The organism is Lacinutrix sp. YIN62, from assembly GCF_057219185.1.
In genome coordinates, this window is the sequence record NZ_JBXVVH010000001.1 from 57,672 (window position 1) to 115,342 (window position 57,671).

The 57,671-nt window shown below is 32.5% G+C and carries 46 protein-coding genes (1 of these 46 only partly in view); 17 read left to right on the top strand and 29 right to left on the bottom strand.

Translation table 11 applies throughout. The features are described 5' to 3' along the window. Window positions 1–60: 60 nt before the first annotated feature. The gene (locus AC2D8I_RS00210) at window positions 61–822 is read right to left on the bottom strand and encodes a universal stress protein (RefSeq protein ID WP_484703909.1); all 762 of its coding nucleotides are present in this window, start codon (window positions 820–822) and stop codon (window positions 61–63) included. A gap of 286 nt (window positions 823–1,108) precedes the next feature. Between AC2D8I_RS00210 and AC2D8I_RS00215 the strand changes: the two genes are divergently transcribed. Together AC2D8I_RS00215 and AC2D8I_RS00220 are read left to right on the top strand one after the other, a co-directional pair. Beyond that, window positions 1,109–3,166, top strand: coding sequence for a M1 family metallopeptidase (locus tag AC2D8I_RS00215; RefSeq protein WP_484703911.1), 2,058 nt, complete (start codon window positions 1,109–1,111; stop codon window positions 3,164–3,166). 17 nt (window positions 3,167–3,183) lie between these two features. Continuing rightward, on the top strand, window positions 3,184–4,107 hold the full coding sequence (locus AC2D8I_RS00220) for a patatin-like phospholipase family protein (protein WP_484703913.1): 924 nt from the start codon (window positions 3,184–3,186) through the stop codon (window positions 4,105–4,107). Window positions 4,108–4,114: 7 nt separating this feature from the next. Here AC2D8I_RS00220 and AC2D8I_RS00225 read toward each other — a convergent pair whose 3' ends face one another. Then, window positions 4,115–4,636: a DUF7935 family protein gene (locus AC2D8I_RS00225; protein WP_484703915.1), complete on the bottom strand. Its 522-nt coding sequence runs from the start codon at window positions 4,634–4,636 to the stop codon at window positions 4,115–4,117. 109 nt (window positions 4,637–4,745) lie between these two features. Further along, window positions 4,746–6,287 carry an FMN-binding glutamate synthase family protein gene (locus AC2D8I_RS00230; RefSeq protein WP_484703917.1) on the bottom strand — a complete coding sequence of 514 codons (1,542 nt, stop codon included), beginning with the start codon at window positions 6,285–6,287 and terminating at the stop codon, window positions 4,746–4,748. A gap of 447 nt (window positions 6,288–6,734) precedes the next feature. Here AC2D8I_RS00230 and AC2D8I_RS00235 point away from each other — a divergent pair, with 447 nt between their 5' ends. Next, a complete protein-coding gene (locus AC2D8I_RS00235; protein WP_484703919.1) occupies window positions 6,735–9,077 on the top strand; it encodes an ATP-dependent helicase in 2,343 nt (780 codons plus the stop codon). 102 nt (window positions 9,078–9,179) lie between these two features. Here the strand turns inward: AC2D8I_RS00235 and AC2D8I_RS00240 are convergent, their stop codons facing one another. Then, window positions 9,180–10,043: an alpha/beta hydrolase fold domain-containing protein gene (locus AC2D8I_RS00240; RefSeq protein ID WP_484703921.1), complete on the bottom strand. Its 864-nt coding sequence runs from the start codon at window positions 10,041–10,043 to the stop codon at window positions 9,180–9,182. 147 nt (window positions 10,044–10,190) lie between these two features. Between AC2D8I_RS00240 and AC2D8I_RS00245 the strand changes: the two genes are divergently transcribed. Next, on the top strand, window positions 10,191–10,811 hold the full coding sequence (locus AC2D8I_RS00245; protein WP_484703923.1) for an L-threonylcarbamoyladenylate synthase: 621 nt from the start codon (window positions 10,191–10,193) through the stop codon (window positions 10,809–10,811). 105 nt (window positions 10,812–10,916) lie between these two features. Here AC2D8I_RS00245 and AC2D8I_RS00250 read toward each other — a convergent pair whose 3' ends face one another. From AC2D8I_RS00250 to AC2D8I_RS00260, 3 genes are all read right to left on the bottom strand, one after another. Beyond that, entirely contained in the window at window positions 10,917–11,777 is an 861-nt protein-coding gene (locus AC2D8I_RS00250; RefSeq protein WP_484703925.1) for an OmpA/MotB family protein, read from the bottom strand. Between the two features lie 124 nt (window positions 11,778–11,901). Then, window positions 11,902–12,888: a glycosyltransferase family 2 protein gene (locus AC2D8I_RS00255; RefSeq protein ID WP_484703927.1), complete on the bottom strand. Its 987-nt coding sequence runs from the start codon at window positions 12,886–12,888 to the stop codon at window positions 11,902–11,904. Window position 12,889: 1 nt separating this feature from the next. Further along, window positions 12,890–13,336, bottom strand: a complete 447-nt coding sequence (locus tag AC2D8I_RS00260; protein WP_484703929.1) for a type I restriction enzyme HsdR N-terminal domain-containing protein — start codon at window positions 13,334–13,336, stop codon at window positions 12,890–12,892. 131 nt (window positions 13,337–13,467) lie between these two features. Here AC2D8I_RS00260 and holA point away from each other — a divergent pair, with 131 nt between their 5' ends. Further along, entirely contained in the window at window positions 13,468–14,469 is a 1,002-nt protein-coding gene (gene holA / locus AC2D8I_RS00265) for a DNA polymerase III subunit delta (RefSeq protein ID WP_484703931.1), read from the top strand. Window positions 14,470–14,547: 78 nt separating this feature from the next. Here holA and AC2D8I_RS00270 read toward each other — a convergent pair whose 3' ends face one another. From AC2D8I_RS00270 to msrB (AC2D8I_RS00310), 9 genes are all read right to left on the bottom strand, one after another. Further along, a complete protein-coding gene (locus AC2D8I_RS00270; protein WP_484703933.1) occupies window positions 14,548–15,021 on the bottom strand; it encodes a hypothetical protein in 474 nt (157 codons plus the stop codon). Window positions 15,022–15,103: 82 nt separating this feature from the next. Beyond that, on the bottom strand, window positions 15,104–16,720 hold the full coding sequence (locus AC2D8I_RS00275; protein ID WP_484703935.1) for a class I SAM-dependent methyltransferase: 1,617 nt from the start codon (window positions 16,718–16,720) through the stop codon (window positions 15,104–15,106). A gap of 115 nt (window positions 16,721–16,835) precedes the next feature. Further along, window positions 16,836–19,247: an alpha-ketoacid dehydrogenase subunit alpha/beta gene (locus tag AC2D8I_RS00280; protein WP_484703937.1), complete on the bottom strand. Its 2,412-nt coding sequence runs from the start codon at window positions 19,245–19,247 to the stop codon at window positions 16,836–16,838. Between the two features lie 325 nt (window positions 19,248–19,572). Beyond that, entirely contained in the window at window positions 19,573–22,380 is a 2,808-nt protein-coding gene (locus AC2D8I_RS00285; protein ID WP_484703939.1) for a gluzincin family metallopeptidase, read from the bottom strand. 104 nt (window positions 22,381–22,484) lie between these two features. Then, complete coding sequence (locus AC2D8I_RS00290; protein WP_484703941.1) at window positions 22,485–23,174, bottom strand: LOG family protein; 690 nt, start codon at window positions 23,172–23,174, stop codon at window positions 22,485–22,487. A 352-nt stretch (window positions 23,175–23,526) separates the two neighbouring features. Further along, the gene (gene uvrA, locus AC2D8I_RS00295; RefSeq protein ID WP_484704211.1) at window positions 23,527–26,361 is read right to left on the bottom strand and encodes an excinuclease ABC subunit UvrA; all 2,835 of its coding nucleotides are present in this window, start codon (window positions 26,359–26,361) and stop codon (window positions 23,527–23,529) included. A 297-nt stretch (window positions 26,362–26,658) separates the two neighbouring features. Continuing rightward, complete coding sequence (gene lpdA, locus AC2D8I_RS00300; protein WP_484703943.1) at window positions 26,659–28,035, bottom strand: dihydrolipoyl dehydrogenase; 1,377 nt, start codon at window positions 28,033–28,035, stop codon at window positions 26,659–26,661. A gap of 322 nt (window positions 28,036–28,357) precedes the next feature. After that, a complete protein-coding gene (gene msrB / locus AC2D8I_RS00305; protein ID WP_484703945.1) occupies window positions 28,358–28,762 on the bottom strand; it encodes a peptide-methionine (R)-S-oxide reductase MsrB in 405 nt (134 codons plus the stop codon). Continuing rightward, window positions 28,762–29,241, bottom strand: a complete 480-nt coding sequence (gene msrB, locus AC2D8I_RS00310; RefSeq protein WP_484703947.1) for a peptide-methionine (R)-S-oxide reductase MsrB — start codon at window positions 29,239–29,241, stop codon at window positions 28,762–28,764. Before msrB (AC2D8I_RS00310) ends, msrB (AC2D8I_RS00305) begins: the two co-directional genes overlap by 1 nt. A gap of 460 nt (window positions 29,242–29,701) precedes the next feature. Between msrB (AC2D8I_RS00310) and AC2D8I_RS00315 the strand changes: the two genes are divergently transcribed. The 3 genes from AC2D8I_RS00315 to AC2D8I_RS00325 all read left to right on the top strand — a co-directional run bounded on the left by AC2D8I_RS00315 (window position 29,702) and on the right by AC2D8I_RS00325 (window position 32,853). Beyond that, window positions 29,702–30,532: a M48 family metallopeptidase gene (locus AC2D8I_RS00315; RefSeq protein ID WP_484703949.1), complete on the top strand. Its 831-nt coding sequence runs from the start codon at window positions 29,702–29,704 to the stop codon at window positions 30,530–30,532. Between the two features lie 69 nt (window positions 30,533–30,601). Next, window positions 30,602–31,993, top strand: a complete 1,392-nt coding sequence (locus AC2D8I_RS00320) for an MFS transporter (RefSeq protein ID WP_484703951.1) — start codon at window positions 30,602–30,604, stop codon at window positions 31,991–31,993. A gap of 47 nt (window positions 31,994–32,040) precedes the next feature. Further along, on the top strand, window positions 32,041–32,853 hold the full coding sequence (locus AC2D8I_RS00325; protein ID WP_484703953.1) for a hypothetical protein: 813 nt from the start codon (window positions 32,041–32,043) through the stop codon (window positions 32,851–32,853). Window positions 32,854–32,941: 88 nt separating this feature from the next. Here AC2D8I_RS00325 and AC2D8I_RS00330 read toward each other — a convergent pair whose 3' ends face one another. From AC2D8I_RS00330 to AC2D8I_RS00365, 8 genes are all read right to left on the bottom strand, one after another. Beyond that, the gene (locus AC2D8I_RS00330) at window positions 32,942–34,480 is read right to left on the bottom strand and encodes a polyamine aminopropyltransferase (RefSeq protein WP_484703955.1); all 1,539 of its coding nucleotides are present in this window, start codon (window positions 34,478–34,480) and stop codon (window positions 32,942–32,944) included. 5 nt (window positions 34,481–34,485) lie between these two features. Then, window positions 34,486–35,250: a hypothetical protein gene (locus tag AC2D8I_RS00335; RefSeq protein WP_484703957.1), complete on the bottom strand. Its 765-nt coding sequence runs from the start codon at window positions 35,248–35,250 to the stop codon at window positions 34,486–34,488. Between the two features lie 4 nt (window positions 35,251–35,254). Then, window positions 35,255–35,737, bottom strand: coding sequence for a DUF4178 domain-containing protein (locus tag AC2D8I_RS00340; protein ID WP_484703959.1), 483 nt, complete (start codon window positions 35,735–35,737; stop codon window positions 35,255–35,257). Window positions 35,738–35,843: 106 nt separating this feature from the next. Next, entirely contained in the window at window positions 35,844–36,221 is a 378-nt protein-coding gene (speD, locus tag AC2D8I_RS00345; RefSeq protein WP_484703961.1) for an adenosylmethionine decarboxylase, read from the bottom strand. 126 nt (window positions 36,222–36,347) lie between these two features. Further along, complete coding sequence (locus AC2D8I_RS00350; protein WP_484703963.1) at window positions 36,348–37,079, bottom strand: head GIN domain-containing protein; 732 nt, start codon at window positions 37,077–37,079, stop codon at window positions 36,348–36,350. A gap of 30 nt (window positions 37,080–37,109) precedes the next feature. Further along, window positions 37,110–38,210, bottom strand: coding sequence for a hypothetical protein (locus AC2D8I_RS00355; RefSeq protein WP_484703964.1), 1,101 nt, complete (start codon window positions 38,208–38,210; stop codon window positions 37,110–37,112). Continuing rightward, window positions 38,188–38,754 (bottom strand): hypothetical protein, encoded by a 567-nt coding sequence (locus AC2D8I_RS00360; protein WP_484703965.1) that lies wholly within the window; start codon window positions 38,752–38,754, stop codon window positions 38,188–38,190. The genes AC2D8I_RS00355 and AC2D8I_RS00360 overlap by 23 nt, the downstream gene beginning before the upstream one ends. Before the next feature lie 40 nt (window positions 38,755–38,794). Beyond that, complete coding sequence (locus AC2D8I_RS00365; protein WP_484703966.1) at window positions 38,795–39,352, bottom strand: RNA polymerase sigma factor; 558 nt, start codon at window positions 39,350–39,352, stop codon at window positions 38,795–38,797. A 424-nt stretch (window positions 39,353–39,776) separates the two neighbouring features. Between AC2D8I_RS00365 and lon the strand changes: the two genes are divergently transcribed. The 5 genes from lon (at window position 39,777) to AC2D8I_RS00390 (ending at window position 46,751) form a co-directional block, all read left to right on the top strand. Next, window positions 39,777–42,227 (top strand): endopeptidase La, encoded by a 2,451-nt coding sequence (gene lon, locus AC2D8I_RS00370; protein ID WP_484703967.1) that lies wholly within the window; start codon window positions 39,777–39,779, stop codon window positions 42,225–42,227. A 273-nt stretch (window positions 42,228–42,500) separates the two neighbouring features. Beyond that, on the top strand, window positions 42,501–43,520 hold the full coding sequence (gene porQ / locus AC2D8I_RS00375) for a type IX secretion system protein PorQ (protein WP_484703968.1): 1,020 nt from the start codon (window positions 42,501–42,503) through the stop codon (window positions 43,518–43,520). Beyond that, a complete protein-coding gene (cmk, locus tag AC2D8I_RS00380; protein WP_484703969.1) occupies window positions 43,520–44,209 on the top strand; it encodes a (d)CMP kinase in 690 nt (229 codons plus the stop codon). Before porQ ends, cmk begins: the two co-directional genes overlap by 1 nt. A 364-nt stretch (window positions 44,210–44,573) precedes the next feature. After that, on the top strand, window positions 44,574–46,124 hold the full coding sequence (locus AC2D8I_RS00385; RefSeq protein WP_484703970.1) for a hypothetical protein: 1,551 nt from the start codon (window positions 44,574–44,576) through the stop codon (window positions 46,122–46,124). 249 nt (window positions 46,125–46,373) lie between these two features. After that, window positions 46,374–46,751 carry a DUF423 domain-containing protein gene (locus AC2D8I_RS00390; RefSeq protein WP_484703971.1) on the top strand — a complete coding sequence of 126 codons (378 nt, stop codon included), beginning with the start codon at window positions 46,374–46,376 and terminating at the stop codon, window positions 46,749–46,751. 99 nt (window positions 46,752–46,850) lie between these two features. On the opposite strand, the gene AC2D8I_RS00395 is transcribed toward AC2D8I_RS00390, so the two are convergent. Beyond that, window positions 46,851–48,611, bottom strand: coding sequence for an FG-GAP-like repeat-containing protein (locus AC2D8I_RS00395; protein WP_484703972.1), 1,761 nt, complete (start codon window positions 48,609–48,611; stop codon window positions 46,851–46,853). Window positions 48,612–48,801: 190 nt separating this feature from the next. Here AC2D8I_RS00395 and AC2D8I_RS00400 point away from each other — a divergent pair, with 190 nt between their 5' ends. From AC2D8I_RS00400 to AC2D8I_RS00410, 3 genes are read left to right on the top strand one after another with little or no spacing between them, the layout of a single operon-like run. Then, a complete protein-coding gene (locus AC2D8I_RS00400; protein WP_484703973.1) occupies window positions 48,802–49,095 on the top strand; it encodes a LytR/AlgR family response regulator transcription factor in 294 nt (97 codons plus the stop codon). Further along, window positions 49,096–49,578, top strand: a complete 483-nt coding sequence (locus AC2D8I_RS00405; protein ID WP_484703974.1) for a LytR/AlgR family response regulator transcription factor — start codon at window positions 49,096–49,098, stop codon at window positions 49,576–49,578. It abuts the gene before it with no gap. Then, window positions 49,578–50,696, top strand: a complete 1,119-nt coding sequence (locus AC2D8I_RS00410; protein WP_484703978.1) for a sensor histidine kinase — start codon at window positions 49,578–49,580, stop codon at window positions 50,694–50,696. Before AC2D8I_RS00405 ends, AC2D8I_RS00410 begins: the two co-directional genes overlap by 1 nt. A gap of 92 nt (window positions 50,697–50,788) precedes the next feature. On the opposite strand, the gene AC2D8I_RS00415 is transcribed toward AC2D8I_RS00410, so the two are convergent. From AC2D8I_RS00415 to AC2D8I_RS00430, 4 genes are read right to left on the bottom strand one after another with little or no spacing between them, the layout of a single operon-like run. Further along, the gene (locus AC2D8I_RS00415; protein WP_484703982.1) at window positions 50,789–52,996 is read right to left on the bottom strand and encodes a PepSY domain-containing protein; all 2,208 of its coding nucleotides are present in this window, start codon (window positions 52,994–52,996) and stop codon (window positions 50,789–50,791) included. A gap of 11 nt (window positions 52,997–53,007) precedes the next feature. Beyond that, window positions 53,008–53,499: a DUF2271 domain-containing protein gene (locus AC2D8I_RS00420; RefSeq protein WP_484703986.1), complete on the bottom strand. Its 492-nt coding sequence runs from the start codon at window positions 53,497–53,499 to the stop codon at window positions 53,008–53,010. 4 nt (window positions 53,500–53,503) lie between these two features. Continuing rightward, window positions 53,504–55,000, bottom strand: coding sequence for an ankyrin repeat domain-containing protein (locus AC2D8I_RS00425; RefSeq protein ID WP_484703989.1), 1,497 nt, complete (start codon window positions 54,998–55,000; stop codon window positions 53,504–53,506). 5 nt (window positions 55,001–55,005) lie between these two features. Beyond that, window positions 55,006–55,911 (bottom strand): DUF6607 family protein, encoded by a 906-nt coding sequence (locus tag AC2D8I_RS00430; protein WP_484703993.1) that lies wholly within the window; start codon window positions 55,909–55,911, stop codon window positions 55,006–55,008. 125 nt (window positions 55,912–56,036) lie between these two features. On the opposite strand from AC2D8I_RS00430, the gene AC2D8I_RS00435 reads away from it, so the two are divergent. Beyond that, window positions 56,037–57,671, top strand: the 5' portion of a protein-coding gene (locus AC2D8I_RS00435; RefSeq protein ID WP_484703997.1) for a TonB-dependent receptor plug domain-containing protein. The gene runs 492 nt beyond the window's last position; the window shows 1,635 of its 2,127 coding nt (coding positions 1–1,635); the start codon lies at window positions 56,037–56,039; the stop codon falls past the right edge of the window.

Here is a 57,671-nt window from a genome sequence, read left to right on the forward strand (position 1 = left end):
TTAGCGGTTTAATACTAAGGAAAGACTATAGGAGGGCCTTTCCTTAGCTAGGTATTATATTTATTGTTCGCCTTTAAGAACAAGTAGCGGGACTCTACTTTCAAAATCCGATTTTCTTACACCATTATCATGAAGCGTATCGCTCCATAGTTTTTGAAAAAATCCGCGTTTACGTCTAAAAACACATATCATATCGGGTTTTACAGTATGAATATATTCTAAAACACCTTGGAATAATGTTGCGTTTTCTGAAGCATAGTATTTTGAGGTTATAGCAGCTAAATCTTTGTCAAGCATTGCGTCTTCTGGTGAAAAAGAAGGTGTTTTAACTTGCAATAACGTTATTTTGGGCTTTATATATTTAAAAATCTGTTCCAGAGGTGTTAGGGCACCTTTCATTTTTATAACGCCAGATTTTATAGCTGTTAATATAGAATCAATACTTTTAAATTCATAGTTTTCAGGAATTAACAATACAGGCATATCCGTTTTACGCACAATACTACCAGATAAATCGTCTAGATAAAGTTTTTCGTGTGTTTTTGGTGTTCTTGCAGAAGCGATAATAAGATCGATATCAAAATTTATAGAGAACGATTTTACATATTCCAAAATATTACCTTCTACTTTACGAAAATTAATATCTATGCCTTTTTGTTTTGCATAGTCAATAATGTCTTCTAGATGGTCATCTTCTTTAATTTCAGCTAGTTGTATGCCGTAAATCATTTCGGCTCCAATTGCTTTGGCAAAATTTATGGCATAGATAATTGTTGCTTTTTTTTCTTTTAAAGAGTTAATAGGGACTAAGAATGTTTTCATCTTAAATTTGTATTGATAGTTAAATTTGGGGCAAAAGTAATTTTTTAATGAGAGATCTTGCAAAAGATGTAAATATTTCGTTTAAAGGCAATTATATTAGAGGAAATGAATAAAATCGTACAGGAAGTATCTTTTTTTATTAATTTTTTTTAAAAAGAATTTATTTTAAAGTAATCAAAACATATCTTAATCGAATATTTAAGGCAATCTATTTTTTAAAGCATATCGTTTAATTATAAAAAATAGAGTTTTATTGTATGCCTGGTATTTTTAATTCGTGTAACCTATGAAGTATATTTTAGTAATCCTTTTTTTTGCTTTAAGTTTTTTACTTGAAGCACAACAAAAGGATGTTGTGGATTTTATGACCGCAAAAGTTAACTTAAAGTTTGAGCCTTTAAATAAAGCTGTAGAAGGCCATATTGTTTATAGTTTTGAAATGCTGAAAACGGTTGATTCTATATATTTAGATGCTAAAAATTTTAAAAGTATAAGCTTTAGTTTAGATGACAACAAAGAAGTGTCTCAAGGTTATAATGGTAAGCATATTATAGTAAAAGCACCTTTTAAAAAAGGAAGTCGTCATAATTTATTGATACGTTTTTACGTAAACCCTAAAAAAGCAATGTATTTTATAGGTTGGGATAATGCGGGAAGAAATCAAATTTGGACTCAAGGGCAAGGGAAGTATACTAGTAATTGGCTGCCCAGCATAGACGACGTAAATGAGAAGATTAGATTTGATATAAGTGTTGCTTTCGATAACGGTTATGAGGTCATCGCTAACGGAAAATTAAAATACAAAGAAGTCGGTACAAATAAGACCGTTTGGAATTATAGTATGGAAAAGCCAATGTCTAGTTACTTGGTGGCATTAGCGATAGGAAAATATAATAAGACGCTAGAATATTCTAATAATAAAATACCTTTAGAAATGTATTATTATCCAGAAGATACATTTAAGGTAGAGCCAACATACCGTTATACTAAAATTATGTTCGATTTTTTAGAGCAAGAGATTGGAGAGCCATATCCTTGGCAGAATTATAAACAAATACCAGTAAAGGATTTTTTGTATGCAGGAATGGAGAATACAAGCGCAACTATTTTTTCTGATGCTTATGTGGTAGATGATATTGCTTTTAATGATAAAAATTACGTTAATGTTAATGCGCACGAACTAGCGCATCAATGGTTTGGGGATTTAGTAACAGAAGTATCGGGAACACACCATTGGTTACAAGAGGGCTTTGCTACTTATTATGCGCTTTTAGCAGAAAAGGAAGTATTTGGAGATAATTATTATTATGAGCAACTATATGCATACGCTCAAGAATTATTAGCGCAAGATAAAACAGGGAAAAGTACAGCATTATTAAACCCTAAAGCAAGTAGTGTAACCTTTTACAAAAAAGGAGCTTGGGTATTACATATTTTAAGAAATCAAATAGGGGATAAGGCTTTTAGGAAAGCCGTGAAGCGTTACTTAAAAGCTCATAAATTTAAGAATGTAGAAACCCAAGATTTTATAAAAGAAGCAGAACATACTTCAGGTAAGGATTTAACTGCTTTTGTTAATACTTGGTTAAAAGCTACAAGATTACCAGAAGATTTTAACGCTTTAGATACAACGGTGACTTCTCAAAAATCGCCCATAACTAATATGTTTACTTATTTTGGTAAAAAAAAGACAGCCTTTTTTAATTATGAATTATTGAAGAAGGGCCCAATTGATTTTGCAATGGCTAAACGTATATTGTCTAATTATAAACAGGATAACAATAACTTACGTTATTCTGTAGGTAATAAAGAAATAATTGAAATTATTTCTAACTTAAAAGCCTTGTCATTATATGAAAGAAATTATATATTTAATGAAGCGTTTAAGTTTAATAATATAGAAATTCGTCAATCTATTGCACGTGTTATAGATAAAGTGCCGAAGAAATTAAAGGAAGAATATGAGGGGTTACTGCAGGATAAATCTTATATAACGCAAGAAATTGCTTTATATAATTTAATTAATAGTTATCCAAATGATGCTAGAAAATACTTAGAACAAACTAAGCATATTACAGGGTTTAATAATAAAAATGTAAGGCAAATATGGGTGTTTTTAGCTTTAATTACAAATTCATATCCAGAGCAAAACCAAATATTATTTGAGGAATTGACAGGTTATACGTCCCCAAGCTATTCTTTTGAGGTAAGAGAACTCGCCTTCCAGTTTTTGAAAGCTATAAACGCATGTAACGCAGCCTGTACAAAAAACTTAAAAGCGGCAACACAACATCATAATTGGAGGTTTAAAAAAATGGCAAAGCAATTATTAAAACAAAATTAATAAAGGAAATATAATACATGAGAGCATTGGTAATATCTGGCGGAGGCAGCAAAGGAGCGTTTGCAGGAGGCGTCGCACAATATTTAATAGAACATGAAGGTAAAGATTATGATATGTATTTGGGAACTTCAACAGGTAGTTTGTTGGTTCCTCATTTAGCGGTTAATGATATTGGTAAGCTATATGATATTTATACGCATGTAAATCAAAAGAGTATTTTTAGTATCAACCCTTTCGTGATTAAGAAAAAAGGGAATAGGGAATATGTTTCTATTAATTATTTTAATACAGTATTACAATTTGCCAAACGAAAACGAACATTTGGTGAGAGCAAAAATTTAAAGCGCTATATAAAAAGAAAATTTACAAAAGAAGAATATGATCGTATTCGCGCTACAAAAGAAGATGTCGTGGTTACCGTTACAAATTTATCTAAAAACAGAACAGAATATAAGTCCATAAACGATTACGATTATGAAACTTTTTGTGAATGGATTTGGATTTCATGTAATTACATTCCATTCATGTCTTTAGCGACAAAAAATGGATTTGAGTATGCAGATGGTGGACTAGGCTGTGTTATTCCTATTCGCGAAGCCATTAAGCGAGGAGCAACAGAAGTAGACGCCATTGTTTTAGAAAGTGAAAATTTGGAATACAATAAGGTTTTGGGAAAGAACCCGTTTTCTTTAATGATAAATTTGTTCGGACACTTGATCGATCAAGTGGAGAAAGGAGACATTGCTATAGGTAAACTAGCTGCTAAGCATAAAAATGTAAAACTGAATATTTATTATACGCCAACAAAATTGACTGAGAACTCATTGATTTTTAATAAAAAATTAATGGAGAAATGGTGGCTAGAAGGTTTTCTTTATGCTCAAAAAAAGCATGATAAAGAGAATGAGCCATTTAATTCAACAGTAAAAGTGAGGCTTTAGAGTTCTCTTACCACATTTCGCTAACTTCTTTCTTTATATATGAAAGTGCTGGATCACTAGGGGCTTGTTTTTCCATCATCTCAGTTAAAACAACTTCACGTAGTTTATTAGCGGTATCTGTTTTTTCTAACATACTAGCCTTTCTAATAAGTTGAATAGTTGCGTTTTTGGATGCATTTATAATATTCCAACAGTCGTCACTAATATAAATTTGTTGCGATAGGTTATGTTCAAATTCTTGTTCTATGCTACTTATTAGCAACGATTCATAATCATTTTTATTTGAAGAAGTAGGTGCTACTCTAATTAATAACTTACTTGGGGTAATGCGTTCTAAAAATAAAGCCATACGCTCATATGCTTGTAAACGTATAGGCATTGTTGTGACTTGCCTGTCTTTTTTTAATAAATAATTTCGTCTATTGTCTTCGTTATTAATATGTTCTTTAAAGAAAAAATAAGCAGCAAGTCCTGTTATTAGTGCCGGTACAGCGTTTAGTAAAAAGTTTACGATTCTTTCAGCATCCATAGTAAGTAAGTTTAAAAGACAAACATAACTTGTTTTCTTTTATTGCACAAGAAAACTGAAAAATTTGAATTTGGAAGTGAAATTTAAAGGGTTTATTTTAATATTGTTGTTATAAATGGGTGCAATCTTTTAGTGATTCCATGCCTTTGAATACTACCGGTGTTTTTTTATACTTGTACGTTTTATCTAGCTCTGTAGATAAACTACTTGTATCTATATTTAACTCAATGTCTTTCATTTGAAATAAACAGGGATGTTCATAACCTGCTGCATGGGTAATTTCAATAAATTCTTTTCTAAAGGTCTTAAAATATTGCGCCAATCGTATAGACTTAAGCGTTGGGTCTATCCCGTTTTGTAACCATTTATTTTGTGTAGCTACACCACTAGGACACCTATTGGTATGGCATACTTGTGCTTGTATACAACCAATACTCATCATCGCTTCACGAGCAACATTTATACAATCTACGCCCATAGCAAAAGCCATTGCAGCCTTTGCAGGAAAACCGAGTTTTCCACTACCTATAAATACAATACGTTCGGTTAATCCTTTAGATTGAAGGAGTTTGTACAGATCTGAAAATCCATACATCCATGGTAACGAAACATGATCTGCAAAACTAGGAGGAGCTGCACCAGTACCGCCTTCACCACCATCTACAGTTATAAAATCTGGCCCTTTTCCTGTTTCTACCATAATGTTAGCTAGTGCTTCCCATTGGTCTAGTTTGCCTATGGCAGCTTTTATGCCAACAGGAAGTCCTGTTGCTTTAGCAATACTCTCGATAAAGTCTACAAGTTCTTGTACATTTGTAAAGGCTTTGTGGCTTGGAGGAGAAAGGACATCTTTTCCAATTTCGACACCTCGAATTTTTGCGATTTCTGGAGTTATTTTAGAGCCAGGTAGAACGCCGCCTTTTCCAGGTTTTGCACCTTGAGACAGTTTTATTTCAATAGCACGAATAAACGGGTTATCTTCAATTAGTTTTATCATTTTTTCCATAGAAAAGCCACCATCTTTAGAGCGTACTCCAAAATAACCTGTTCCGAAATGAAATATAATATTACCACCATTACTATGGTAAGGCGATAAGCCACCTTCTCCTGTATTATGGTATGCATCCGCTAGGTGTGCACCTTTGTTTAGGGATTCGATAGCTTTTGCCGATAAAGAGCCAAAACTCATCGCAGATACATTAATAACAGAGCCAGGTCTAAAAGGACGTTTACGCTTATTAAATTCGCCTATTACTTTTGCACATGGTAAAAAACTAGAATCTATTGCATTTGGATGCGCTTTATTTATTTTATAAGGCATCATGGCATTGTTAATAAATATGTGTTGATGCTTGTAAATATCTCGATCTGTACCAAAACCTTCGTAATTGTTTTCTTTTTTAGCAGACGCATAAATCCAACTGCGCTCTATACGATTAAAAGGTAATTCTTCTCTATTATTGGCAACGAAATATTGACGCATTTCAGGACCTATACTTTCAAAAATATAACGAATATGTCCGATAATAGGAAAATTATGGCTTATGGTATGTTTTTTTTGAAGAATATCACGAAAAGCAACCAGTATTAAAAAGATAATGCCCCAAAGCCACCAAGAAATATTTGAGAGGAAATTGATAAATGTATCCATATTTAAAATATCGTTTTACTCAAAAATAAACATTATCTTTTTTTTTAAGCAAATTAATTACGGCTTTTTTTGTATAAAGCTATAAATAGAATTTATAGATTTTAATTAATTGGTTTTTAGTGTTTTAGTTAATAAACGAGGCGCTGGAGTTAATCTATAATATGTAGGAATATTTTCAATGACTGGATTACGGGATGCAATAATTTATAAAATATTAGTATTAATACAATACCATAAATCTCAGAGAGAATAGCTCTTTATTATACTCTCTTGAATAAAAGGGATGTATAAGTTGTGTAATTAAGTAAGTTGCTTATTTCAAGGTGTTTATTAACCACTTGTGTTGCTGAGATATTATATATTATAATTTGTTCATAATTATTAATAAAACTAAAGGTCTAAAAGGGAGACAATACTTATTTTTACACCCTAAAAAATTAAACAAGTTTGGAAAAGTACTTAAGTCAATTAAATGAAGCGCAATATGCGCCTACGGTGCAAAAAGAAGGCCCAATGATTATCATAGCAGGAGCAGGCTCTGGTAAAACAAGAGTGCTAACTTATCGTATAGCCTACTTGATGAGCCAAGGAATAGATGCATTTAATATATTGGCTTTAACCTTTACAAATAAGGCCGCTAAAGAAATGAAAGGGAGAATTGCCGACATTGTTGGTGATGGAGAAGCAAAAAACCTTTGGATGGGAACATTTCACTCGGTATTTGCAAAAATATTGCGTTTTGAGGGACATCACTTAGGGTTTCCAAGTAATTTCACCATTTATGATACACAAGATTCTCAACGTTTAATGGGATCGATTATAAAAGAAATGGGCTTAGATAAGGATGTGTACAAGACAAAACAAGTTTATGGAAGAATATCATCATACAAGAATAGTTTAATTACTGTAAAGGCCTATTTTAAGAACCCAGAACTCATGGAAGCCGATGCGATAGCACGAAGACCAAGAATGGGAGAAATTTATAAGGAATATGTAGAGCGCTGTTTTAAAGCAGGAGCGATGGATTTTGATGATTTATTACTGCGTACTAATGAACTATTAACGCGTTTCCCTGCGGTTTTAGCGCAGTACCAAAACCGATTTAGATACATATTAGTAGACGAGTACCAAGATACTAATCATTCTCAATATTTAATAGTTCGTGCCTTAGCAGATCGTTTTCAAAACATATGTGTAGTAGGAGATGATGCACAAAGTATTTATGCTTTCCGTGGCGCCAATATTAATAATATACTAAACTTTCAAAAGGATTATGATGGTGTAAATTTATACCGTTTAGAACAGAATTATCGCTCTACTAAAAATATTGTAAATGCGGCTAACTCTGTAATCGACCATAACCAAACGAAATTGGATAAGGTGGTTTGGACAGCTAATGACGAAGGCGAAAAAGTAAAAGTACATCGCTCATTAACAGATGGAGATGAAGGACGCTATGTGGCAAGTACTATTTGGGAAGCCAAGATGAATGCGCAATTACTTAATAGTGATTTTGCGATCCTTTACCGAACCAATGCACAATCTCGTGCAATGGAAGACGCTTTACGCAAACGTGATATTCCATATCGTATTTATGGCGGTTTGTCTTTTTACCAGCGTAAAGAAATTAAAGATGTTACCGCTTACTTAAGATTGGTTTTAAATCCCTCTGATGAAGAAGCCTTAAAACGGGTTATTAATTACCCTGGAAGAGGAATAGGGCAAACAACAATAGATCGATTAATTGTTGCTGCCAACGGTTATGGTAAAACGATTTTTGAACTTTTAGAAAATATAGATGCGTTTGATATAAAAATTAATAACGGTACTAAGACTAAACTACGAGATTTCGTAACCTTAATTAAGAGTTACCAAGTAATGAATCAAACCGCTAATGCTTTCGATTTGGCAGAACACGTAACTAAAACCAGTGGTTTAATGCGTGAGTTTAATAAAGACGGAACACCAGAAGGCATAACGCGTTTAGAAAATGTAGAGGAGCTTTTAAATGGTATTAAAGATTTTGTTGAAGGACAATTGGAAATTGCTGATGCTTCTGATTCTTTAGCCGAATTTTTAGAAGATGTGGCCTTATCTACAGATATGGATGCAGATAAAGGAGACGCAGATCATGTGGCATTAATGACCATTCACTTAGCAAAAGGGTTAGAATTTAATCATGTATTTATCGTTGGCTTGGAAGAAGATTTATTTCCAAGTGCAATGAGTATGAATACACGTACCGAACTAGAAGAAGAACGGCGTTTGTTTTACGTTGCTTTAACTAGAGCCGAAAAGCAAGCCTATTTAACCTATGCTTTATCTCGATATCGATGGGGAAAATTAGTCGACTCAGAACCGAGTCGTTTTATTGAAGAAATTGATGATCAATATTTAAATATACTTACACCAATTGAAGAGCGACGCATTAACCCAATGCTATCCGCAGACATTTTTGGAGATACTCCACCTAACAAAATTAGATTTAAAAAAGCCGTGCAACCTAAACTACAAAAAAAGACCAGAACCGACAAAAACAAACCCGTGAACTTTGAAATAAGCTCCCCTAAAAAAATGAAAAAAGCATCGGAGGTAGAAGCTCCAGTAGATGCTAATTTGTTTGATGGGAAACTAACGGTAGGGAATAGAGTAAAACACCTGAAATTTGGAAGGGGAGAAGTGCTTAAAATAGAAGGTAAAGGCAGTGATATAAAAGCTGAAATAGACTTTGAATTTGGAGGCGTTAAAAAATTATTATTACGATTTGCAAAATTAGAATTGATTGGATAACCCACTGAAGCTAAATAAAGAAGGTGTTAATTAATAACAACAAACGATAAGATTTATTTTAGCTTCTAAGAATAATTGTAACGATTAGACATGTGAAACTAATTAAAAGTATGTTTCAGTAAATATTTTTAGTTTGTTCCATGTGTCTAATAAATTTAACCCAACCCAACCGTGGCCTTCATTAGGGTACAAAATAAATTGATGAGTAACTCCTAAGCCGGTTAGTTTTTTAGTTAAATCGGTGCCTTGACTTGCAGGAACTAGTGGGTCTGAATCGCCATATAATAGTAGCGAAGGAGGTGCAGAAGCCGTAACCTGGTGAAGCGGGCTAATGGTTTTTAAAAATGAAGTCGTTTTGTCTGTTCCAAAAGCATCTATTAAAGGTTTAACTTCTGAGGTTTCGTTATTTAGATATGTTGAGTCTGTGAAATTGGTAGCGCCAACAATACTACAAACCATACCTATATTCTCTTCTTTATCAAAGGCATAACTCCAAAGCATGGCTAAGTGAGCGCCAGCGCTAATACCTATAAAACCAAAATCTTGAGAGATAATGTAGTCCTCACTATTACGTTTTAAATGTGCTATAATACTCGTAATATCATTTATTTGCATAGGATAAGCCGCTGTATTTTTGCTAGCTAATCTGTAATTAATATTAACAATTGCATAATCGGGTAAATTCTCATGAATAATACTTATAAAACCATTCATATCTCTTTTGTCTCCAGAGGTTGAATTTCCGCCATGTACTAAAATGAGCACTTTGGTATTGTAAGTTCTGGATTGGGGAAGGTATATATCGTAAACTTGTTGGGGGTTTTTACCGTAAGAAACATTGAGTAGCTCTGAGTATTCATAAGGTGCTATGGTTATTTGAGAGTCTGTGGTATCGTCATTAGTACAACTAAATAATCCTGCAATTATAAAGCAGGAGAATAAAATTAGTTTTGAAAATCTAAACATAGCTAAAATGTATTTACAGAATGAAAACGAATAAATATGAATATTATTATTTAAGGGTCTTATTATATACCGATACGTTGAAGAATAATTAAATAAAGGAAGAAGCTCTCAATTAAAATGTATAGCTTTGTATTTAAAGTAATTAGTTTGGCAGAGTTAATAAAAATATACGAAGATAATCCCAATCCTAAAGCAATGAATAAGGTAGTGGATGTACTTAAAAAAGGAGGACTGGTAATATATCCAACAGATACAGTATATGGTTTAGGCTGTGATATTACCAATGCTAAAGCTTTGGAACGCATAGCAAGAATAAAAGGAGTAAAGTTAGACAAGGCTAAACTATCTTTCATTTGCCATGATTTAAGTCATTTAAGTGATTATGTAAAGCAAATAGATACGGCTACCTTTAAAGTTTTAAAACGTGCCTTGCCAGGACCTTATACATTTATATTACCCGGATCTAAATCTTTACCTTCTATATTTAAGAAGAAGAAAGAAGTCGGGATTCGTGTGCCTAATAACAAGATCGCTTTAGAAATTGTTAAAACACTTGGGAATCCTATTGTATCAACTTCTATTAGGGACGAAGACGAAATTTTAGAATATACTACAGATCCTGAGCTTATTTTTGAAAAATGGCAAAATCAGGTTGATTTGGTTATTGATGGAGGTTATGGAGGTAATGAAGGCTCTACTATTATAGATTTTTCTAAAGGCAGCCCAATTATTGTTAGGGAAGGTAAAGGAAGTTTGGAGATTTTATAATTAAAAATAGATATATCTTCTTTGTAAAAAATATAAAGTAAATAAAAAAGCCTTGTTATAAAATAACAAGGCTTTTTTTATTTATAAAGGCTCAATTTACAAGACCTATTCTTCTTCTTTAGAAAGTGATTTCATTTCAGTTTCAATCATATCATAAAACTGATCAATTTTTGGTAAGATTAAAATTTTGGTACGTCTATTAGTCGCTCTATGTTCTGGAGTGTCATTAGCTACTAAAGGCACGTAATCTGCACGACCAGCTGCTATTAACTGAGCTGGATTTACACCATGTTTTTGTAAAGCTCTTACAATAGAGGTACTACGTTTTACACTTAAATCCCAGTTATCTAAAAGGACTCCTTTTTTGTACGGTACACTATCTGTATGGCCTTCGATCATAGCTTCAAAGTCAGGTTTTGCATTAATAACTTTAGCAACCTTTTCTAAGATTTCCATAGCTCTTTTTGTGATATTGTAGCTTCCTGTTTTAAATAATAACTTATCAGAAAGAGAAATAAATACCACGCTTTTTTCAACGTTTATTTCAATATCAGGATCGTCTAAGCCTACTTCCTTTTTAAGGCTTGAAACCAAGGCTAGAGTTACACTGTCTTTTTTGGTTAAAGCATCTTGTAAGCGTGTAATTTTTAAATCTTTTTCTTTTAAACTTTCTAACGATTTTTCTAAATTTTCGGCACCTTTAGTCGTTAATATAGTAATGTCTTTTGAGGTTTGAATTAAATCTTGATTGGTTTTTTTTAGATCAGCCAAACGTGCTTCTAATTGGTCACCTCTCGCTCTAGCCGCAGCTTCATCAGCGAGACATTTATTCAGCTTCATAGTGGCCGAATTTAATAAATCTTGCGTGCTTTTTTGTTTTTCTTCAAGAGCTAAAAAGTCTTTTTTAGAAACACAAGAACCTAAAGTTAATAGTGCTACAGCACCAAATAATACAAGTTTCTTCATTGAAATTATTGTTTTCATTTTCTCAAATAAGAGAAAATCATTAGTTATTTAGATAAAATTAAATCTTATAAACAGATCAAAAATATAGAAAAATTAAATACTAATATAGCTATTAACAAAACTTTTATAAATTTTTAAATAGTTTTATTCCATATACGTAATAAGACCAAACGATAGATTTTGTTTTGTAGTAGTTTTGGGGTTGTTTTAATGTTTTACGCTGTTTTAATAACTTTCCTAAGTTGGCATAAAAGCTAAGGTGTGCTTTTAAAATGGCAAAAATATGTCTAAACTTTAAAGCGATTAAAAATTGGATTGCAGCTAAACCATCAAGGGTTAAACGCATAAATAAAAGGATTATTATACCAGGGGCGTTTTTTGTTAATGTAAATAAGCTATTTCTAAAGTTTAAATATGTTTTTTGAGGACTAGTGGCACTTAATGTAGCGCCTCCTACATGATATACTGTCGATTGAAAAATATATTTTGAGCGGTATCCTAAATTATGAGCTCTCCAGCACAAATCGATCTCTTCCATATGTGCAAAAAAGGATTCATCAAAACCATTCAAGGTATTAAAAACAGATCGCCTAATAAAAAAGCAAGCTCCAGAGGCCCAAAATATTTCCGAATTTTTGTCGTATTGTCCTTGATCTTGTTCTACGGTTTCAAAAATACGTCCTTTACAAAAGGGATAAGCATATTTATCTATATAACCACCAGCAGCACCAGCATATTCGAAATGTGTTTTTTTCTTGTAATCTAGGATTTTAGGTTGTATAATAGCTGTTTTTGGATCCGAATTAAAGACAGAAATAACAGGAGTAAGCCAATTTTCTGTAACTTCAATATCGCTATTAACTAAGCAAAAGATATCAGCATCAATAGTTTTCAAGGCATCATTATAGCCTTTAGCATATCCGCCATTAATTTGATTTTCAATAATTTTTACTGATGGAAATTTAGAGCGTACAAAAGCCACCGACTCATCTGTAGAGGCATTGTCTGCAACATAAACCGTTGCGTTTTTTGAGTATTTTACAACGGAAGGTAGAAAAGTGGATAATAATTCTTTTCCGTTCCAGTTTAGTATAACTATAGCAATTTCCATTTTATTTTGAATAGTTAGGAAGGGCTTTCAAAAACCGATATTTTTCAGATTCGAAATCCATTATACAATAATAGTGATTTAATCCATTAGTAACCATAAGATACGTTGCATTCATGGCGAGATTATAGCGTGCTACTTGGTCAAATACAGTTTGATTTATAGCTATTTTAGGAGCTTTACATTCAACAATAAGATGAATACTGCCATCAGGGTTAAAAACCACGATATCGTAGCGTTTCTTCAAATTGTTAATTTTCAATTCTTTTTCTACGTTAATAAGAGAAATTGGGTATTTTTTTTCTTCAATTAAGTAATGTACACAATGTTGCCGTACCCATTCTTCAGGTTGTAAAATCATAAATTTTTTACGAATAACATCGAAAATAGATACTTTATTTTCGTTATTTTTGAGTCGAAACGAATATGTCGGAAAATTTAGCTTTTGCACCACACAAATTTATAACTATAAAGTTATTTTGAGTGATTTTGAAAAGAAAATTTTATTGAAATTCAATGTGATTTAGAATGCGTTTTTGAAGGGGAAACGTATTAACATAATAAAAAAATACAACATATATTTTGGACGAAGTCAAACAGTTGGTAACCGATATAAAAAATAAGAAGCTTAAACCTATTTATTTGCTAATGGGAGAGGAAGCTTATTATATAGATAAGATTTCAGATTTTATAGAACAAACTGTTTTGGCTGAAGCGGAAAAAGGCTTTAATCAAATGGTATTGTATGGTCGCGATGTAACTATTGAAGATATTGTAGGAAACGCTAAACGCTTTCCGATGATGGCAGAACGGCAGGTTGTTATTGTTAAAGAAGCTCAAGATTTAGCTCGTACCATTGATAAATTGGCGGTATACGCCCAAAAACCGCAGCCTACAACAGTTTTGGTTATATGTTACAAGTATAAAAATATAGATAAGCGGAAATCGGTCTATAAAACGATTAAAAAAACAGGAGTTGTTTTTGAAAGTAAGAAATTATATGATAATCAAGTTCCAGATTGGATCCGTCGTGTGTTGTCTACCAAAGGTTATAGTATAGCACCAAAAGCATCACAAATGTTAGTAGAGTTTTTGGGAACAGATTTAAGTAAGATTAATAATGAACTGGACAAGCTTCAAATTGTTTTGCCAAAAGAGACTCAGATTACACCAGAACACATTGAGGAAAACATAGGGATTAGTAAAGATTATAATAATTTTGAATTACGAAAAGCTATAGGGGCTAGAAATGATGAACAAGCTTTTAAAATAGTAAATTATTTTGCAGATAACCCTAAAGATAATCCAATGGTAGTGACGGTTTCTTTATTGTTTAACTTTTTTTCTCAACTGTTGCAATTACATGGTATGGCAGATAAGTCTCCTAGAAATGTTGCTTCTGTATTACGTGTAAATCCATACTTTGTTAATGAGTACCTTACGGCTATTCGGAATTTTCCTATGCGTAAAGTAAGTCAAATTATTGCTACTCTAAGAGAGTTTGATGTAAGAAGTAAAGGCGTGGGGTCTAATGCGGTACCTCAAGGCGATTTATTGAAAGAGTTATTGGTTAGAATTTTATAGCGAAAACAGTGGTGATTAGAAGCTGTTTATCGGCGGATTAGTATTATTGGTTAAATAGCGTTGTTTTAATAAATCGCCTTATTTTAATTGTTCTAATTTTAAATTATAATCATATTGTAAGTCTTCATGAAATGTAGTGATATGCTTTTTCATAGTTATAATTTGTCGTTCATATATGTTCATTAAAGTCACATTTTTTTCTATAGAAGGTGTTAAACAATTTAATTTATAACAGAAGTAAAGTAATAGTTCGACTTCTGTTTCTTTTTTTAAAGAATAACGACTAAATTTTTTTATGTTTCTCAATATTTTACGGACACTCTTTTTTATATAGAAGAAACTATTGGTGTTTATAGTGTCAAATTGTTCATCAATTTCTTGTTTTACAGTTTCAATATAGCCTTCTTCATTATGTGATTCAAATAGTAAATAGGTGAGTAGTTCTTTGTTTTCTTTTTTAAAACGTGATAAACGTAAACAAAGTTCAATCATTTCCTCATTAGATTTATACTTTAACTCTTTTCTTATACTAACTACAGATACAGCTTTCATATTAATTGTTTACTAAGAGGCTTTTTAGTTTTTATTATTGCGTTTTTTAAAAATAGTTTAAAATTACGATATAATGTAACCATTATTCAGTATTGTCACCTTTCAATAAGTTTACACTAACAGTAGCCAATTCATTATTCGGGAACTTTGAAAAATAATTAGGATCAGGAAGTAAACCGGCTTTACTCGCTACTTTGTTAAAAACAGCAATCTCTAAAATATATTGGTCGCTATAACCATGTGTTGCATCGTATGCCGTTACTGCTGTTTTACTAATGTTTTTTGCTGCTATTATAGGGGCTATGGTATGTAGTTCTATAATTAATAATCCAAATTGCTCTACGTAAGGTTTCCACTTTTGAAAATGTTCTAGCAGCGAATCTTCTACTAAATTGTTGTTAATTCTTTGGCCTTTATGGGCATATGCACCTAAGGAATGACTTATTGTATTACTGCTTACATGCTTAGGGATTTCCCAGACACGATTGTGATCTAAAAAGGTACGTACATTAAGTAAATCTTTTAATTCTATATTATAATCTTCTTTAAGGTCTTTAGCCAAAAGGTCTGGTCTACCTATGTCTCCCCAAATAACCTTGGCCCAGATGTCGGATTTAATTAAATTAGCTCGAGTTACTTTTAAAGCTGCCTTATTAAAATCGGCGCCGACTAACAGTAAAGGGTGTTCCTCTAAAAGCTTACCGCGTAGAGTTTGATGTTCTATCACATCAAAAATATGTTGTATAAATGCACCATTTCCACAGCCCATATCTAATATCCCTTTAGGTTGCTCGTCTATAGGTTTATTAAATAATTTTATAATAACTTGATCTATAACTTTAAAATAAGTGGCGTGGGCACCACCACTTCCCCATACGTTCATCTCTCTATGTACGTGCTTTTCTGTTTCGTCTAGACTGGCTGTTTTAAGAACTAAAGGGTTACCGAAAAGGAGTTCATCCAATTGCATAAAGGTTGGTAAGTATGAAACGGTAACACCATATGCACTAGCACGTTTTGCAAAAAACAGACCTTCATCTGTAAATTGATAAGTATCATTTTTCTTTTTAAACCAACCCAGAAAGGAAAGGAAGTTTAATATTTTTTTAAAACTTTCAGGGTCTTTATGGTACTCTTGAGCTCTAAATGAAGCTTCCATAAAGTATTTGTGAAATAATCCGTTAACACCCAATAGTACTATAATAGGAGCTACAATGGCTCCTTCAATGTGTTTTAGTACTTGGTATTGGATAGAGTCTTCGCTTACAATTCCTAGTCCAAAATTGTTTTCATATTTTTTAAAAATACGTTCTAGGGCAATAAAAGCATCAGCTCTAATACGTTCTTCAGGAAAATGCACAGCATATTTGAGTAAATTTACAGAATCTCCATAAAGGTGAGCTAATGCAAAAGCTGTTTTACTATTTGCATTAGTTTTATAAATAATAGTGTCTGTTTTATTCTCTAAATTCTGGGTTAGCCAACCTTGTGAGCATAGAATGCGTAAGGCTACATTTAGGTAGCCTTCATTAGCATTAAACTGTTTTGTAATTGCTGTTAATGTTACAGATTCTTTTTCTAGTAAGAAGTCTAAAACGCCTTTTTTATATAATGCATAAGATGTAGTAGCGGTTGCTATACCATCTAAATGTCTAAAAATAGTGCCTCTTAATTTTACCTTATCTTCCTTTGTTAGCATTGCCTATTCTTTTAGTTTAAAGATATAAAAAAGCAATAACCTACCAATATAAAGATTAGGTTTTAACGTGTAATTAAGAGACTTATTTCTTTAGAAAAAATTAATGAAATAGGTTTTATCTCAATTTAGGAAATGTCTTTGGATTGACTTCATGCATAACATTGTAAACGGCTTCAAAAATATCTTCTGCAGAAGGTTTAGAGAAATAATCTCCATCCGTACCATAGGCAGGTCTATGTGCTTTTGCAGTTAATGTTGTTGGCTGGCTATCTAAATGTTTATATGCATTTTGCGTATTCAATACTTCATTTAAAAGGTATGCTGATGCTCCTCCTGGGACATCTTCGTCAATCACCATTAAACGGTTTGTTTTTGCTACCGATTTTACGACATCGTGATTTAAATCGAAGGGGAGTAATGATTGTGCATCTATTACTTCTGCATCAATACCAACTTCTATTAATTCTTGAGCAACCTGTGTTACAATCCTTAAGGTAGAACCATAAGATAATAATGTGATGTCGGCTCCTTCTTTTACGGTTTCAACGACACCTATAGGTGTTTTAAATTCCCCAAAATTAGTAGGCTTAGCTTCTTTTAATCGGTATCCATTTAAACATTCTACAATTAATGCAGGCTCGTCACTTTCAAGTAAAGTATTATAAAAACCGGCAGCTTTAGTCATGTTTCTTGGTACTAGAACATGAATTCCTCTTACGAGGTTTAAAATGCCTCCCATTTGGGAACCAGAATGCCATATGCCTTCTAATCTATGTCCACGAGTACGAATAATTAATGGTGCTTTTTGGCGTCCTTTAGTTCTATAATGTAAGGTTGCTAAGTCATCACTTATTATTTGCAGTGCGTATAAAATATAATCTAAATATTGTATTTCTGCAATAGGACGCAAGCCTCTCATGGCCATACCTATACCTTGACCTAAAATTGTAGCTTCACGAATTCCTGCATCTGCAACACGTAATTCTCCATATTTTTCCTGTAAGCCTTCCAAACCTTGATTTACATCTCCAATAGTACCTGCGTCTTCACCAAAGATTAGGGTTTCAGGGTATTTGTTAAAAATAGCATCAAAATTGTCTCTAATAACTACACGGCCGTCTACGTGTTCTGTATTGGAATCATAAATAGGTTTCACTTCTTTTACATTTACGGCAGCAGATGCTGTCTCATTGTGTAGGTGAGAACTGTATTTGGGTTGTACTTCCTTAAAGAACGCATTTAACCATTGTAAGAGTTGCTCTTTTGCAGGAGAGTTTTCATTAATAACATAGCGTAATACTTTTCGTGCTGTGGTGGCAACATCTCTACGATTTGGCTCAGCTATGGCTAGCAGTTCATTATTTAATTTTTCAATAAATACTTTATTACTACTTGATATTGCTAATTGTGTTATAAGGTCTGAAGCAATTTTAACATCGTTTAGAATAGGGTTTAAATAATTATTCCAAGCGGTTTTTTTGCCATCACGAACGGCTTTTTTTATTGTTTTCTCAAGAGCGATTAATTCTTCATTGGTAGAGATCCCTGTAGCAATCATCCATTCTCTCATTTTGGCATTACAATCATGATTTGCTTCCCAGGTTAAGCGGTCTTTATCTTTATAGCGTTCATGGGAACCAGAAGTAGAGTGTCCTTGTGGTTGTGTTAATTCGTTTACATGGATTAGTACAGGGATATGTTCTGTTCTTGCAATTTTTGAAGCTTCTGCATAAGTTTCAACTAATGCGACATAATCCCATCCTTTTACACGTAATATTTCGTAACCATTTGTTTTTTCTTCTCTTTGAAATCCTTTAAGAATTTCAGAGATATTCTCTTTAGTCGTTTGGTGTTTTGCATGTACAGAAATACCATATTCGTCGTCCCATACACTAATAACCATAGGGACTTGTAATACGCCAGCAGCATTTATAGTTTCAAAGAACAAGCCTTCACTCGTACTTGCATTACCAATAGTTCCCCAAGCCACTTCATTTCCTTTTATTGAAAATTTAGTGCTGTCGATGCCTTTTACATTTCTATAAATCTTTGAAGCTTGTGCTAAACCTAAAAGTCTTGGCATTTGCCCAGCAGTAGGAGAAATATCCGAACTAGAATTTTTTTGGGATGTTAAGTTTTTCCATTTACCGTTCTCATCTAAACTATGAGTTCCAAAATGCCCTCCCATTTGGCGGCCAGCAGACATTGGTTCTTGAGACAGATCTGTATTAGCATATAATCCAGAGAAAAACTGTTCTATAGTTAACTCGCCAATAGCCATCATAAAGGTTTGATCGCGATAATATCCAGATCTAAAATCACCATTTTTAAATGCTTTGGCTAGTGCTAATTGCGGAATTTCTTTACCGTCTCCAAAAATTCCAAATTTAGCTTTTCCTGTTAATACTTCCCGACGTCCTAACAAACTACATTCCCGACTTGTCATAGCAATCTTATAATCATTTAAAACTTCTGTTTTAAAATTTTCGAAAGAGATTTCTTTTTTTAAGTCGGATTTTGTTTGCATAGGTCAGAATTTATTTGTTGCAAATTTAAGAAAAATTTGGGTCTCTTGCAAGGAGTGAGCGTCTCTAAATAATGATGAATTGTTAGTGAGTGAATGGTTTTGTTGAATATTGTTTAAAATAGTGTTGTTTTTTAACTTTTTGTTGAAAATAATTCAAGTTTTAAGAAGCTTATAGGCTTGATACTTAGTTGAGGGTTTTTGAGTATATAAAAGAACACTTGTATAGGAAGGAGTGTTTCTCTAGAAAATACTTTAGAGGTGTTATTAGTTTTTTAATGTTGCTTACTATGTGAATAGAGAGGAGGAATAATAATCGTTAAATTGTTTAATACCAGCGGCGTGTAAATAATTTGAATAAAGTTTTAGGGGATAGTGTAATAATGAATCGAATACTTTTATCGTAGTTTGGTTGTGCAATTTCCCAGCCTAAATTAGAATAAACAGGTAAATACAATTCAAAGTAATCTTGTACTAAGTTAAGGCGTATGCCAGCATCATAAACAAAATTAGGACTACTACCATGACTATTAACAACTCCGGCATCCCCATAAGCCATAACGTATCTCCAGAGCGTGGTGCTGGCATTTACAGTTGTTATCCATTGGCTAGCAAAGGGGGTGTTTAACTTAGATTTAAACCCTCCTTCTGCTATAATTAATTGTTGACTTAGTAGTCCTGTTTGTTCCGTTCTACCCAAATAATCGTAGTCAAATAGGTAATCTGTAGGGCGGTCTAGAGCAAAACTGAAAAAATCTGAGGTTTCATAAGTATTATTATATAGAAAAGCACCAGTAAATACACGTAAGTTGTATTGTCTGTTATTTTCTGTAAGTGTTCTAAACTCTAGAGTTGCCGATAGTTTTCCAAAATCTTTAGATAATTGTAAATCGGTGAATACGGAACTAAAATCTTTTAAATTGGGATTAGATTTAAGGTAATTAATATTAAAAACTCCATATTTAGGTTCACCTTCAGTAACAAATGCTCCTGTAGGATCTACTTCTCGATCGATGCTTACATATCTAACAACAAGTGATTTGCGATTGTTGTCTCTTAAGTTTTTATGGTCTCTAAATCTAAAGTTTATAAAAGGAGTAAATGAGGTGTAAGATAAATCAGGGGCATAATTGAAGTATTCACCAGAAAGCCCATATTTAATGTAATTACTATCTGTATTTTCCTTTCTACTCGTATAACTAATAGAGGCGCTTCCTACTATTTGTTTGCTTTTTATAGCGTATTTGGGACTAATTTGATAGAGGAAATTTTTGGTTAATAGGGTTTTGTTATACAATTTTAAACCAGGTGATAGGCCATCATAGAAATTGTATGTAAATTCAGGTATAAAAAAGACCTGATTGTAATTTGGGTCTTCAATATCTTTAAAAAGCCTAAATTGAATCGGTTTATTATTTGAAAAGAAGCCTTTTAAAGATTTCCAGTTATTACGCATATTAAATTCTGGAATAGTTTGATTGTAGTTAATCGCAAGTTTATTAACACCATTATTAGGGATGGTGATTTTTTTAGACTTTTTAAACCCATTGATCCATTGTTTTGATATGATGGAGTCATCTTTTAATGCGAATAATGAAATGGGCATTGTATTGTCTCTTTTGTTTTGTAGCGTAATAACAATAGAGTCTGATACTTTCTTGACTTTTTTAATCTTGTAATCAATTTTTTTATTGGTAGCGAGATATTCCTTAAAAAACCAATCGATATTTTTTTCTGTTTTAGATTTTAATAGGGTTTCAAATGCTTTTGAGGTCTTTTGTTTTGGGGTGTTACTATTAAGATATTCTAATATTGTGGATTCCATAATATCCGCATTTATATACTCGTCTAAATATCTTAAACCTAATCCAGCTTTGTATTTATTGGCTATATTTTTATTAAACTTTAATAACGAATCTTTTGCCATAGTTAAGGGCTGATCTATATTGGTTCTAGCCATATGCATATATAGAAAACTATATTGATCATTGAATTTTAAGTCGGAAGCATGGAAGGCTCGTATTCCCCATGTATTCCCTAAAGTGCCTAGAATTTTTATGTTAGGGTAACTTTCTTCAACGTATTTCATTAAGTAGTAAACTTGAATCCCGTCTAATAACCATTGGTCTTTTCTTGGGTTTAATAGTAATTTGTTTTCTAAATAATTGTGAAGTGCTGTTTTTAATATTTTTAATTCATACTGAAATTCATTAGAAAAGGGACGTATGAAATCAGGTAATTGATTTAAACCATAAATAGGATTTTTTTTATAATCTATTTTAGTTAGTAATAGTTTTTTATGTGGATACTTTCCTAGATTTTTGGTTATAAAACTAGTGACCTTATCTGTTGCTATGGCTACGTTTAAAGCGGGTAATTCTTCTCTATTAATATTGGATTCAATAGCAAAGAAGTCCGTTTCTACTGTTTTGTAGTTATTTGTTTTATTTAAGAATAGTTTAGAATTTATGCGGTCTTTTCCTTTTAAAATACTTGTTTTTGTTTCATTTGTTATCGTCGTACTAATTTCATTAAGTTCTGAAACCAGATAAAAGGCTTTTGGGTATTTAACTTCCATGTTAATGTCTGCAGGAGGAACGAAAGCATCATCTAAATCTTTGTTACTGTAATATTGCCATTCTCCGTTATATACAGAAGGGGTTATATACCAGTATTTTAAGTTGTAATCACCTTCATTTGTGATGCCATAGCGTGTAAATTTATCATTAGGAACTTGAACGCTGTACTCTAATTTTAAATTATAGGCTTTATGAGGTGAAAGAGGTGTTTTTAAAACAACTTGAATAACGTCTGGGTTAGCTTTTAATCTGCTAAAAATTAGAGGTTTATTCTCCTGTTGTATTGAGCCAATGGCAGTAAACCCTCTATCTTCATTTTTTGCGAAATGAAACGTGTTTTTAAATTCTTCAGCAAAGCGTTCGGCCAAAGGAGTATTTTTGGTAGAATAACTATGACTCCAATCATTGAGATATATGGTATCTAATGTAGAATTGGAGTCATTGTAATATTGAATGGTTTGCTTAATATTAATTACTTTACTTTCAATATCAAAAGCAGCTTTTATGTCTATTGTGTTTTTTTGGGCATAAGCCGAAACACTAAGTATGAGGCACAAAAGGGATTTTAAATAATAGTATTTCAATTGAGAGTATTGCTTTTTTTATTTAAAGTAACGTAAAAATAAGCTTATTGGTATTGGTTTAACAATAGTTTATGTTTTTAAAAGTTCGGACTTAATTCATATTCTTTATAAAAATTATTTAAAATAGTAACCACCTCTTCTTTTGTATCTACTAAATGAATTAAATCTAAATCTTTAGCACTTATATTCTCGAACTTATCTAAAAGTGTTGATTTAACCCAATCCATTAAACCTTCCCAGAAATCTTTACCCACAAGTATGATAGGAAATTTCTCAATTTTATTAGTTTGTATTAATGTAATAGCTTCAAATAACTCATCTAAAGTTCCAAAGCCACCTGGCATAACTACGAAGCCTTGGGAGTATTTTACGAACATTACCTTTCTAACAAAGAAGTAATCAAAGTCTAAACTCTTATCATTATCTATATAAGGGTTATCGTGTTGTTCGAAAGGTAATTCTATATTTAACCCTACAGAAGTTCCTCCTGCTAAATGCGCTCCTTTATTTCCTGCTTCCATAATACCAGGGCCACCTCCAGTAATAACGCCATAGCCAGCTTCTACAATATCCTTTGCAATATCTTCAGCCAACTTGTAATACTTGTCTTCAGGTTTTGTTCTTGCCGATCCAAAAATAGACACGCTAGGCCCTATTTGACTCATTTTTTCAAAGCCGTTAACGAACTCTCCCATAATCTTGAAGATCGCCCAAGAGTCATTCGTTTTATTTTCATTCCAATCTTTATGATGCTGTTCTTTTCTCATATTCTTTTCAAATTTTAAAGCCTCGAAAGATAGTATTTTAAATTATGTTTTTAAACATCAAAGATGATTTTAGTAATATTTGTTTTGCTTTTTGCTTTTAGAGTTTTGTAAATGAGTAAACTAAGAGCATTTATTAATGCTAACGTGGTTTTTATTTAATAAATATTACTGTTTTTTTATGAGGTCTTTTATTTTAGATACTTATAAAAGTGTTACTAAGTATTTTTATAATAAGCTGGAGAGTGATAACGACTTAAAGATAACTTTTAGGTTAAATCAAATTCCGAAGAAGCTCTAGCAAATTTTATATTTGACTAGTCGTTGGGGGAATAATGATAATAGAGGGGGGGGCTTAAAGGGGGAGTTCCTTTTTTAAAAATCGTGCTGTGTGACTTTTTTTGTGTTTAGAAACAACTTCGGGAGGGCCTTCTACAACAACTTTACCACCGCCTTTACCACCTTCGTAACCAATATCAATAATATGATCTACGGTTTTTATAACATCTAGGTTGTGTTCAATGATTAATACCGTATTACCTTTGTCTGCTAATTTATTTAGTACACTCATTAATACTCTAATATCTTCAAAATGTAGTCCTGTTGTAGGCTCATCTAGAATATAGAATGTATTACCAGTATCTCGTTTGCTAAGTTCTGTTGCAAGCTTTATGCGTTGCGCTTCACCACCAGAGAGTGTTGTGCTTTGTTGACCCAATGTAATATAGCCTAAGCCAACGTCTTTTATGGTTTTTAATTTTTTGTGAATTTTTGGAATGTTTTCGAAGAAATCTACACTTTCATTAATGGTCATATTTAATACATCGCTAATGCTTTTCCCTTTGTATCTAATTTCTAGTGTTTCTCTATTGAAACGTTTCCCTTGGCAAGTTTCACATTCTACATATACATCTGGTAGAAAATTCATTTCAATCACTTTTAAACCACCACCTTTACAGGTTTCACATCGGCCGCCAGTTACATTAAAACTGAAGCGACCAGGTTTATAGCCGCGAATCATTGCTTCTGGGATTTTGGCAAATAGGCTTCGTATTTCACTAAAGGTTCCGGTATATGTTGCAGGATTACTTCGGGGTGTTCTTCCTATAGGAGATTGATTGATGTCTATAACTTTGTCGCAATGTTCTAAGCCTTTTATACTTTTGTAAGGCATTGGTTTTTTTACACCATTAAAATAATGCGCATTGAGGATAGGGTATAGGGTTTCGTTGATTAGTGTAGACTTTCCACTTCCAGAAACGCCGGTAACTCCTATCATTTTTCCTAAAGGAATTTTTATAGATACATTTTTTAAATTATTGCCCGTGCAGCCTTTTAGCTCTATTATGTTTCCATTACCTTCTCTACGTTTTTTAGGAATTTCGATGGATTTGGTTCCGTTGAGATAATCGGCAGTTAAAGTAGGGTGTTTTAAAAGTTCCTTTGGGGTGCCTTCACTTATGATTTCTCCTCCATGTTTTCCTGCTCTAGGACCAATGTCTATAACGTGATCTGCACGTTCTATCATATCCTTATCATGCTCAACCACTATAACTGAATTACCAATATCACGAAGCGCGACTAGAGAGTTTATTAGTTTTTCATTGTCGCGTTGGTGTAATCCAATACTTGGTTCGTCTAAAATATAAAGTACTCCTACTAATTGAGAGCCTATTTGCGTTGCAAGTCTAATACGTTGTGCTTCTCCACCAGAGAGTGATTTTGAACTTCTATTTAATGATAAATAGGTAAGTCCCACATCTACTAAAAATTGCAATCGTGCTTTTATTTCTTTTATAATTTCTTCTGCAATTTTTAATTGTTTTTCAGAGAGGTGTTCTGTTAAATCTTTAAACCATTCTGCTAACTCGACTATATCTTTTTGTGCTAGATCGGCAATATTCTTGTCATTTATTTTAAAATAGAGCGATTCTTGCTTTAAACGAGAACCATTACACACGGGACAGTCTACTTTGTCCATATAGTCTTTTGCCCATCGCTTTAATGACGTTGATTCTGCATTTTTATATTGGTTTTCAATAAAATTTGCGACTCCTTCAAAATCAATATTATAATTACGTGTAATACCAAGTGTTTTACTTTCTACAGAGAATTTATCGTTACCGCCATATAGAATAATGCGTTTTGCTTCTTTTGGAATGGATTTGTAGGGGTCGGTTAATTTGAATTGATAGCGGTCTGCAATCAATTCCAACTGCTTGAAAATCCAACTTTTTTTCTCGGGACCGTGAGGAGCTAATGCCCCGTTTTTGATGGATAAAGAGTCGTCTGGAATAATTTTTTGCTCATTAACTTGATAGAGATCTCCTATGCCATTACAATGGTTGCAAGCGCCTTTTGGAGAGTTAAATGAAAAATTATTTGGTTCTGGGTTAGGGTATGAGATGCCAGAAGTAGGGCACATTAAATTACGGCTAAAGTAGCGAACATTTTGTGTGTCTTGATCTATAACCATTAGTACATTGTCTCCATGATACATTGCTGTATTAATGGTTTCAGCAAGGCGTTTGTTATTGTCTACGGTATCATCTATTTTTAGTCTATCTATAACAATTTCAATATCATGATTTTTGTAACGGTCCAACTTCATGCCTTTAACCAGGTCTCTTATTTCTCCGTCAGCTCTAACTTTTACGAAGCCTTGTTTAGCAATTTGCTCGAAGAGTTCTCGGTAATGGCCTTTTCTAGAGCGTATTACTGGGGACAATATATTGATGCGCTTGCCTTTGAAATCTTCAATAATTAAGGCTTTGATTTGCGCATCGCTATAACTAATCATTTTTTCTCCAGTATTATAGCTAAAAGCGTCACTTGCTCGTGCAAATAGTAAACGTAAGAAATCGTAAATTTCTGTAATAGTACCTACTGTAGATCTAGGAGATTTACTTGTTGTTTTTTGCTCTATAGCTATTACAGGAGATAATCCGTCTATTTTATCAACATCGGGACGCTCTAAGCCGCCAAGAAATTGTCGCGCATAGGCAGAGAAGGTCTCTATATAACGTCTCTGGCCTTCGGCATATATGGTGTCGAAAGCTAAAGATGATTTTCCGCTTCCAGAGAGCCCAGTAATAACCACAAGTTTTTCCCTTGGAATGGTAACATCTATATTTTTTAAATTATGAACTCTAGCACCTTGTACTTCTATATTCTCTTCAAAATTGGTCATAGCAACAAACATATCTGCTTCTTTTTGAAACAGATTTGCGAAGATACGTTTTTTGCCTTTCTTTTTGAAATGAGCTAGTTATGAATTAGTGTAATTTGAAATATATTTTTAATTAACAAAGAGTCATTTGTCAAGAAAAGTTGTAGTGTGATGATTTGAAAACTTAAAGGGGAGCTTAAAACTGTTTTATTTTAAAAATTGGTGTTGTTTTGACCAGAATTATTTATAGGAAAGGGCATGATAAAAAAAGACGATTCATTAATAAATCGCCTTTTTTTTATGTGTCTTGTTTAGGGGTTATAAGTGGATAACCTCTCCATAAGCATCTGCAACGGCTTCCATAACCGCTTCGCTCATAGTAGGGTGTGGATGTACTGTTTTTAAGACTTCGTGACCTGTGGTCTCTAGTTTACGTCCTAATACCGCTTCAGCAATCATATCGGTTACGCCAGCTCCAATCATATGGCAACCTAACCATTCCCCATACTTGGCATCGAAAATTACTTTTACAAAACCATCTTTTGTTCCTGCGGCACTAGCTTTACCAGAAGCGGAGAATGGGAATTTTCCAACTTTAATATCTAAACCTTGCTCTTTAGCTTGCTTTTCAGTTAAACCAACACTTGCAATTTCAGGAGAGCAATATGTACAACCAGGGATATTGCCGTAATCTAAAGCTTCTACATGTTGTCCTGCTATTTTTTCTACACATAAAATTCCTTCAGCAGATGCAACGTGTGCTAGAGCTTGTCCAGGTGTAACATCTCCAATTGCATAATAGCCAGGGATATTTGTTTGATAGTAGTCATTTACCAAAATTTTGTCTTTATCTACAGCGATTCCAACATCTTCTAGACCAATGCCTTCAATATTTGTTTTAATACCTACAGCAGATAATACTAAATCGGCTTCTAAAATTTCTTCGCCTTTTTTAGTTTTAACTGTAGCTTTTACACCTTGTCCCGAGGTATCTACATTAGTAACTTCAGCAGAGGTCATAACTTTGATACCACTTTTCTTAAATGATTTTTCTAATTGTTTAGAAACATCTGCATCTTCAACAGGCACTATACTTGGCAAATATTCTACAACAGTTACTTCTGTTCCCATAGAATTGTAGAAATAAGCAAATTCAACACCTATAGCTCCAGAACCTACCACAATCATTTTTTTAGGCTGTTTTTTCAAAGTCATTGCTTGTCTGTAACCAATGACTTTTTCACCATCTTGAGGTAAACTTGGTAATTCACGAGAACGCGCACCTGTCGCAACAATGATGTGATCTGCGCTATATTCTGTTCCGTCAACTTCAACTTTTTTACCAGCTTTTAATTTACCAAAACCATTAATGACATCAATCTTATTTTTTTTCATTAAAAACTGAACGCCTTTACTCATTCCTTCTGCAACATTTCGACTACGGTTTACAACCGCATCAAAATCCTTATCATATTCCTTAACGGATAATCCATAATCATTAGCATGCTTTAAGTATTCGAATACTTGAGCAGATTTTAAAAGTGCTTTTGTTGGAATACAGCCCCAATTAAGACAAACACCACCAAGGCTTTCTTTTTCTATAACAGCTGTTTTAAAGCCTAATTGAGATGCTCTAATAGCAGTTACGTAGCCACCAGGACCACTTCCAAGTACAATAATATCGTATTTACTCATCGTAATTTTTTTAGTCGTTTTTAACAAGGTACGAATTTACAAAACATAGCTGTAATAATAATATTGAAGTTTCATTTTTATTTAAACAAGGTCTTAAAGTTATGATTTTGTGTTTAATGTGATGCTTGCGTGCCATCTTATTGATGAATACTCCTAGGCTATGTTTTATTGTGTGTTTGTGAATTAATAGAGCCTTTGTGTACCCTATAGTTATTAGGGTTGAGTTTCTCATGATTTACTTTAGAAGGCTTTTAACGCTTACATAGTGATAAAAAATAAGGGCGGTTTGTTTGTTTTTAAATCAGTTAATAAAAACAGTGCCTCATTCTTTTTTTGCTTTGTCAAATTTTACACTTATGGAATTTACACAATAACGAGTGCCTGTCTCTGTAGGGCCGTCATTAAAAACATGTCCCAAGTGCCCGCCACAGTTTGAGCATACTATTTCAGTACGTATCATGCCATGTGTTTTATCTAACACATATTTAACAGTCCCTTTTATAGAATCATCGAAACTAGGCCAACCGCAATGCGCATCAAACTTACTATTACTTTCGAAGAGTTGCTGGCTGCATCCTGCACATTTATATGTTCCTTCTTCAAAGTGCATATTATATTGTCCCGTATGCGGTCTTTCTGTACCTTTTTGTCTTAGTATTTTATACTCTTCTTCTGTAAGTTGTGCTTTCCATTCTTTATCAGACTTTTCAATGTTAAAATGACTCATTATTTTTTTGGAATAAAATTAAGTGCAACTCCGTTAATACAGTGTCTTTTCCCTGTAGTATCTCTTGGTCCATCGTTAAACACGTGGCCTAAGTGTCCGCCACAGGTAGCACAATGTTCTTCAGTACGGGCATGCCCAAGGTTGTAATCTGTAGAATAATCTACATTTCCTTTTATTTCACGGTCAAAACTTGGCCATCCAGTTCCTGAATCGAATTTGTTTTCGCTTTTAAAAAGAGGGGTTTTACAAGCAGCACAAACATAAGTTCCCGGTTTATAGTTCTTATTTAAAGGACTAGAGAAAGGGCGTTCTGTACCTGCTTCTCTTAATACATAGAATGCTTTACTGGAAAGTTCTTTTTTCCATTCGTCTTTCGTTTTAGTTACTTTGTAGACTTTTGCTGGTTGGCTTTGTTCTTGGGCATTGCCTTTGCAATTAAATAGAAGTAAAACCAATGATAATAAGGCTATTTTTTTCATGAGTGATAACGTTATTTTGAATTATTGTAGTTATATAAACTTTGTCGTTAAACAATAGAAATCATAACAGCATTATAAGCTTGTAAAAGGTAGTATTATATCTAAAAGTAATTTTCAGAGGTTTTTTTATATTAAATATACTATCTATATTACTAATTAGATGGCTTATCTAACAATTTATTCTTTCATTTTATTCTTTCATTGTAGATTTTAATTTTATTAAAATTAAGTTTAATTACATGGGGTGTATGTTTTGTTGGAAAAAGAATACAGTTTATATAATTGCGTGTTAACAAAGGTCTTGTTTTTTAGCATCTTATATTTTTTTTAATAAAAGTTGTGATCTATTTTTTACAGGATGTTTTAATTTTGATCCATTTTGTGTCATATTTAATATTTAGATCGCTAAATTGTTTTATAACTTTGCGTAAATTTATTATCCATTAAAATAATCTCTATAATGAAGTTTAAATCGAGTATAATTATTGTATTAATGATCGCTCTATTTTTGTCATGCTCAACTAATCCATTTACAGGAAAACAGACTTTGGCTTTGGTATCGAATGCAAAACTTTTTCCAACTTCGTTTGCTCAGTATAATCAATTTTTGGGTGAACATACAGTTATAAAAGGAACAGCAGAAGCAGAAATGATTACCCGTGTTGGGCAGCGAATTGCTGTTGCTGCAGAGCGCTGGTTAAACGCTAATGGTTACGAAGGGTATTTAAAAGATTATAAATGGGAATACCATTTGGTAGAAGATAAACAAATAAATGCATGGTGTATGCCAGGTGGAAAGATTGTATTTTATACTGGGATTTTACCTGTCGCTGAAAATGAAGCAGCCATTGCCGCTATTATGGGGCATGAGGTAGCACATGCTTTAGCTAACCACGGGCAACAACGGATGAGTGCTGGACTATTGCAGCAAGGCGGTGCTGTAGCGGGGAATATTTTGATAAAGGATGAAACTTCTAAAAATATATTTAATCAATCTTATGGTATTGGAACCCAAGTTGGAGGGATGTTGCCTTTTAGTAGAAGCCATGAAAATGAAGCAGATAAAATAGGCTTATATCTTACGGCCATTGCTGGTTATAATCCCGATGAAGCGGCTAATTTATGGAGGAGAATGGCAAAAGCAAGCGGTGGAAATGCTCCACCCGAATTTTTGAGTACGCATCCCGCGACGCAAACACGAATAGACAAGTTAACCGCTTTGTCATCAAAAGCTAAGGCCGAAGCAAAGAAATTTGGGGTAACATCTTTTAGACCTACAATTAAATTTTAATATCAGGTTAAAAAATAAATACTTATTTTCGAAGCCGCTCTACAATAATTATGGAGCGGCTTTTTTATTATGAAAGAACTACAAAAAGGAAGTCCAAAGTTACTTAACGCTTGGGCGTTTTACGATTGGGCAAACTCAGTTTATGCATTAACGATCACGTCTTCTATATTTCCCATCTTTTATTCCGCATTATTTCTTACCGATGTTAAAGTGGTGCATGCTTTTGGGCTTGAATTTAAAAGTACGGCACTCATAACTTTTGTTACTGCCTTTACTTTTTTAGTGGTTGCCTTTACGTCTCCCATACTTTCTGGAATAGCAGATTATGTTGGGAATAAGAAAATGTTTATGAAGTTCTTTTGTTATTTGGGAGGAGCGGGGTGTATCGGTCTATATTTTTTTGGTATCGGATCAGGAGAAATTTACTATAGTCTCTTGTTTTATTTTATGGGTTTGATAGGCTATTGGGGAAGTTTAGTGTTTTATAATTCGTATTTGCCAGATATTGCATTTCCAGAACAGCAGGATAGTATTAGTGCTAAAGGCTTTTCTATGGGGTATATAGGCAGTGTTATACTATTAGTTCTAAATTTAGCTATGGTTATGTTTCCAGGTGCGTTTGGTTTTGATATTAGTATTTCACAATCAATATTAGATACTGGCAACGTACAGGAAATTGAAAGCGCTTTAAGTAAAGCAAAGGATTTAGCGTCTGTAGAAGCAATGCGTTATTCTTTTATTATGGTTGGTGTTTGGTGGATAGGATTTAGTCAATATTCTTTTTATGTATTACCTAAAGGAGTCTCTACCGGTCATAAAGTAACAAAAGATGTTGTTTTTAATGGTTTTAAGGAGTTAAAAATGGTTTGGAATGAATTATTATTAAACTTAAGGCTAAAGCGGTACTTGTATGCTTTTTTTGTGTTTAGTATGGCGGTACAAACGATTATGCTTGTTGCTGTTTATTTTGGAGAAGAAGAAATAGCTTGGTCTGACCCCAGTGAAAAAACAACGGGTTTAATTATTAGTATATTAGTTATTCAAATTGTAGCTATTTTAGGTGCCTTTTTAACGTCTAAGGCTTCATCTAAATTTGGAAATATAAAAACGTTAATTGTTGTTAATGTTATTTGGATGTGTTTGTGTTTTTGGGGTTATTTTGTAGAAACGCCTTTTCAGTTTTATGTCACGGCAAGTGTTGTAGGATTGGTAATGGGAGGGATACAGTCTTTAGCGAGGTCTACTTATTCTAAGTTTTTACCTGAGACGGAAGATTCTACCTCTTTTTTTAGTTTTTATGATGTTGCGGAAAAAATAGGAATTGTTATTGGGATGGCTATTTTTGGTTTTATAGACCAAATAACAGGAAGCATGCGTAATGCTTTTCTTTGTTTATTCGTATTCTTTTTAATTGGTATTATATTATTATTTAGAGTCCCGAGAAAAGGAGATTTAAATTAAGTTTAAAATTTACTATGTTTGCATAAATCCAATTTTAATAATTAACTATGAATACATTAAAAACAATTTCAGTTTTATTTTTATCCGTTTTATTCTTTACAATCACTTCATGTGAAAATGAATCTTTAGAAGATGATTTTGAAGGAATCGATCTTAATGGAGATTCAGATGGTGAATCTGAAGGCGGAACATCAACAGGCGATTATTGGCCAATGGCTGTAGGTAATACTTGGAATTATAATTTTGTTGTTAATGAAGATGCTCAAGAAGATTCTAATGTGGAATTATCTGCATTGGAGAATTATGAAGGTGAGCCAAGTTATAAAATAGAGAGATTTTTTAGTAATCCGCAGACCTCTAGTGGAACACCTGCTGCTAATTTAGATTTAACAACATATGTTCGTAAAAATAATGGTGATTATTTTGTGTTGATAGCATCAACAACACTCGAATTGGGAGGGATATATGAAGTCACTCAATCTGGATACGATTATGTAGTATTAAAGGATTATTTAGAAGAAGGCGAAACATGGGATTCTAATTATAGTATTACTTCTAGTTACGTGTCTCTTGTTTCAGGAGTACCAGCACTAGAGGATTCAACAATGAATGTAAATTCTACTTTTGAAATTTTAGAAAGAGAGGCTTCTGTAACAGTTAATGGAGAAACATATTCTTCTGTAATAAAGGTCAAGCAATCTAGTTCTTATGAACTTATGGGGGAAGTTACTGCGACTTCAGAATCTATATTATATTTTGCTAAAGACGTTGGTATTGTAAAAACGACGGCTAATACCTATCAAGGCGGTACTGTTTCTTCTGTATCGGAATCGTTTTTAGAGAGCTATATATTAAATTAGAAAAAAACAAAATAATAAAGTAAAAATAATACACCTTAGTTGTTTTAATTAAATGACTAAGGTGTATTATTTTATAGAATAAGTAAATTTAATACAAATCCCAGTTGCCTTGTTTATAATAGGTATATAGTTTAGGTGAAAATATGGTGTTAACTGCTACATTAGAAGTGTCTGCCAATGGTTTACCAAATGAAGTTACTTGTTTTATTGAATTATTTGTAAACCATTTTAAAGGAAGGCTAGAAACATCTATAGCTTCTAATTGTTGTTTAGAAATATCATTTTTGCTTCCTATAATCCAGCCCCATTCTCCCAGAGTTAATATTTGATTATGTAGTGGTAGTGTTTTTAAACCTGCCGCTCTCAAAGTTTTCTCTATACAATAAAACGCTTTTGTGGCATAATACGGACTTCCAGATTGTGTAATGAGTACTCCTTTGTTAGAGAGGCTTTTTTTACATAAATAATAAAACTCTTTGGTGTATAATTTATTTAGATCTACATTATTAGGGTCTGGAAGGTCTATAAATATAGCATCAAAAGTTTCTTTTGTTTCTTCTAGAAACGTAAAAGCATCCATTGCAACTGTAGTTAGTTTTGGATTATTCATAGCACCACTGTTTAAATTGGTGAAAATAGAATTGTTTTTTCCAAGGCTTAGCATTTCTTCATCAAGATCTACTAATGTTATTTTCTCTACCTCACTGTATTTAAATACTTCGCGAGCAATACACCCATCGCCACCTCCTAAAATTAAAATAGTGCTTTTTTTAGGTATTAAATTCATTGGCAGGTGTACCATGGGCTCATGGTACATAAATTCATCGAAGGAAGATAGTTGTTGATTGCCATTAATATATAGTGAATACCATTCTTTCCATTTAGTAAGGACTACCTTTTGGTATTTTGTTTGTTTACTATATACAATTTTATCTTTGTATTTTATTTGCTCGCCGTATTTTACTATAGGTTGAGCAAAACATAACCCCATTATAATTAAAGCAGTAACTATAATATAGGCTATAGTGAAGAGACGTTGCGATTTTATAGATAAGGCATCCTTTAAAACTAGAAACAACCAAAAGGAAACCCCTAAATTAAGAAAACCTAATATAAATGGGGTATAGGTAAGGCCTAAATATGGTAAGCCTATAAAAGCAAAAAATAATCCGCCTATCAGACTCCCAAAATAGTCTTTCTCTAAAATACTAGATATATTTACGCGTAGTTCTTCAAAATTATCGTTTATACGTGTTGCTAACGGAATTTCTAGTCCGATAAGTAGCCCTATTAAAATGGATAATAAGTAAATAACGAGCCAGGAAATATCTGTAAATCCATAGATAAGGTAGGCCATAAGGGCCGAAAAGGAAACTAAGATGGATAAAATCAATTCTGTGGCTATAAAATAGAGCACAACATTACGGGTTAACGATTTGCTTAATCGGCTACCTAATCCCATTGCAAAAAGCATAATGGAAACTATTAATGTAAATTGTAAAATAGCGTTACCTATAAAATAGGAGGCCAGTGTAGATAGAATATATTCTGCGACAATACCACTAATTCCTGTTGCGAATAATGCTATTTTTAAAGTGAGCGATTTTTGTTTTTTAGAGTATTTCAAAATAATTATTTACCAAACCCTCCCGATCTAGACCTTGTAGAAGCGCCATTATTGTATCTAGAAGAACGTCTTGATGATTTTTTGTTTAAAGAATTCCAACGGCTACTATTTTGTTTTTTTCGTGAGAAAAACGAAGGTCTAGTCTTTTTTTGATATGCACTTCTAGTTCCATAAGCATAGGAGTTATTGGTTGTATTGTGTCCGTAATAGTTTTGTCCTTTAGCGTTGTAAGTTCTATAGTTCGTATAATCGTTTCTAAATACATTTCTTCTGGAGGCTAACCAAAGCCAGAAAAAGGGACTAGATGAGTGTGTTCTCCAGCGTCTATGTTGTGCGTTTGAACTCGTTGTTTTTGTTGAATCTTTAGGTGTTTCTTCCCATTCACCATGTTTTTCATTACCAATGGCCCAACCAAAACCTACAGGCTGTACATTAAAAGAGGATTTACCATTATGTCTCGACATAATTTCCATACCCAAATCGTTTTGATGCTTTTTGAAGAAGGCTTTGTTTACAGAATGCCACCCTTTTGGGATAACGTGTAATGAGTCGCCTATTAACTCTAATACTTTGTATTTATGTCTATGATCTATAATATTAGATTCTTCTTTAATAGTCATATCATCTAAAACTAAAGCATAATCATTTGTTGGTATTGCGTTTCTAATAATTTCGGAAGGCTCGGTGATTACTCTTTTAGATTCTTTTTCAATATTACCACAGGCCAATAATAGAAATGGTATTATTATAAGTATGCTCCTTTTGGTCATTTTATTATGGGGTTATATTTTTAATTTTTTTAGCTTTTATTTCTTCTCCTAAAAAGGCTTCAAACGTTCCGTCATCCCATTTTTCTATAGTTAAAATAGTGTCCTTGTGATAAAACATAAATGTTTCTAAAGTTTCTCTTCTTGTAAAAGTATTTGGATTTTTATAAGTTCCAGAATAATTTTCTTCTAATATATATAAGCTATTGTTAAAGTGAAGCTCTCCTTTTTGTATTGCTTCAGCGAGTAGTGATTGTTCTAGATCTATAGCTTCACTATAGATAAGCTCATAATTGTTTTTTAATTGTTCTACTTCAAGGAATGCTATTTTATTAACCGATTGTATGGTATATTCTATACTAGAATTATCCATATTCCAATTGTATTCGGCAATCTCTATAATTTTCCAAGTGGTTTTAAATAAGTTTAAAGTATAGTCTAATTTTAATTTATTTAAAGGGTATTGTTCTGAATTATTATTTCCAAACATATTATTGATTTTTTATAGTATACCTATAGGTTGTTATTAAAAAGAAAAGAATATATAAAGCCGTGTTATAATCTTTTTTGTGATCAACCTGTAAAGCGTTTTTTATTTAGAGATATTGTTTTAATTCCATTTTTTCTAAAACGCCTCGATGCGATGAGTGCTTTTCTATTCTAGTGGATTTAAACTGCTCTTTAATCCATAGAATACCTTCTTTTAATTCTGAAGTATGATTGCAAGTAAAAAAATCTAAGGCAACGTATTTGTGTTCTGGCCATGTATGTATGGCTATATGGCTTTCTTTAATTACAATAACACCACTAACGCCTATTGGAGAAAATTCATGAATGGTTGTGTTTACAATGGTCAAATTCATAATATGTGCTGCTTTTTCTAAGATTGTTTTTATAGTGTTTGCAGTGTTTATAATTGTAGGGTCACAATTATAATAATCTATTGTAGTTTGTTGACCAAGGCTTTTTTTCATTTTCCAAATATATGTTATTTCGCTTGTATTTTTTTTGGAATATTTCATATTCTATACATTACTTAAAATAAGACACAAAAAAACTCTATTCGTTACAAAATAGAGTTTTTTTAAAGGCTTAAACGATTAGTGGTCTATACTACCGGAACCAGTAATTTTGGTATCTTCTTTTTTCGGATTCCCTTTATATTCGATATCTCCAGAACCTGTGACTCTTGCTTTTAAGTGCTCATTAGAAACGACTTCAGCACCTCCAGATCCAGTAACTTTAGCTTCGGTGTTATTGGCTTGTAATCCAAAACCATGGAAATCTCCAGAGCCTGTAACACTAGTTTGTAAATTAGTGGTTTGTCCGTTTAAAGTAATATCTCCAGAACCCGAAACACTTGCTTGTATAGTATTAGCATTAATATCTAAGTCGATATCTCCAGAGCCTGCTAATTTTACTTCAAACTCATCGGCTTTTATGGCATTTTTAGTTATGATATCTCCAGAACCAGAAAGTGAAACTTTTTCTAGATCTGTAAAAGGAATGGTAATTTTTATAGTTTTATTATAGCTTGTTTTTAAATTCACTCCGTTTTTTGTTTTAACATGTAAAGCGCCGTCTTTTACTTCGGTAATGATATATTCTAAAAGATTAGATTCGCCTTCCAAGGTTATTTTTCCTTCTTTTCCTTTTACTAGTATGTACTCCATAGAACCAGCGCACTTTATCTTGTCGTAATTAGGTGTTGTTCTTGTATTTGTTGTGAGCTTTCCATTACCTTTTACTTTTTTATTTCCCCATTGCGCTTGTGCACAAGAAGCTAATGATAAGGTTAGTATTAATAAAATAGATTGTTTTAAAGTTTTCATTGCTGTTCTGTTTTTTGTGATTTTGATTGCTTATAATTTATTGAAAGTAACACTTCCATATTCTGAATTGATTCTAATTAGGTTTCCAGAGCCTTTTTGCTTATGGTAACCAGAGTAATATTTATCTGAAGAGGCGATGCGTTTTTTTATGAATTCCAAATCGTCATCATTGTCTTTTAGTGAACCGTATTCTAGGTTAATGTCAAAATCGAAAATGTATTCAGAATCATAACCTATTTTAATGCCTACGTAATCGGAATCTATGGTTATATTATTTGCGTTTTTGGTAAGTTTATCAATACGTATGGAACCATAATCTGCGGTAATAGAGGCGTTTTTGTAGATCTCACCTAATCGTACAGTTAAGTAATTTCCATTTCCTCGAATGTTATTTACTTTATCGACTGTTAAGCCCCCATAGTCGCAATTGTAAGTAATATCTTCTACAATTTCTATTTTAGATTTTGTATAATCGGCAACAAGGTCTATTTTATTTGCTTTTGAGATTGTAAAACCACTATAATCGGCATTTATTTTGCCGCTTTTTATATATTCAAAAAAGCAATTATTGGAATAATCGAAGGATATGCTGTTATCATCTGCTAATAATTCTTTTGTCGTAATTTTTCCGTAATCGCAATGCAGTGTCGCTTTACCTTCTAGTTTTGCGAGGTTAATATTACCATAATCATTATTTAGATTAACACTGTTGGTTACAGGGATTTTAACCACATAATTTATTTTCATATTTACCGTATTGTGACTGCCCCATTTCCACCAGGATTTAGATTTGTTTTTGTTTATAATTGTTTTTGCAGAAACCATATTAACAGAACTATCAAAAGCTATAGTAATTCCATCTAATCTGTCCTGTACTTTTTCTTCATCTTTACCACTTGTGGTTATTGTAATTTCAAATTCTATACGGTTTTGGTCCCATGTTACTACATCTAGGTTACCATAACTGTTCTTAACTTTAAGTAGCGCATTTGCACTAACATCAAAGTCTTTTTTAATAATTTTTTCTTTAGTATGTTTGGCTTTTATACCTCCGTTATTTGCAAGTGTTACTATAGGTAATAATAGTAAGATTAATATTGCGATTGTTTTATATTGTATTACTCGTCTCATCAATACGTTGTTTTATTGTTTTTATTTCTTCTATACTTTCTAATACTGTTTTTAATAAATCTATTCTACTCCAAAAATTATTAATCATAGCATGAATAACACGTTTGTCATTACCACTTTCTATAAGGTCTTTTTTTAGTTGTTCGTATTCTTTTTCAAGACTATGCATTTGTACCATGGCATCTGTAATAAGCCAATCTGTAGCAGGAGAACGAGCCGTTTCTATTTTATTTAATTCTTCTGCAATTACAGAGGTGAAAAAACTTTGAGTATTGGCCATTTCTGGAGATACATTAGCTAACCCTTTAACGCTGTTACCTTGTTGAAACGTAAATGTTATTACTACAATTAGTGCTATTGAGGCCGCAATACCAATGAAAGGTTTCCAATAAGATTTTTTAGAGAATGCTTTAACGTTGGTTGTTGTATTGTTTTTAGCGTTTAATTTTTCTAAAAAACGATTCTCATGTTCAGCATGTGGGACCTCGATGTCAAACTCGTTCTGTAATGTTTGAAAAAGGTGATTTAAACTGTCTTTATTCATCTAAATAATATTTATCATTCCATAATAATGGCACATTGCTTTATCCTACCAAGGATTGTATTTTTAATCTTAAGCTGTCTTTTGCTCTTGAGATAATCGTTCTACAATTTGAGTAAGAAATATTAAGAATATTGCTTATCTCTTCATAATCGTAGCCTTCTATTAAATGAAGCGTTAATGCAATTCTGTAATTATCCTTAAGTTTCTCCATTGTCTCTATTATCTGTCTCGCTTTTAAGTTTGTAAATTCATAATCATTGGTAATGTTATTGTTATCTTCGACTTTATATAACACATCGTCTAGTGGCACTTCATTGTATTTATTATTTTTATTAAAGTACTGAATGCTATTATTTATAACGATACGTTTTAACCAAGCTCCAAAAGTTTTAATATCCTTTAAAGTATCCAGTTTTGTGAAGGCCAACAAAAAGGAATCTTGCATTATATCTTCAGCTTCAAAGCGGTCTTTTACAATTCGATAAGCTGTATTATACATTGCTTTGTAATACCTATTATATAGTTCCAATTGCGCGGATTGGTTGTTCGCTTTACAACGCTTTATTAGCTGTTCGATATTGTAGTTGGTTTGTGTCAAAAAAAACAAATTGTTGTATTAAAGAGTTAAGTTAGTATACTTTGTTACAGTTTTTGTTATTTTTTTTATTAGATTTTATATTTATAGTCGCGTGTAAAACCTGTAAGGCCTTTAGTTATAGTTATTAATGGAGTCTTTTAATTTTTAAATTAAAACATTAAAATTAGAAAATTCAAAACGGATCATCTGTTTTTTATAACGATTATGGAATATATTATACGTATAACGCTACCTTAACTTAAAGGTTTCTATTTTTCTTCCTGTAGAATGGCATATTAATTGACCATATTGTGTGACGTATAATGTAGGAATGGCTTTGTAAACGCTATTTTTTCAGTATTCTACGTTTAAATAATAATAATTTTACAAATCTTATATTGTGTTGTTTGATGTGATTTAATGACACAATGACTTAAATATACTTATGAAAAAATCTAATTTTATTAGTCTTGACAGTTTGTCATCACAGGATTTTGATGAAAATTCGGAATTGATTCCATTAATGACCCCAGAAGATGAAGAGGAAATAAACAATGAACAATTACCCGAAACATTGTCCATTTTATCATTGCGTAACACTGTTTTATTCCCTGGAGTCGTTATTCCTATAACTGCTGGACGAGATAAATCTATAAAATTGATTAACGATGCAAATAATGGCGGTAAAGTTATTGGTGTTGTTTCTCAAAAAGATGAAGCTGTTGAAAACCCCAAAGCAGGCGATATTTATCCCGTAGGAACAGTGGCTAAAATTCTTAAAGTGTTAAAAATGCCAGATGGTAATACTACAGTAATTATACAAGGTAAAAAACGTTTTAGTGTTGCTGAAGTTATAACGGAAGAACCTTATATGACAGCAACGATTCGGGATGTTTCCGAAACGCGGCCAGAAAGAGCGAATGAAGAGTTTAATGCGATTACAGAATCGATCAAGGAACTGGCATTAAAAATAATTAAGGAAAGTCCAAGTATTCCTAGTGAAGCTTCTTTTGCAATAAAAAACATTGAAAGTGATTCGTTTTTGATAAACTTTGTCTCTTCTAATATGAATTTATCTGTTGAAGAGAAACAAGAGTTGTTAGAGACTAATGATTTAAAAATGCGTGCTTTAAAAACGTTGAAATACATGAATGTAGAGCAACAAAAATTAGAGCTTAAAAATGATATTCAATCTAAGGTTCATAGCGATATGAATCAGCAACAACGCGAATATTTCTTGCACCAACAAATGAAAACTATTCAAGAAGAGCTTGGAGGCGTGAGTAGTGAGGAAGAGCTAGAAGATATGCGATTACGCGCAAAGGATAAAAAGTGGGAAGACAAGGTTGCTAAGCATTTTGAAAAAGAATTGGCTAAAATGCAACGCATGAATCCACAAGTCGCTGAATATTCTATACAACGTAATTATTTAGATTTATTCTTAGAGTTGCCATGGAATGAGTTTAGTGATGATAAGTTTGATTTAAAACGAGCAAAGAAAATATTAGACAGAGATCATTATGGATTAGACGACGTTAAAAAACGAATTATTGAGTATTTAGCAGTCTTGAAATTACGTAACGATATGAAGTCGCCTATTTTATGTCTTTATGGGCCTCCAGGAGTAGGTAAAACCTCTTTAGGAAAGTCTATAGCAGAAGCTTTAGGGCGTGAATATGTGCGTATATCATTAGGAGGTTTAAGAGATGAAGCTGAAATTAGAGGACATCGAAAAACTTATATAGGGGCTATGCCAGGGAGGATTATACAAAGTCTAAAAAAAGCAGGTACCTCAAATCCTGTCTTTGTTTTGGATGAAATAGATAAACTCTCTAATTCAAACCAAGGAGATCCGTCGTCTGCAATGTTAGAAGTTTTAGATCCAGAACAAAACAATGAGTTTTACGATAACTTTTTAGAAATGGGTTATGACCTGTCTAAAGTTATGTTTATCGCAACGTCTAATAGTTTAAATACTATTCAGCCAGCTTTGCGTGATAGGATGGAAATTATAAATGTTACAGGTTATACTATAGAAGAAAAAGTAGAGATAGGAAAGCGCCATTTATTACCAAAACAACTTGTAGAACATGGTTTAACCGAAACACATTTAAAAGTAGGAAAACCGCAATTAGAAAAAATTGTTGAAGGTTACACTCGCGAATCAGGTGTTAGAGGATTGGAGAAGCAAATTGCAAAAACAGTTCGCTACGCTGCTAAGAACATCGCAATGGAAGAAGAGTACAATATAAAACTAACTAATGAGGATATTGTAGAGATTCTTGGTGGGCCTAAGTTAGAGCGAGACAAATACGAAAATAATGATGTTGCAGGTGTAGTAACAGGCTTAGCATGGACTAGTGTTGGAGGTGATATTTTATTTATAGAATCTATTTTATCTAAAGGAAAAGGAAGCTTGTCTATTACTGGTAATTTAGGAAAGGTAATGAAGGAATCTTCTACAATAGCTATGGAATATATTAAAGCTAATGCTGAAGAGTTTGAAATTGATCCGGAAGTGTTTGAGAAGTACAACGTTCATATTCATGTGCCAGAAGGGGCAACACCAAAAGATGGGCCTAGTGCAGGTGTAACGATGTTAACCTCTTTAGTTTCGTTATTTACACAACGTAAGGTTAAAAAGAGTTTGGCGATGACAGGAGAAATTACGCTACGAGGTAAAGTCTTACCTGTTGGCGGAATAAAAGAAAAAATATTAGCAGCAAAACGCGCTCGTATAAAGGAAATTTTACTTTGTGAAGAGAATAGGAGAGATATAGAAGAAATTAAGGCAGATTATTTAAAAGGCTTGACATTTCATTATGTTAGTGATATGAAAGAGGTTATAAACATTGCATTAACACAGCAGAAAGTTAAAAATGCTAAAACATTATAATACTATTTAATAATGGGAATAGTTAAGTGATTTAGATCAATCTATAATTTATAAAGTAACGTAATACGCCTATTATATTTTTAATAATAGGCGTATTTATTTTTATAAAACACTGAGTTATTCTCTTTAATAAAAAAGGGTACTCCTTGTATTTAAGTTTTAATAAATCGTAAAGTCTAATTTATTTTAGAGGATACTTAAAAAAAAGAAGATTAAAAAAAATAAAAAAGACTTCTAGTCGTTTTAAGATAGATTTAGTTACTTTGCAGCTTTATGATTAAAAAATTAGCCCTGTTTTGTTGTTTTACTTTTAGCTCATTTTGCTTTGCGCAACTTGGTGGGCAATCTACATATCAGTTTTTAAACTTGGTAAGCTCCCCTAGGCAAGCAGCATTAGGTGGTAAAGTTTTGACAAACGTAGATTACGATGTTACTCAAGCGCTTTATAACCCATCGACTATAAATACAGAAATGGATAATCAATTGGCCTTGAATTATTCTAGCTATTTAGGTGGTATTTCTTATGGAACAGTTGCCTATGCTTATACTTTAGATAAACGCGGGAGGACTTTTCATGGCGGATTAACTTATGTCGATTATGGTAGTTTTGAAGGCTATGATGAGAATGGCGTAGAAACGTCAAGCTTTACAGGTAAAGAAGCCGCTCTTTCTATAGGCCATGCATTGCAAATAGCGCACTCAGATTTTTATTTTGGTGCTAATTTAAAGGTTATTTCATCTACATTAGAACAGTATAGTTCATGGGGTGTTGCTACAGATTTAAGTTTGCTTTATATTAATGAGAAATTGGATTTTCAAGGAACAGTTGTCGTTAGAAACATAGGAACACAAATAACAACATATGCAGATCGTAACGAGTCTTTACCTTTGGAGGTCAATTTAGGCTTGTCGCAAACACTAGAAAATATTCCATTACGCTGGCATTTAACATTTGAGAATTTACAACAATGGCCAATAGCCAAACCCAACCCATCTAGAATTACAACCGATTTAGAAGGCAATCAAACAGAAGAAAAAGTAGGGTTTTTAGGAAATGTAATACGGCATACTATTATTGGAGCAGAATTATTCCCAGAACGTGGTTTTAATATAAGACTAGGCTATAATTTTAGACGTGGAGAAGAATTACGAATAGAAGATCAAAGAAACTTTTCGGGACTATCCGTAGGGTTCTCGGTAAAGTTAAATAAAATGCGTTTTAGTTATACGCATGCCAAGTATAGTGGTGCTGCAAATTCTAATTTCTTCGGATTGCAAATAGATTTACGATAATGAAAAATATAACCATAGCCATAGATGGCTTTTCTTCTACAGGAAAAAGTACCGTAGCAAAGCAATTAGCAAAGCATTTAGGATATATTTATGTGGATACAGGTGCAATGTATCGTGCCGTAACGTTGTTCACAATGCGAAATAGCTTAATAGATGAGACCCATTTCGATTCTAACGCATTAGTGTCTAAATTAAAAGACATAATCATTAGCTTTAAATTTAATCCAACCTTAGGTTTTGCTGAGGTTTATTTAAATGGCGAAAATATAGAAAAAGAAATCCGTACACTCGCTGTCTCTAATTTTGTAAGTAAAGTAGCAGCGCTTCCAGAAGTACGTTCTCAATTGGTAAAGCAACAACAACAAATGGGGAAAGATAAAGGTGTTGTTATGGATGGAAGAGATATAGGTACAGTCGTTTTTCCTCAAGCAGAATTAAAATTGTTTATGACAGCTTCGGCAGAGAAACGTGCAACAAGGCGTTTTGATGAATTAATAGCTAAAGGCGATACAGTAGCTTACGAGGACGTATTAAAAAATGTACAAGACCGTGATTATATAGATTCTCATAGAGCAGATTCACCACTGCGAAAAGCCGATGATGCTATAGCAATAGATAATTCGGACCTAACCTTAGAAACACAGTTTAAAAAAATACTGCAATTAACTTTAAAAGTATTGAAGAAGTAAAGCAAGCGTCCTTTTTGTGTTGTTATAATCGTTTATACTCTCCTCAAAATACGTTTCTATACAAGACTTTCTTAAATGCCTTTTTCTTAAACGACGGGCTGTAATTTCTGTATTATTTTTTCATGATTCAAAGTTATATTATGTAACTCTAAATCTAGGAACTTAATTAATGTTATTAGAACTTTTATTTAATTGTAGCAAAGAATTCTTATCATTCATAGAAAATTATAAAAAAAGAAGCTAAATTAAAATTACATTCTATACTAAAACATCGTTTCAAAAGTTATATTTTTATCGTTTAAAACGATTGCATGTACTTCCATTTATGGAATAGTCCATAAACCGTAAAATGTATTACTTTATTATGAAACGTACGCTGTATTTTATTATTTGTTTTGGTTTTCTTTTACTTTGGAGCTCTTGTCGGAAAGATTTCGAATTTACACCAAGCACTGGTAGTTTAGAATTCTCAAAAGACACAATTTATTTAGATACTGTTTTTACAAATATAGGTTCTAGTACTTATAACCTTAAGGTGTATAACCGCAGTGATAAAGACATAACCATTCCAAGTGTAGGTTTAAGCCGAGGAGAAAATTCTAATTATAGGTTAAATGTAGATGGTAATGCAGGTAAATTTTTTACAAATGTAGAAATTCTAGCTAAAGATAGTTTATTCGTTTTTGTTGAAACTACTATCGATTTTGAAAATGAATCTACTCTAGAAGAACAATTTTTGTACACCGATAAAATTGAATTCGATTCTGGTACAAACCAACAAAATATAGATTTAGTGACCTTAGTAAAAGATGCCATTTTTATTTATCCAGATCGAGACAATACCACAGGTATTATTGAAACACTTACGCTAACAATTAATGGAGTGCCTATGGAAACGGAAATACAAGGTCGTGAGTTGTTGCCAGAAGAATTAACTTTTACTAATGAAAAACCTTATGTAATCTATGGCTATGCCGCAGTTCCTAGTGGCGAAACGTTAACGGTAGATCCTGGAGCCCGCATTCACTTTCATTCAAATTCTGGACTTTTAGTTTCTGAAGCAGCCTCTTTACAAGTCAACGGAAACTTAAGTACAGATTCTGAACTCTTAGAAAATGAAGTTATTTTTGAAGGTGATCGCTTAGAACCAGGATTTGCAGATGTTCCTGGACAATGGGGAGCTATATGGCTGTTTGAAAATAGTATAAACAATACTATAAACTATGCTACCATAAAAAATGGTACCGTTGGTATTTTAAGTGATGGAAACGCAACAGCCATTACAGACAAACTTAGCATTACAAATTCGCAAATATACAATTCTAGCAACTACGGGATATTAGCTAGAAACACCTCTATTACTGCAAAAAATCTAGTCATTAATAATTCAGGACAAGTTTCTTTTGCTGCTACATTAGGTGGGAAATATAATGTAACACATAGTACAATCGCTAATTATTGGAGTAATAGCTTTAGACAACTTCCAGCATTACTAATTAATAATTTTGTTCTTGATGCAGAAGGAACCGCTTTTTTAGCCGATTTATCGGAAGCTAATTTTAACAATTGCATCATTTATGGAAACGATACCCCAGAATTTTTAATTGATGAACTAGAAGACCCTGACCTCATTTTTAATTTTAAATTCACCAATTGCTTATTGCGTTTTGATAACAACAACAGTTTCGATGATGCTAATTATAATTTTGACAATGCTGACTTATATGAAAATAATATTTTTAATCTAGATCCTGATTTTAAAAATACAAATGAAAATAATTTAATTATTGGAACGGATTCCGCTGGAAACAGTATGGGAAATTCAATTTTCGCGACTCAAATACCTTTAGATCTATTAGGAATTAATAGGACTACATCTCCAGATATAGGGGCCTATCAACATACTACTTTCTAACAACAAACACATTGGACTTGCTATATTAGACTGGACATTACCTGACCAACTTTAAGTAATAGATTGCTATCCATTTGTTTGACTTCGCAATATTCAAAAAAGAGGTATTGCTAATCCTTAGTCATTTTTAAATCGTCTTCAAGCCATTTTTATTTTTGAAGGAATTTATTTTAGTATAAATGCTTTTGTTTTCTTTACGGATATGACATTGAGATGTCTTATTTTTACACTTAAAATATAAAAAAACGAATGCGTTCAGAGATTATAGTGTTAGCAGCGTCATGCTTTGGCGCTTTAGCTATTATTTTAGGGGCTTTCGGTGCGCATGCATTGAAAAAACTACTAACACCAGAGCAACTGCAAAGTTTTGAAACAGGCGTAAAGTATCAAATGTATCATGCTATTGTGTTGCTTGTGGTAGGATTACAATTGCCTTTTAATACCAGTTTACAGCAAGCCATGGGATGCTGCTTTATTGTAGGAATTATTCTGTTTTCATTTAGTATTTATGGGCTATGTATTTTTTCTGCTAAAGGAAAAAAAATTAAAGTTTTAGGACCTATTACACCGCTAGGAGGTTTGTGTCTTCTTGTAGGGTGGGTACTGTTATTTGTTAACTTTATTTAACCTGTGTTTGTACTTGAGGTATTATACTAATGGTCAAGCGCGTTTATCATTACAGATAGACGCGCTTTTGGGGTAGAGGATTAAGCTAAATAATATTAGTTAATCATTTACAAGTAGTTTTCCAGAAAACAATAAGTCGCTTGTACTGGTGCTTAAAGTATAGAAGTATAGGCCTGAAATTAATTGGGAAATATTAAAATTTAAGTTAGAATTAGGGGTTAAGTTCACATTGTTGAAGGTTAACATCTCACGACCTCTTGCGTCCATGATTTTAAATATAAGGTTTTTATGGTTTGATCTTATTCCTAAGCTACCTAAGTTAACAGTATCTTTCGCAGGATTAGGGAATAATTTAAAATGAGAATCTAAATTAAATTCAGCAGTATTAAGACCAATATTTTCAGTGATATTATATATTGTATTAGGTGTTAAATCTAAGAAGGTTTCTGTGGTTCCAATAGGCCAAGTAATTTCCATTTTCTCTATAGAAGCTGCATCGGCTAGTCCAAAGTGAACAGCGTAACTATTTTGACTGTTATAGCCCGAAGAAGCAACTATTTTTCGTGTTTGCCAAATACTTGTTCCGTTTATATTAGCTTTTAGTCTAACCTTAGCGCCTACGGCAGACGTGTTTGAAGTTGTGCCAGTGAAATTAAACTTTATCCAATTGTTTCCAGTTCCAGTATTGCGAAATAAGGCATTTGTTTGATTTTCATTTAAAGTATTGGCTAAAATAAGGTCTAGCCAACCATCGTTATTATAGTCACCAAAAGCACAACCAAAAGTCCAGCCCGTATGTGTTGCTAAATTACTTGTAGTGTCTTGAGTAAAGTTACCAGCGCCATCATTTATATATACAAAATTTTTGGTTTGGCTTGCTAAATACGCGTTGCAAACAAATAGATCTAAATCGCCATCATTATCAATATCTGCAAAGGAAGATCCAAACGAATGCCCGCCGCCTGATGCTATTATAGATGCTGTTTGTTCTGTAAAAGTACCGTTATTATTTATAAACAGTTGGTTGTTTTGGTTCCCCCAGTTAGCTACAAATAAATCATAATCTCCGTCGTTATCAATATCTCCCCAGGAGCTGCCAGCAGAAGATTTTAAACCTTGTACGATTGATAAGTCTGTAATTTGAGTAAAGTTGTCTGGACCATCATTTCTAAAAAGGGAATTTTTCGTATTGCTTTCATTGGTAAGGAAAAGGTCGTTATCTCCATCGTTATCATAATCTACCCAATCGACAGATCTGGTTCTAAGAAACTCATTAGTAATAGGTAAATTAGTTACGGAAGCAAAAGTTCCATTGGTTTGATTTTCATAATAAAGATTTTTTCGGGCATTACCATAACTATTGGTAAAATACAAATCTAAATATTGGTCATTGTTAAGGTCTATCCAAGTAGCCATCTCAGAAAAAGTTTGTACACTTCCCATGGCAGTATTCGATTCATATTCAAATGTTCCGTCTCCATTATTTCTATAGAAATAATTTATGCCGTTAGATCCAGAGCCCCATGTAACAATAAAAACATCTAAGTCTCCATCATTATCTACATCTGCAAAACTAGCCCCATCAGAACGACTCGCATCCATTACAATGTCTTCATTGGTTACTGTTGTAAACGTACCATCAGTATTATTTATATAGAGCATATTGTTTTGTCCGCCAGTGCCACTGTTAGAAATAAAAATATCATCCCAACCATCGCTATTCACATCTACAAAATTGGCGCTTCTTGAACCGGATGGAGTATCGGTAAGACCAGCAATAGATATGGCTTCAAAAGATTGGGAATAAGACGAAGATAACAGTCCTAAAGTGAGGAGGTTAAAAAGTAGTAAATTTTTCATTTGTATGTGTTTTTTAACAAAATTAATCTCAAAGTGAGTAGAAAAAGCTTTAAATGTTTTGAAATGGGGGAAAACATTTGTGAATACCTTCAATTGTGTTTTAAATACCCATATATGGGAGGTATTCAAGAAGAGTTATTGTATTGATTCGCTTGCTTTTTAGTATTTTTAAAGTCTAGTATTGATAAGAATGAAGATAAGTTGCTTGATAATAGACGATGAGCCTTTGGCAAGGCAAAGACTCATTAGTTTAATTAACCAAAAACCAGAATTAGAGTGTCAAGGGGAAGCTAAAACGGGAAAGCTGGCCATTGATTTGATTGTAGATAAAAAACCAGATTTAATTTTTTTAGACATCCAAATGAAAGATATGAGTGGTTTTGATGTATTGAAAGCAATCGAGGTCAAACCACCAGTGGTTGTGTTTGTAACGGCATTCGATCATTATGCGGTAAAAGCTTTCGATTTTCTAGCTTTTGATTAGTTGTTAAAACCTTTTAAAAAAGAACGGTTTAATCAATGTGTTGATAGAGTTGTAGAATATCTAGAGAAAGATAAAACGCATGTTTTTGATAACCGATTAGATAAGTTGCTAACTTATATGGATGATGAAATTGATAAGTCAAAAACAAATGTTTTTAAAAAGAGGTTAACATTAAGAGTAGGGAAAGAGGTTTTTTTTATAGAAACAAGTACTATAAAATATATTTTAGCCTCAGGAAGTTATATCGATATTTATACACCAGAGAAGAAATATGTTCAAAGAACATCATTAACAAATGCGCTAATGGATATAGATCCTGCTGCCTTTAGCCGTATTCATCGCTCTACTGTAATTGCTCTCAATTTTATGGATAAACTAATACACTCCGATTATGGAGAAATAGATGTGAAAATGAAGGATGGTAAGCTATTTAGAGTTAGTAATGGTTATAAAAAAGCATTTTTGAAAAAAATAGGAGCATAGTGAAGTCAAGAAAAATTATAGATTTACCTCTTTTAGGGTATTTGATATTATTCTACACATTGGCAGTGATTATTTCTGTTGCAAGACGAGTGTATTGGAAACTTATAAGCGACTCCTATCCAAGTTACCAGGCTATGAGTTGGGGCGATTTATTGTCTTATAGCATTATTCTAGATTGGGTAACTGTAATTAGTTTTATGATTATGATTAGTTACCTAACACAAAAAATGTTTGAAAAGAACTTGGGCTGGAAAAAAATAATTATGGTGCATCTGTTCTTTTCTTTAGTCATTGGTTATGTTATATTCTTTATGTCTGGTATAATAACTTTTTTTATTGAAGGCGACTCTTTAGATAGAGTCTTTCGCAATTTATCTATGGATCATTTTATGGCTGTAGTACACTTAAATTTTCTTACTTATGCTTCTATGATAGGAATCATAACCATTTACTACTATATAAAGAAAGTTAAGAATATCGAACTTCAGAAATCCCAATTACAAACTCAGTTAGCGAATACTAAGTTGCATGCATTGCGTTCCCAATTGCATCCACATTTTATGTTTAATACATTAAATAGTATCTCATCTATGATAGAAATAGATGCAGAGAAATCACAAAATCTAATTGCAGATTTTGGAGATTTGTTTAGAGAACTTATTGCTTTTAATGATAAAAACATGATTTCCTTAAGTAAAGAATTGGAATTATTAAATAAGTATCTGGATATTATATCTGTGCGTTTTTCCGACCATTTAACGATACACAAAAATATTGAAAGCGGATTAGAACACAGTCTCGTGCCAAGTATGATTATTCAGCCCATAATGGAAAATGCAGTGAAACATGGGTACTCGTACAATAATACGGAACTTCATATAGAACTGTCTGTTTTTCGAACCGAAAATGATATGACTATAGTTGTAAAAAATAATGGGACTGTTTTACACGCCGAATTTGAGACTTTATTAAATGAAGGGACGGGATTAAAAACAACCTATGAAAGATTAAAAAGCCTTTTTGGGAATAACTTTGTTTTTAATTTAAGGAATAACGAACAGCACTCTGGAGTTATAGTAACTATTAAGTTTCCTATAAACGATAAGGCGTTAATTTAATATTTTTCAGGATTAATTTAATATAAATAACATCGCATTTAAAGTGATTAAGGGTGTTTAATTTATAAAAGCTATTCTCGAGATATAATCTATTAATAACAATCCATTTTAATTTGTCCTTTAGTCTTAAATTCATTTAAAGGAGTGTTAAGCAAAGCAGTTGTTATTTGTTCTAAGGTTTCAAGAGTTTTACTTTGCATCGCAACGGAGCCACAAATCATAACGACTCCACCTTTTTGTAATATTTGAGAAATAAAATCAGATTGTTCTTTTAGTAAATCTTGAACGTATATTTTTTGTGCTTGGGTTTGAGAATAGGCAATATGGATACTCGTTAGTTTTTGGTTAGCAAAGGCTTTCTCTACAAGGTCTGTATACATCTCAAAAGATTCTTGAGTTCGCCCACCCCAAAATAAATGTGTTTTTATTCCTTTTTTAGGGGTGTCTATCATACCTAAAAATGGCGCTATTCCGGTTCCATTTGCTATCATTATTATTTCTTTAGCTTTGGTAGGGAAGTGAAAATCGGGGTTTTGTTTTATACTTGCAGTAATGAGGTCGTTATGTTTTAATTTATTAAGATAATTAGAGCACTTGCCTAAAGGATGTTTTTTTATACTTAAAAGGATGTTATTTCCTAATCTTCCTATAGAATATAGGCGCTCTATATGTTCGCCTTTAGGGTAAATAGAAAGTAAATCGCCAGAAGTAAATTTGATTCCTTTTTTAGGTTTTAGCTCTAATAAAAAAGAGTCGTCTTTGTTTATTTCTGTTCTATTCACAATCGTAAACGTTTTTTCTTTTTTTATTGTTTCCCTTTTTTGTGAAGGTGTAATTATTAGTTTTATTTCAGTGTTATTACTCCATTGTATACTCCAGTTTTTAAATGTTTCAAAACACTGATTATTTATTTTATGTAAAGGAATATTGGGGTTAAATTGAGGATGTAATTGCAGCATTGCATCTACCATTATCGCGTATTTACAAAACTCAGGATAATGTAAGGACCCAAAACCAACAATAGAATAGTCGAGGGGTTGTGTTTGAGAGATTTTATGGAACAGGTTTTCGAAATTTTTAGCATTAGTTGGTGGTTTTCCATCACCATAGGTTGCTGTGAAAATAATTAATCGTTTGGCTTTTTTATAAGAAGCGTATTGATTAAGCTCAGAAATATAGGCTGTATTTCCATTATTAATAAGCGCATTGTAAAACATTGATGCAAAACCAAACGTACTGCCGGTTTCCGACCCTACAAGAATAATATATTCGGCTTCGTCTTTATTGTATTTATTTTTAGGGATTAAACCTTTTCCTTCTCGTTTGCGTTTTAGCGTCATTGCAAATCCTGAGTAGATAAAAAATAGTATGGCACAACAGGTAAACAATAAAACCAAAGCCCAAAGTATAGAGCCTTGACCTGTATGTAACATTAAATTCCAATTTGTAACTAATGTTATAAAAGCCTGCTCTTGCTCGCTTACAATTTGCCCAGTATATTGATTAACAAGGATTTCTTTATTAGAAAGTGTAATGCGGAAATAGTCTTCGACATCTTCAGAAAAAGGAAACGCAATCTGTTTAACATTTGTTAAAGAAATAGTTTTGAATATTTCGAAATCTGCAACAGGAATTTTTGGCGCTTTTAAAGGGGGAGCTATGGTTACATTATGGGCTGTTTTGTCTTCTGGTAATAATGAGAATTTTTCTAATGATAAATAAATGCCAGACAGAGTAATAATTATGATGGGAATAAGTGTATACCTTCCAATAATGATGTGATAGTATTGATTGAAATTTTCATTAACAACTTTAGAAAAAAAAGGCCTTAGACCGCCTTGTCTTTTTACAATTAAAAGAAGGCCGGTAATTGCCATTAAAAGCAATAGAAAGGAGATGAATCCAATAATGAAACGTCCGGTAGATTTTAAGAATAATGAGCGGTGTAGTGTTGTAGCGAACTTAAATATAGGGGCTTTTTCTATAATAGGGCCTAACTTTTCACCATTTAATATATTTATATAAAAGGCTTCATAATCTCCTTTTTTTGTAATAACCGATGCCGATACAAAATCATTATGATCTACATCAATAGAGAGGACTTCGCTATATCGTTCTTTTAAAACCGTTATAGTTTGAGACAACGAAACGTGATCTGCATTATTTATAGCATAGGGTTTTAGCTGATTAGAAATAGGTTCTAATGCTAAAATAATACCAGTTAAAGCAGCTAGTGTTATGAATAGAAAAGAAGATATAGCCAAGGTTAAATGGCTATATCTCCAGATTGAAATGGTCATTTAGAAATGTGTTATTGCGGCATCATACGTACATAACGAATAAAACCTTTGCCTTCAATTTTACTTTTAATGGTTTCTGAAGTGAGTTCAAACTCTACATCGTCTTTATAATATTCTTGATCCTCTACAGCCGATTCAAAGCGTATTTTATAACCGTTATTTATTTTATCATCATCGATAGAAATTACACTTACGGCACGTCCTCCACCACTTATGGTAGCACCAGTTATAGCATCTACATTAGTCCGTTTCTTACCTTGAAATTTCCACCATTCTGTAATATCAAAGTACCATTCATCATCATCGCCTTGTACATATAGTGTTTTTTCATAATTACCCTGAGGGTCTAATAACGAAATTGCAATGTATGCGCCTTCACCGTTATAATTGGTCATTTGTATCATACATTTATAAGCACTAGATTTGGCTGTGAAACCAGAAAACAACACAAATGCAAATATGAGAAAAGGGAGTGTTTTAAAAAGCGTTATATTTTTATTCATTGTTCTATTTTAAAAAGTCAATATTAATATTATTTTCTTGTAAGAGCTCATTTTCTTTTGCTAAATCGTATACGGATTCGTTAAAATCTGTTTTTATATTTTTATCTGCACCAATACTTAGTAAGTACTTTATAGTCGATTGATCTTTGGCTTTCATCACGGCTTTGTGTAATGGAGTGATTCCTTCATTATTTTTAGCATTAACATCGATATTAAGATTACTAAGTATTTTTAAAGCATTTAAATCATTTTTTTCTAGAGCTAAATGATATAAGGTGTTGCCGTTTCTTTGTGGTTTAGTAATATCTAATCCTTTTTGAGTAAGTATTTCTAGCTTTTTATTGAATATAGCTTCCTTTTTAGGGTTATAAGATTTTATTAAATAATAAGCAAGAGTATTACCGTTGGTATCAACAATATTAACCTCTAAACCTTTACTAATTAAAAACGCAATGGTTTCTGGGGTATTACTTATGGATTTGGTTAAAGCAGAAATCCCATTTTTATTAGTATGGTTAATGTCTTTTGTTTTGTTTAATAATAATGTAATAACTTCTAATGAGTTTCTTCGTGAGGCATTTATTAATGCTGTATTTCCTTCGTTATCTTTTTGATTTACGTTTACGCCCTTATTTATAAAAAAGTTTAACGTTTCTATATCTTTGTTCCCATAAGCTAAATAGTGTAAAGGTGTTTTGCCATCTTTATTGGTAATATTGACACGGATACCTAAGTGTTCCAAATATTTCAAAAATTCTAACGAATTATATCCATTTCTAGAAGGATAACTAGCCAATAAAATCGCGTTACCTCCATTAGTGTTTAAATTTTTATAAGGAAGCTCTTTTTTTATTAGTAAGGCTAACATCTCTTTATTGCCATTTTTTGCGACATAGTTAAATAAGCCATTACCATTATTATCGGTGCTTTTAATATCTAAACCTTTGGAAACAAAATAATCAATTAAGTCTAAGTCTTTTAAATGTGGCGCTAGTAATAATAAAGCATTTGCGCCATTATTATCCTTATCATTTTTTATAGCTATACCATTTTTAATACATAAATCGTAGATTTTTTTATTTGTTTGCCCTGTAGCAGCTGCAAACGTTAATACCGAATAATGATGAGAATCCTTTAAATCCGTTCTGGCGCCTTTGGAGATTAGGTATTGCATCAATTCTAAATTATTTTTGTAAGCAGCCCAAAACAAATACGTCCTTTTGTCGTGTGTTAACTTGTTAACACTGTTACCTTCTTTTGTTAGTAAATACTCAATCACTGTATTGGGCGCTTTCTCAAGAATAGCATACGTCACAGCATCAAATCCATTGGTATTCAGTTTTGTAGCATCATGACCTTTGGCTATTTCTTGCTCAACAACTTGTATTGTAGGATTTGTTTTCCAAAAGTCTCTATCTAAAAAAATATTAGATTTTTGAGCTGTAGCACTGATTGTTACAACCAAAAAGAATAGCCCGAAAAAAGTTTTTATATTACACATGGTTTTTATTCTTTTATAAAAGACTCAATGGTTTTGTTAATCTCTTTATCTTTAGTAAGTTCGTTAGAAAATAAGTGTTTGTACAGTTGTTTGTTACTTACTTTAGATTCCAACGCTAGGTTTTTATTTCTATTATAAACTTCAGACCATTTGTTTCTAACAAGTGCCCACTTTTCATCATTTGTTTTCCACCAATCTTGTGCGGCTTTACATTTGCTATCCGCAACTTTTACATAAGTATTATAGCCTTTTTCTTTTGCTAATACGATATCTTCTTTGCCTTTTTGACGAATCACTTTTTCATTATCTTGATCATGTACCCAACCTGTTTTGGTGATTTCATGTCTGTTTCCTCTAGCGGTAATATTATAGTCACTTCTTTTAGTATATTCTCGTCTTGGTAACGGAGCATCTGTTGTGTTTTCCCAATAACTCTTTCCATCTACATGTACCCAAGTTGCTGTGCCTTCATAACGAGGGCTATCATCTACTTGGTAAACTTTCTGAGTCCATTGGCCTTTAACTTCAGGTTTTAATTTACTAACATAATTCCATGTATTATCGCCATTAAACATATAAAAATCTGTGTTTTGATAAATCCAGTCTTGCCTCCAGTGTTTTACAATGTGTGGGTGTTCAGGACTACCAACTTGTAATAAGTGCTGAATGGATATTTTATTTTTATCATCTTCAATTAATTGTGCCCACTCTAGAGCTTTATCGTTTTTTGTTTTCGATGGTTTATAGAGCGAATCGTTGCTATAGTTAAAAGTCTCTGCAAAATTGAAGGTAACTTCAAAACAACCGCACATAGCTTTTATTGCTTTTTGGTCTTGTTTTTTCTTGTTCTGGGCATTTAAAGAGCTAAAGACTGCCAAGTTAATGATAAAAAATAATGCTATTCTGTTCATTTTAAAAGGTTTGTTTTTGTAAGTGGTTTTTTTTTAATTTTTTTACTACCCTTATTTAGATTGAATAAAAATAAGATATATATTTGCAGCAAATTTAATTAAGAATGGGTCTAAATAAAAATTATTTGACGATTTATTTTTCACTTTTTATAGTTGGTTGTGCTTTTGCTCAAAACTCTTATGAAGTCGTTCAAGATTCAACAGATAGAGAAACGCTGAAAGAGGTTGTTATAACAGGGCAATATAATGCACAATCAGTAAAAAAATCGGTTTTTGAAGTCAAGGTTATTAATAGGAAAGAAATAGAGCAGCGGGCAACAAATAATTTAGCCGATCTTTTAAATCAAACCTTAAATATAAACATTACACCTAATACATCTAATGGTAAATCTGGAGTAAGTTTATTTGGGTTAGATGCTCAGTATTTTAAGATTTTAATAGATAATGTTCCAATTATAAACGAAGAAGGTGTTGGTAATAATATAGATTTAACTTTAATTAATCTAGACGATGTACAACAAATAGAAATCGTAGAAGGCGCAATGGGGGTGCAATATGGCGCAAATGCAGTATCGGGAGTAATAAATATTATTACTAAAAAAGCATCCTACCATAAAACAGAGATTAATACTTACATACAGGAAGAAACTGTCGGGGATGAATATGAGTGGTTTGATAAAGGAAGGCACATTCAGTCTGTAAAAATAAATCATAATTTCACAGACAGGTGGTATGGAAATATTAGTTACACTAGAAATGATTTTGGAGGATTTTGGGATAACAGAAAAGGAGCGATTTATGATAAGAATGACAGTTTAAGAGGACATTTGTGGTTGCCAAAAGAACAACATAATGCGAAACTGTTATTAAATTATAAAAGGGAAGGGTTTAATTTATTTTACAAGTTCGACTACCTGAACGAGCGTATAGATAAATATAATGCTAATGTAGATTTAAATGAAAATCCAGCGACAGGCACAAGCGATCCTTTGGCTTTAGATGAGGTTTATAAAAACAACAGATATATACATCATTTAAACAGTAATGGACTTGTATTTGATAGGATCAATTATAATATTTCATTGTCTTACCAAGAACAAACTAAAGATATTGAAACTTATACTTATCGTATTAGGTATGATGAGAAATTGAATAGGTTAGAAGGCGAGTACTTATCTAGAAAAGCATTATTTTCAAGAGGAACGTTTAGTAATTTAATTCCTGCTAATAGTTTCAATGTACAGGCAGGTTATGAGTTTACAAATGAAGAGGGTTTTGGGTCGCCTTTAGCTATAACTGTAGCGCCAGATGATGATACTGTAACACAACGTTTAAATAATTATGATGTCTTTGCGTCTTCAGAAATAAATGTAAGTAATCAATTTTCATTGCGTTTAGGTTCACGGGCGTCTTTTACAAATTTATTCGATACCCAATATGTATTCTCACTAAGCTCAAAATACATATTTAAAAATGATTTAGAATTAAGAGCTATAATAGGATCGGCTAATAGAACACCTAATTATGATGAGCTGTTTACTTATTTTGTTGATGTTAACCATAATGTTCAAGGTAACCCCAATTTAAATCCAGAAAATGGGGTATCAGCTTTTATACATCTAAAGAAAAAATACAGCTTACTTAAAGATGAATTATATTTAAAAAGCAAGCTAAGCGCTTCTTATATAGGTGTTAACGATCGTATAGAACTCATTGTTGTAGAACAAACGCCTTTAGCATCTCAGTATAATAATATAGAT

Bases quoted from the DNA above. Each gene is read 5' to 3' on its own strand.
- AC2D8I_RS00210 (WP_484703909.1), bottom strand. From the start codon at position 822: ATGAAAACATTCTTAGTCCCTATTAACTCTTTAAAAGAAAAAAAAGCA.
- AC2D8I_RS00215 (WP_484703911.1), top strand. From the start codon at position 1,109: ATGAAGTATATTTTAGTAATCCTTTTTTTTGCTTTAAGTTTTTTACTT.
- AC2D8I_RS00220 (WP_484703913.1), top strand. From the start codon at position 3,184: ATGAGAGCATTGGTAATATCTGGCGGAGGCAGCAAAGGAGCGTTTGCA.
- AC2D8I_RS00225 (WP_484703915.1), bottom strand. From the start codon at position 4,636: ATGGATGCTGAAAGAATCGTAAACTTTTTACTAAACGCTGTACCGGCA.
- AC2D8I_RS00230 (WP_484703917.1), bottom strand. From the start codon at position 6,287: ATGGATACATTTATCAATTTCCTCTCAAATATTTCTTGGTGGCTTTGG.
- AC2D8I_RS00240 (WP_484703921.1), bottom strand. From the start codon at position 10,043: ATGTTTAGATTTTCAAAACTAATTTTATTCTCCTGCTTTATAATTGCA.
- AC2D8I_RS00250 (WP_484703925.1), bottom strand. From the start codon at position 11,777: ATGAAGAAACTTGTATTATTTGGTGCTGTAGCACTATTAACTTTAGGT.
- AC2D8I_RS00255 (WP_484703927.1), bottom strand. From the start codon at position 12,888: ATGGAAATTGCTATAGTTATACTAAACTGGAACGGAAAAGAATTATTA.
- AC2D8I_RS00270 (WP_484703933.1), bottom strand. From the start codon at position 15,021: ATGAAAGCTGTATCTGTAGTTAGTATAAGAAAAGAGTTAAAGTATAAA.
- AC2D8I_RS00275 (WP_484703935.1), bottom strand. From the start codon at position 16,720: ATGCTAACAAAGGAAGATAAGGTAAAATTAAGAGGCACTATTTTTAGA.
- AC2D8I_RS00280 (WP_484703937.1), bottom strand. From the start codon at position 19,247: ATGCAAACAAAATCCGACTTAAAAAAAGAAATCTCTTTCGAAAATTTT.
- AC2D8I_RS00290 (WP_484703941.1), bottom strand. From the start codon at position 23,174: ATGAGAAAAGAACAGCATCATAAAGATTGGAATGAAAATAAAACGAAT.
- uvrA (WP_484704211.1), bottom strand. From the start codon at position 26,361: ATGACCAATTTTGAAGAGAATATAGAAGTACAAGGTGCTAGAGTTCAT.
- lpdA (WP_484703943.1), bottom strand. From the start codon at position 28,035: ATGAGTAAATACGATATTATTGTACTTGGAAGTGGTCCTGGTGGCTAC.
- msrB (WP_484703945.1), bottom strand. From the start codon at position 28,762: ATGAGTCATTTTAACATTGAAAAGTCTGATAAAGAATGGAAAGCACAA.
- msrB (WP_484703947.1), bottom strand. From the start codon at position 29,241: ATGAAAAAAATAGCCTTATTATCATTGGTTTTACTTCTATTTAATTGC.
- AC2D8I_RS00315 (WP_484703949.1), top strand. From the start codon at position 29,702: ATGAAGTTTAAATCGAGTATAATTATTGTATTAATGATCGCTCTATTT.
- AC2D8I_RS00320 (WP_484703951.1), top strand. From the start codon at position 30,602: ATGAAAGAACTACAAAAAGGAAGTCCAAAGTTACTTAACGCTTGGGCG.
- AC2D8I_RS00325 (WP_484703953.1), top strand. From the start codon at position 32,041: ATGAATACATTAAAAACAATTTCAGTTTTATTTTTATCCGTTTTATTC.
- AC2D8I_RS00335 (WP_484703957.1), bottom strand. From the start codon at position 35,250: ATGACCAAAAGGAGCATACTTATAATAATACCATTTCTATTATTGGCC.
- AC2D8I_RS00340 (WP_484703959.1), bottom strand. From the start codon at position 35,737: ATGTTTGGAAATAATAATTCAGAACAATACCCTTTAAATAAATTAAAA.
- speD (WP_484703961.1), bottom strand. From the start codon at position 36,221: ATGAAAAAAAGCCTTGGTCAACAAACTACAATAGATTATTATAATTGT.
- AC2D8I_RS00350 (WP_484703963.1), bottom strand. From the start codon at position 37,079: ATGAAAACTTTAAAACAATCTATTTTATTAATACTAACCTTATCATTA.
- AC2D8I_RS00355 (WP_484703964.1), bottom strand. From the start codon at position 38,210: ATGAGACGAGTAATACAATATAAAACAATCGCAATATTAATCTTACTA.
- AC2D8I_RS00360 (WP_484703965.1), bottom strand. From the start codon at position 38,754: ATGAATAAAGACAGTTTAAATCACCTTTTTCAAACATTACAGAACGAG.
- lon (WP_484703967.1), top strand. From the start codon at position 39,777: ATGAAAAAATCTAATTTTATTAGTCTTGACAGTTTGTCATCACAGGAT.
- porQ (WP_484703968.1), top strand. From the start codon at position 42,501: ATGATTAAAAAATTAGCCCTGTTTTGTTGTTTTACTTTTAGCTCATTT.
- cmk (WP_484703969.1), top strand. From the start codon at position 43,520: ATGAAAAATATAACCATAGCCATAGATGGCTTTTCTTCTACAGGAAAA.
- AC2D8I_RS00385 (WP_484703970.1), top strand. From the start codon at position 44,574: ATGAAACGTACGCTGTATTTTATTATTTGTTTTGGTTTTCTTTTACTT.
- AC2D8I_RS00390 (WP_484703971.1), top strand. From the start codon at position 46,374: ATGCGTTCAGAGATTATAGTGTTAGCAGCGTCATGCTTTGGCGCTTTA.
- AC2D8I_RS00395 (WP_484703972.1), bottom strand. From the start codon at position 48,611: ATGAAAAATTTACTACTTTTTAACCTCCTCACTTTAGGACTGTTATCT.
- AC2D8I_RS00400 (WP_484703973.1), top strand. From the start codon at position 48,802: ATGAAGATAAGTTGCTTGATAATAGACGATGAGCCTTTGGCAAGGCAA.
- AC2D8I_RS00415 (WP_484703982.1), bottom strand. From the start codon at position 52,996: ATGACCATTTCAATCTGGAGATATAGCCATTTAACCTTGGCTATATCT.
- AC2D8I_RS00420 (WP_484703986.1), bottom strand. From the start codon at position 53,499: ATGAATAAAAATATAACGCTTTTTAAAACACTCCCTTTTCTCATATTT.
- AC2D8I_RS00425 (WP_484703989.1), bottom strand. From the start codon at position 55,000: ATGTGTAATATAAAAACTTTTTTCGGGCTATTCTTTTTGGTTGTAACA.
- AC2D8I_RS00430 (WP_484703993.1), bottom strand. From the start codon at position 55,911: ATGAACAGAATAGCATTATTTTTTATCATTAACTTGGCAGTCTTTAGC.